Below are 57,671 nucleotides of genomic sequence, written 5' to 3' on the forward strand. Positions count from 1 at the left end.
CAGCCCCAGCGTATGGGAGCCATGCAACAGAATGCCGCCGCCGACCCACAGCATGGCCGCCGTGCCGATCGCCGACAGGGCGCTCATCACCATCGGCATGCCCTTGACCAGACCCCGTCCCAGGGCACGCACCCCGCCGTTGGGCCGCTGGGCCAGATGCAGGCCGATGTCGTCCATCTTCACGATCAGGCCCACTGCGCCATAGACGACGACGGTCATGGCGATGCCGACCACAGCCAGCACAGCGGCCTGGGTCAGGATCGGCTGCGCCGCCACATCGGCCAAGGCGATGGCCATGATCTCGGCCGACAGGATCAGGTCAGTGCGCACCGCACCCGACACCGTCGTCTTCTCCAGCGCCACTGCGTCGCGCGCGAGCGGCGCGGCATCCTCATGCCCGCCATGCCCCATCGCCTCCAGAAGCTTTTCCGCCCCCTCGAAACACAGATAGGTCCCGCCGCACATCAGGATCGGGGTGATGGCCCAGGGCGCGAAGGCGCTGAGCACCAGGGCCACCGGCAAGATAAAGATCAGCTTGTTGCGAAACGACCCGAGCGCGATCTTGCTGATGATCGGCAGCTCGCGGCTGGGCGACAGGCCCATGACATAGCGCGGCGTCACCGCCGCATCGTCCACCACCACGCCGGCGGCCTTGGTCGAGGCCTTGCCCGCAGCAGCCCCCACGTCATCAAGCGACGCGGCCGCCAGCTTTGCGATGCCGGCGACGTCGTCCAGCAGCGCGATCAGTCCAGACGGCATAGTCAGTCTTCCCGGCTGGGCGGCACATTGACGCCCTGCGATTTCAGATAGGATTTGATGTTGCGCGCGGCTTGGCGGATGCGCTGCTCGTTCTCGACCATGGCGATGCGCACGAAGCCCTCGCCGTTCTCGCCATAGCCCACGCCCGCCGCCACCGCGACCTTGGCGTGGGTCAGCAACTGCTTGGAAAACTCCAGACTGCCCAGATGCTTCAGCGCCGGCGGCAAGGGCGCCCAGGCGAACATGGACGCGGCCGGCTTGGGAATGTCCCAGCCCGCGCGCCCGAAACTCTCGATCAGCACGTCGCGCCGGCGATGATAGAGTTGGCGGTTCTGCTCGACGATGTCCTGCGGCCCGTTCAGCGCCGCGCACGCCGCCGCCTGGATCGGCGTGAAGGCGCCGTAGTCGAGATAGGATTTCACCCGCGTCATCGCCGCGATCAGCGTCTTGTTGCCGACCGCAAACCCCATGCGCCAGCCGGCCATGCTGTAGGTCTTGGACAGAGACGTAAACTCGATCGCCACGTCCTTTGCCCCCGGCACCTGCAGGATCGAGACCGTCGGCTTGCCGTCGTAATAGAGCTCCGAATAGGCCAGGTCGCTGATGATCCACAGGTCGTTCGCCTTGGCGAAGTCCACGACGCGTTCGTAGAAGGCCAGATCGACCGTCTCCGCCGTCGGGTTCGACGGATAGTTCATCACCAGGACCTTTGGCCGCGGCACGGTGAAGGCCATGGCCCGCTCCAGCGCCTCGAAATACTTCTCGTCCGGCGTGGTCGGCACGCTGCGGATCGCAGCCCCGGCGATGATGAAGCCGAAGGTATGGATCGGATACGACGGATTGGGCGCCAGGATCACGTCGCCCGGCTCGGTGATGGCGGTGGCCAGACTGGCCAAGCCCTCCTTGGAGCCCATAGTGACGATCACCTCGGTCTCGGGATCCACATCGACGCCGAAGCGACGACCGTAATAGTTGGCCTGGGCGCGGCGCAGCCCTGGGATGCCCTTGGACTGCGAATAGCCGTGGGCGTCGGGCTTCCTGGCCACCTCGATCAGCTTGTCGATCACATGCTGGGGCGGCGGCAGGTCGGGGTTGCCCATCCCAAGATCGATCACGTCCTCGCCCGCCGCACGGGCAGCCGCGCGCATCGCATTGGTCTCGGCGATGACATAGGGCGGCAACCGCTTCATGCGGTAGAATTCTTCGGACATGACAGGCTCGTCGTTGGGATCAGCGGCCGTGGATCGACCGCCTTTAGCGCTTAGCGCGCCAGCGGCCTCGCGCAACAGCATTGAAGGTCATTTTCACCCGTCAGGCGGACGAAATCTGTGCGTCGCGCAAAAACCTGGTCGAGTGGCTGGCTTTTAGCGCCCTCAATAGCTCAACCTTAGACCGACGCTGACGGTTCGCGGCGGGCCGTATCCGGCGACGCCCGTGCCGGTTTCCGACACCTCGACATCCTCGTCGAACAGATTGTCCGCCGCCATCCAGAGGGTCGCGTTTGGCGTGAAGGCCCACTCCCCTCGCGCATCCAGCGTCACGGCGGCGTTCAGCACCCGGCTGTTCAGGTCGTCGTCGAACCGGCTCGATTCGTAACGTGCCGCCAGGGCCAGGGTCAGTCGATCGGTCGCGCGCCAATCCAGCCCGGCCGTCGCGCTCCATTCCGGCGCCTGGGCGGGACGCAAGCCGGTCAGCTGCGCGGCGGACGATCCGCCGTCAATCTCGGCATCGGTCCAGGACGCAGCGGCGTTCATCGACACGGCTGACGACAGGTCCAGCGCCCCCGTCAGTTCCACGCCCCAGGCGTCGATGGTCCCGGCGTTCTGGCGCTGGCGCAGCACCCCGCCCGCCGGCACGAACCCCGCGCGCGGGAAGGTCGCCGGCCCGGACCCGAGCGTCACATTGACGATGGCGTCCTCGATCTGGTTCCAGAACACCGACGCGCCCCAACGTATGCCGTCGCGCTCGAAGGCCAAGCCTGTTTCCACGCCCTTCAACGTTTCCGGCGTCAGGGCGGCGTTGGCCTCGGTGATGTCGTTGCCGACGCGGAATGGCCTATGCAGTTCGTTCAACGTGGCGGGCCTGAACCCGGAATAGGCCGCCGCCCGCGCCGCATAGCCGCCGCCCAGATCACGCCGCACGGCCAGACGCGCACTGACCACCTCGCCCGACCGATCCGGATCTTGCTCGTCCAACAGAACAGTCCCGGTCGCCAGGGTTTTCTCGTTGCGGAAGCCGCCCGTATTCTCCCATCGATCCACCCGCAGTCCGCCGGCCACCAGCCATTCGGCCGCGGTCCAGGACGCATCGACATAGGCGCCGGCCACAGCCGTCTCCCCGCCCGCACGCCGAATACGGGTGAAACCCGCGCCCGTTGGATTACTGAAGAGTTCGTTGGTCTCGCCGTCGTTGAAGCGCGCATCGGCGCCCACCTCCCACTCTAGCCGTCCGCCCGCGAAATCGGTCATGCGGCGGCGCAGCGCCGCATTCAGTCCCCATCCCGTCGCGGGCGTCTTGAACTGATCGTTGGCCGGCGTCGTGGTCGATCGATCGGCCGACACCGAGGCCGAACTGTTGGCCAGATTGCTGTCGATCCGCCACGCCTGTAGCCGCCAGCCATAGCCGTCGGCCGTCGGCGTCTGCGCCGCCGTGGCGCTCAGGCTGTGCCCGCTGGCGTTGGCGCGCGTTCCGGCCAGGCCGGATCCGCGATCCTCTTCCCAGGTCGCCGCCCGCACCGACAGGTTCGCCTGTCCAAGCGCCGTATCGACCCGTAGGGCCGCGCTGCGACTGTCGAGGTCCAGCGGCGTGTCCGCCGCTCCCGCCGCCGATCCTCGCACGGGCACATAGCCGTCGCTGACTTCGCGCAAGCCGCTCAACGTCACCGCCAGAGGTCCCAGTCGCGTGGAGGCGGACCCCGCCGCCCGCAAGCCGCCGCGCTCGGACGCGGACACATCCACTGCACCGCCTTTCCCGCGCTCACGCAAGGTGATCGTGCCCGTCAGCGCGCCGGCGCCATAGGGGCCCGAACCCGCGCCCCGGATCACATCCAGGCTTTCCAGCGATTCCGGCGTCGCCTGGGACCAGATCACCCAGCCCCCGAACGGATCGTTCAGCGGCACGCCATCCAGCAGCACCAGCGTCCGACCTGCCCCGGACGGCGCAATGGCCCTCAACGAAATCCCTTGCGTCGTCGGGTTGGCCGCCGCGCTGCTGGTGCGTCGAAACAGCGACACCGCCGGCACGGACCGTAGCGCCTCGTCCAGACGCGACGACCGAGACAAGACCGCCTCATCGATCCGCACCACAGAAAACGCAGCATCAGCCGCCGCCGGCGGCAGACGCGCGGCGGTGACGACGATCTCGGGCAAGGCGGTGGGCGTGACGGGGGGAGGAGCGTCCTGGATCATGCGCCGTCAGTAGGCGGTCGTTTCGCCACATCAAAGCCCGGCGATCCGAAACGCCCGGAAAAGCGCGAGACAGATCGCCGCCCCCTCGATAACAACCGTATCGAACAGTCCAAGGGGAAGCACGTGGGTCTGGGAACGCTCGTCAGGGGTCTGATCTTCGGTAAGGACGCCGACCGCAGGCGACGGTCCGCCAAGGCGGCGCGAATCCGCGCCCTGCCCGACCGACAGGTGATGGCCGACAGCTATGTCCCAGCGTTGGCGGCCGACGGCGGGCGCATCCTGTGGGTCGGTTGCCGCGAGTATACTCTGGACGACTACGCCTTGCTGGAGGCGCAGGGCGGCGAGGTCTGGACCACCGACATCGATCCGGCGGCCGCACGCTGGGGCCGCGAAGGTCGCCACCGCGCCGGGGACATATGCGAGGCGGATCGGCTGTTCTCGGACCTGACCTTCGACGCCGTCGTCTGCAACGGCGTGCTGGGTTATGGCGTCGACAGTCCCGACCAGCAGCAGCAGGCCTTGAAGGCTCTGGCGGCCATCCTACGCCCGGGCGGTCGCCTTCTGCTGGGCTGGAACACCGACAAGATCGCCGATCCCGTTGCCGCAGGATTGATTGATCTCTACTTCCAGGCTGCCCCCTTGGGCGACCAGCCGACGCGCGTGCGGTTCGACGCGGTCACCCACGTTTACGACAGCTTTATCCGAAGAGGCTGAAGCCTAGCCCTGAAGCCGGGTCAGCGACGCCGCCGGCCCCAACAGAGGACGCCTCCGCAGCGTCGGCTTCGGCGTGACAAACGCCTTGTCGACCAAGGCCTCGCGCAACGCATCCAGCTCGGCTGCGCGCGCGGCCGGCGAATGCACCCGCTCGACATAGGCCTGCCCGCCACGCGCCAGAGCCAGACGTTCATCGGGATTTTCGACCAGACGCATCATGGCGCTTGTCAGAGAGCCGGTGTCTTTCGCATCATCGGCATAACGCCTAGGTGGGCGTCGCGATAGCCAAACCCACCCCTGCGCTTCAATTGGTCTCTATTCTCGCGTTGCGCTTTGCGACACTGACGCCCCCGCCGTGGCGCGCAGAGAGCCGACCACCACCCACAAGCCGCCATAGACGACGGCGAGGCCTGTCAGAATGGCTGCCAAAGCTGAGACTTCCCAAAGGCTGGCGCCCATGCCGTTCAGGCGAACAAAGGCCTGAACGGCAGCGGTAGACGGTGAAAAATGCGCGAGCCAGACGAGACCTTCAGGCATCATGAAATGCGGCCACGCAGCGCCGGACAGGAAGAACAAGGGCGCGGAAGTGCCGACCAGAACCTGCAAGACCCGTTCATGGCGATCGAAAAGCGCGCCCAGAAGCAGACCCACAGCGGCCACCGCCGCTGAAAATATGGGCGCCAGCAGTAGGACGCCGATCAGATTGCCTGCGCGGGGATAGTCCTGAAACCAGAACACGAAACCGAAATAGAAGAGGCTGGAGGCTGTCCCAATCGCCGTAAGCGCCAGCCACAAACCCAAGCGAGCGCTGCGTTTCAGCCTAGGTGCGCCGGTTTCTCGACGCACGGCTGTGATCACGCCGGCTCCCAGCAGTAGCGTCTGCTGCAGGATGATCAAACTAACCGCCGGCACGGCGTAACCGCCGTAGCCCTCCGTAGGGTTGAAGAGGGAAACCTGCTTCAGGGTCGGCGCCAATCTGACGGCGCGGGCGATATCAGGCAGCCCTTTCAACTGCGCCTCGGCGACCTGCGCTGTTGCGGCGGCGACGGCTCTGCCGACAGCCGTGACACGAACCAGATAGCCGCCGTTCAGCCAGATGGCCACGCCCGTCGGCGCCCCCCTGAGCAGATCGGCCTCAAAACGCTGAGGCAGGACGACGATCCCGTCGATCACGCCGCGCCGCATCAGTTCAAAGCCCTCAGCGGGGGATGAAATCACGGCGGCGACCTCGATCTCGCGCGACGCATTTAGGTCTTCGACAAGAGTGCGCGTCAGCGCTGTCTGCGTCGGTGTCGCTACGGCGATGGGCAGTCCCGTCGCGGCCTGTCCGGCATAGGCGGCCGGATAGTAAAAGGCGTAAAGGACGACGGCCAGGATCAGCAGGCTGCTGACCGGTCGCGCACGCGGCAGATTCCGGAAAGTTGCGGCGAAGGCGGCGATAACGCCCTGCTGCGGAAGCGGAAAGTTCAAATTTTCCGTTTTGGGGATAAGACGCGCTCGTCCCCGGATGAACAGCGCCGATAGAAGAAGGCCAATGACGGCGACGCCGCTCAGGATCATCAAGTCTCGCCATGCCGATGCGGAAGTCGCACCCGTGATCAGCTGGCCCGTCTGCAGCCGTAGATAGTGCGTATAGGGAAGAATATCGCTCCAAATCCGGGCGAAGCGCGGCCCATGGTCAAGCGGCAGAGTACCGTTGGAAAAGGCGATAGCCGCGCCCGAATAGATGGCGGTCGCCGAGAACGCCATATCCACCTCGCCAAGCGCGGCGACCAGAAGAGCCGACACGACAACGCTCACCGCCATCAAGGCGACTATGCCGAGGATCAGCAGCGGGAGAGAGCCTGCCACACCCCAGCCCCGGACGCCGCTGAGCCAGGCGATCCAGGCCAACCCCCACAGGCTGAAGATCACGACGTGCGGAATGAGACGCCCGACCAAAGCTGTCGTCGTGAAGCCGCCCGTCTCGGCCTTGAAGCGTTTGAAGGAGCCGCCCTGCATTTGCCGACCAACCGCCAACACTGCGGAACAAGCCGCCAGTAGATGAAGGACCCCCGGCGCCAGAAGTCCGCCGAGAAAAAGCTCGAAGCTGAGCTGCGGATTGCCGACAATCGACACCTGGACAGCGGGGAGTTGCAAGGCGGTTTCGGGCAATCCTCTCTGGCGCGCGCGTTCTTGCAACTGCTGGCCGGCCGCTGATGCGATGGCCGCGCTCTGCCCCAAGGCCGACAAGGCGCCGACCGTCTGGAAGGCGCCATTGAACGACACGGTCACCTGTTCCGGCCGACGAAACGCCCCGTCAGAAAAATCTGCTGGGAAATGAGCGACGCTGTAAATCTTGCCCCGTCGCATCAAGGCCATGGCCTCCGTCATCGTCGCCGGAGCATGGGTCACGCGAACACCGGGGCTCGCCTTTATGGTGCGGATTGCGGCGCGGCTGAAGGCCGAATTGTCCTGATCGACCACGGCGACCGGGGCCTGACGGATCACTCCAGGGGCCAGCATTGCCGCGATGACAATCAGCAGGATCAGCGGCAGGCCGAAGGCGACGAACGCGTCCCACCGTCGGGTCACCAGGACGCGCGCCTCGTCCCGAACGGCCGATACAAGGACGGCCGCGAGGCGTCTCACCGTGCGGACCAATCGAACAGCACGCTCATGCCAGGCCTCAGGCCGTTGACGGGTCGAACAGGCTTGGCCTTGACCTGAAAGCTTCGCACGTCATAGCCGCTGGACTGCCGGGTTGAGCGCCAAGTGGCGAACTCGCCTTGAGGATTGATGGCGGTGATCCGGAAGGCCACGTCAGCGAGGCCGAGTGCGGGCACGTCGCCACGCACGATCGCGCCGATTTTCAGATCGCGAAACTGATCCTCGCGCACACTGAACGTAACCCAAGGGTCGCCGATGTCCACGATTGTGAAGATTGGCACGCCCGTGAGCACGAGCTCGCCGACATTGGCGAAACGCTCTGCAACTTCGCCGTCGTTTGGAGCAAGCAGTCGTGTCTCACTTTGGAGGCTTTGGACCTCGGCGACGGCGGCCTGCGCGCCTTGCACATTGGCGTCGGCAACGGATTTTTCCTGCGGCCGTGTCCCTGCCAATGCTTTCAGATACTGCTGACGGGCGGCTTCGGACTGCGAGGCTGTAGCAGCGCGAGCGGCCACGGCTTCGTCACGGCGTTGGGCCGAAATCACGCCTTCGGCGAACAGGTTCTCTGCCCGCCGCGCAGTCTGGTCCGCCAAACGAGCCGTCGCCTGCGCGGCGCGCCAGACGGACTCGACCGACTGCACATCCTCGCGGCGAGCGCCTTCGCGGCTCATCGACTGAATGGCCTTACTCGACTGAAGCAAGGCCCGGGCCTGAGCCTCCTTTGCTGCAACCTCCGGGCTGCTCATCAGAGCCAGCTCTTGACCTGCCTTCACTTGATCGCCCTTTGACGCCAGGAAGCGCTCCACGCGGCTGGGCACCTTGGTCGCAACGGTAAAGGTCTCCGCCTCAACCATGCCCTGAACCTGATCCTTGGCAGGACGGGCCGCCAGGAAGAGGCCCACGACGATGAAACCGATCAGCAGTACGAGGCCGACGCCCACGATCACAGGCAGAATACGTCGCCGTGCAGACGTACGACTGGCCGCGATGGTCGGCGCACCGTTTGTCGGGGCATCGGCAAAGGGAGGCGTCTCGCTCATGGCGCGCTTATCCGGTCTTCGCGTTGCAGATAGTCGTTCACGGTCAGATCGCTTCCCGACGCCGCCAGCAAGGCGGCCAGGCTGAGATCATATTCGTAAGCTGCTGCTGCGCGTTGCAAACGCGCGGCCCCCAGAAGATTGCGGGCGTCCACGACCGAGGCGGCTGTGGCCTCGCCTTCACGGAACCCAACCTCCTGAACTCTAAGATTCTCGCTGGCGGCCTCTAGGCTGCTGTCCATGCTCAGAAACTGACGACGCGCCAACTCTGCCTGATTATACGCTCGCGTGACCAGCAATCGGGCGTCGTCTCGGGCCTGTCGTTCCACCTCCGCAGCAGCCGAGGCCTGAGCGCGCGCTGCGCCCAGCATGCGTCGTCGATCCACCGTCGAAATCAGAGTGTAACGGGCGCCGATCCCAACCGCCCAATCCGGCTCGGTCGGCAGAGCGTCGTCTGGATTCAGGTTGTAGGTTCCGAATGCATAGACGGACGGCTTCATTCGTGACGCCGCAAGATCGGCGCCCGCCTCAGCCAGATCGCGCCCGGCTTGAGCCTGCGCAAGGCGAGCGTTCGTCTGGCTTGCCTGGTCAAGAAACACGCCGGCTGGACCGATTGGGTCGCGGTTTACGAACAGGGGCGTGGTTGGAACGACGGCGCCATTGGCGTCAACGACCCTGGCGAGGGACGCCACGGAGTTGTCGTGCTCCAGTTCCGCCCTGTTGACCTGCCGCTGCGCCGCATCGCGGGCGACTTCGACCTGAAGCGTCTGGCCGTGGCTGAGCACGCCTTGCGATTCCAACAGTCGAGCGTTGCGCAAATGCAGATCGAAGCCGTCACGGGTCTCGCGTGCGATCTTCAGCGCTTCGGCGGCCAGCACCTGGCCAAAGTACGCCCGCGCCAGATTTACGTCCTCCAGACTGACCGCTTCCTGCTGCTTCGCCTGCGCCAGATCCACATTGGCCGCCGCCGCTCGTCGTAAGGCTGGAATTGCGCCGCCGGTGTAGATAGGCTGAAGCGCCGTCACCGTGGGGCGAAAGGTCGTGTCATCGACCTGCAGTCGGACGTCTTGCGGCAAGGCGGCGAAAATTTCGGGAAGCGCCGCTTCCAGCCGCTGGCCGACACTCTGCAACACGTCACCCGGCACACCGGGCAAATCCGCGATGAGCCCAGGAATGGCGGCGCCGAGCTCGGCCTGTGCGCGGTCCAGCGTGTCGCCCAGCGAGAGATCGAATGTCTTGCGATAACGGATCAACTGAGCATCGAGCGCTACGGTCGGCCGATTCAGCCCGGCAGCCACATCCGCCTGGGCCCCGGCGGCCTGCATCCCATAGCCCGCAGCGCGACCGAGACTGGAGTTGGAGCGAACACGTTGTTGAGCGGCCGCATAGGTTAGAGCGACTTTAGCGTCGCCCTGGGCCGCCTCCTGGGGCGCGGCCTGAACGTGGGAGACCGCCGCAAGAGCGTTCGGCGCTGATCCGGCCAAAATGCCGACAGCAACCGAACCGATCCAAGCTGCACGCATCGTTTCACCCCGCCTTCAGCAGAGAGAAACTATCCGAAGCTAAGCCGCTTGGTCCAGCGGTTCCGCACCGCACGACAGCGAATGACGTTGCACAGTCTTTGTCGCCGTCCTGCATGCTTACGCCTGTTCCATCTTTATGGTCGACGCTTCGCGCCAGCATCGAAATGCTGACTAGCGCCCCGGAGTGCCGGTCGCCGGAAAGACGGCAACCTTCCTCCGGACGTGTCGTTGTCAGAGCCTCCCCTTAGGCCGCAGCCGCAATCGTCATTCCGCAATCGAGATCAGAAGGATCGCCATGCCGGTCATCGTCGTCACAGGCGCCAGCGCCGGCATCGGTCTCGCGATTGCCGAGCGGTTCGCCCGGGCCGGATGGCAGGTCGTGGTTATCGCCAGACAGGCTGAGCGGCTTTCCAACGCCGTCGAACAGCTGAAGCGTTCGGGAAACCGAGTGATCGGCATGGCGGGCGATGTGTCCGATCCGGAGTTCGTCGAGCAGGCGGGCCGCGATGTCGTGAGCGCTTACGGCGGCATCGATGTCTGGGTCAACAACGCCATGTCCACGGTCATCGGGCGCGATGAAGGTCTGACTGACGCCGATTACCGCCGCGTCGTTGAGACGACCTATCTGTCTCAGGTCTACGGAACACGAGCGGCGCTTCGGGTCATGCGCCCGGCGGACAAAGGGGCGGTGATCCAGATTTCCTCGGGACTGGCGCTGCGCCCCGCTCCGCTGCAGGCTGCCTATTGCGGCGCCAAGGCGGCCGTTGACGGGTTCACGGAGGCCATTCGGGCAGAACTGATCGCCTCATCCTCCAACGTCATCCTGACCACCGTCTATTTGCCGGCTGTCAACACGCCCCAGCCTTTGTGGTCACGCAACCGGACCGACCGGGCGCAGGTCATTCCAGATCCCCTTTTCGATCCTCGCCTGTGCGCAGACGCCGTCTGGTCGGCTGTGCAGAGGCCCAGCCGCAAGGTCTTTGTAGGTCGCACGACATGGCTGATGGCGCTGGGGCAACAGTTTACGCCGGCGCTGGCGGATCGGCAGGCCGCCAGGATGATCACAGCGCAGCAGGGCGACCCGCAACTGCCGCGTCTCGGCAATCTCGATCAACCCGAAGACGGTCCGGCGGCGATCGACGGTCCGGACACTGAACGGGTGGTCAGACCGTGGATCGGTTTCGTGTCCAGCCGCCAGATCACAGCGCTCAAGGTCGCGGCGGTCGGTGTCCTTGCGGGCCTTGCCATGACGGCGGGCTTTGCGATCGGATCGTCCAAACGATGACAGAGACGGCCTTCACGCCCCATCCAGCGCGCTCGTCACAGACGCTCCGTCCCGACGGCTACGTCGCCCTCGAAGACTATGGCGTTCTGGGCGAAGGCCGGACGGTGGCGCTTTCATCGCTGGATGGCGGCATCGACTGGTGGTGCGTGCCGGCGATCGATGCGCCGCCGCTTTTCGACCGCCTGCTGGATCCGGAGGGCGGCCGGTTTTCGATCACGCCGACCGAGGCCTTCACGGCGACCCGCCGCTATCGTCCCGAAAGCAATGTGCTGGAGACGGAGTTCGCCACCGCCACCGGCCGCGCGCGTCTGACCGAAAGCCTGAACAGCGGTACAGCCGGCCGCCTGCCCTGGTGCGAACTGGCCCGCCGTATCGATGGCCTGGAGGGCGAAGTGACCTTCGCCCTGGACATGCGTCTGGGGCGTCGGGGCGACACGGCCAATCCGTATCATTCCAAAATTGGCGAGCACACGGTTTTCCATGTCGAGCGGGTGCTCGGCCTGTTCGTCCACGATCCGCGCATCTCATGCGAATGGTCCGATGAGGGCATTGTCGGAACGATCGTCGTCGGCGCGGGCGAGCGGCGCACCGTGGCCATCGTCGCTGGGCGCGACGAACCGCTGGTCGTGCCGTCCATCGAAGAGATCGACGCCCGCATCGACCTGTCGGATCAGGAATGGCGGGATTGGGCGGCGCGCCTGAACTGCCCCGGCCTGTATCGCGACGACTTCATCCGCAGCGCCCTGGCGTTGAAGTTGCTGCTGTACTCCCCGTCGGGCGCCATCGCCGCGGCGGCCACGACGTCCCTGCCCGAGCGTCTGGGCGGCGACAAGAACTGGGACTATCGCTACGCCTGGCTGCGCGACGCCGGCTATACGATCGAGGCCTTTTTAGCGGCCGGCGCCCAGGCGGAGGCCAAGGCCGCCTTCAGTTGGCTGCTGATGCAGCTGAAGCGCCATGGCGCCAAGGTCTGCTACAGCCTAGACGGCGCACTCGTGCCGCCGGAAACACACTGGGACATGCCGGGCTATAAAGGCTCGCGTCCTGTGGTCACCGGAAACCGTGCCGCCGACCAGGCGCAGCACGGCGTGTTCGGCGACATCTTTGAGACCGCCTCACGTTTCGTCGGCTGCGGCAACATCCTCGACAGCGCCAGCGCCCAGCAGTTGTCCGAACTGGCGGATCAGTGCGCCGACGCTTGGCGACAGCCGGACGCGGGCATGTGGGAGCTGGAAGACGAGCAGCACTACACCATGTCCAAGATCAGCTGCTGGCAGGCTTTGGCCCGCGCGGTCGAACTGGCGGACGCGGGACAACTGCCGACGACGTGCCGGGATCGCTGGCGGCGCGAGCGCGACCGGATTTTCGACTGGGTCGAGACGCATTGCTGGTCCGACAGCCTTCAGGCCTTCGTCATGTATCCGGGCAGCGACAAGCTGGACGCCGCCCTGGCCCTGGCCGTGCGGTTCCGGTTCGATGGCGAAGAGCGGCTGCGCGCGACCCTTGACGCGCTGGACCGTCATCTCAGCGCCGGCGTCTTCCACTATCGCTATTCCGGCATGCAGGCCGAGGAAGGCTGCTTCATCGCCTGTTCCTTCTGGATCGCCGAAGCCTGGGCGACGCTAGGCGAATCGGACAAGGCGCGCGCCCGCATCGACAGCCTGCGCGAAGCCCTCAGCGGCCGCTGGGGCATGCTGACCGAGATGATCGACCCGGACACCGGCGCCTACCTCGGCAACATGCCGCAGGGGCTCAGCCACCTCGCGCATCTGACCGCCCTGACCGCCGTCGGCAAGGCGCAGACCACTTCCCCCCAGCCCGAAACGGAGACGTTCCATGACTGATCGCCTGACCCTTCAGGATCCGCGCGAGCAATATCCAAAGCCGCCCTTCCCGCGCCAACCCCAACCCGTACCGGGCGAAGCGCGCGAGATGGACCCCAAGCCCGATCATGGCGAGGACAGCTATCAGGGTTCCGGCAAGCTGAAAGGACGCAAGGCCCTGATCACCGGCGCCGACAGCGGCATCGGCCGCGCGGCCGCCATCGCCTACGCCCGGGAAGGCGCCGACGTGGCGCTGTCCTATCTGCCGTCCGAGCGCAAGGACGCCGCCGAAGTCATCGCGCTGATTGAGGCTGAGGGCCGCAAGGCCGTCGACCTCCCCGGTGACATCACCGATGAAAACTGGTGCCGGCAGATGGTTGAACAGGCCGTGTCGGAGCTGGGCGGACTGGACATCCTGGTCATCAACGCCGGCCGCCAACAGTATCGCGAGGACATCTCTCAGGTGACGTCGGAAGACTTCGACAAGACGTTGAAGACCAACCTCTATGCCATGCACTGGATCGCCCAGGCGGCCGTCCCGCATCTGCCGGCGGGCGCCTCGGTCATCACCACCGCCTCGATCCAGGCCTATGAGCCTTCGGCCATCCTGCTGGACTACGCCACCACCAAGGCCGGGATCGTCGCCTATACGAAGGCCCTGTCCAAGCAGCTGATCGAAAAGGGCATACGCGCCAATGTGGTGGCGCCCGGCCCCTTCTGGACGCCGCTGCAGTCGTCCGGCGGACAGCCGCAGGGCGCCGTGATGAAGTTCGGCGAGCAGGTGCCGCTGGGTCGTCCGGGCCAGCCCGTCGAGATCGCCCCGGTCTATGTGCTGCTGGCCTCGCAGGAAGGCAGCTACATCACCGGCGAAGTCTTCGGCGTCACCGGCGGCATGGGCGTCGCCTGACAAGACAAAACCGGCGGCGGGATCGTCCCGCCGCCGGTCTCTCTTTCGGCGGGACGACTAGCCGGCGATGGTGGCGACCGAGCCGGAATCCACCCGTATGCCCGCACCGTTGATAAAGCTGGCGCGCTCCGAACACAGGAAGGCGACGGCCGCCGCCACCTCCTCCGGCTTGCCCCTGCGATCCAGCGTCATGCCAGGCCGCTCTTCCTTCAGGAAGCTCTTGATCGCCTCCTCGAAGGTTTCGCCGCGTTCCTCGGCGCGCTTCTTCATCATGGCGTCGGTCATCGGGGTGGCGATGAAGGCGGGCGAGACCGTGTTCACCAGCACATTGTCGCAGCCATAGGCCTTGGACAGACCCTTCGCCAGGCTGAGAATGCCAGCTTTCGAGGCGCAATAGGCCAGTTCGTCGACATAGGGCTGGACCGCATCCTCCGACGCGAACAGGACGATACGGCCCCAGCCCGAGCGGCGCATGGCCGGAATGGCTTGGCGGCACATCCGCACCGCGCCCATCAGATTGATGTCGAGCGTCTCCAGCCAACCGGCGTCATCGACATCCAGGAAATCGCCGGTCGCGCCGGTCACGCCCGCTGCGTTCACATAGATGTCCGGATCGCCCATGCGGTCTCGGACCTCCGCCCACAGGCGTTCGACATCGTCGGCCTTGGTGACGTCGCCGGTCACGCCGATGCATTCGCCCAAGGCGGAAAGCTCCTGGACGGCTTCATCCAGCGTGCCGTCCGGCTTGTCGGTCAAGGCGACCCGTACGCCGGCTTCCAGCAACAGCCGCGCCGTCTCCTTGCCCATGCCGGAATCGGCGCCGGAAATGAGGGCGATCCGCCCCTTGATCCCGAGGTCCATCACAAATCTCCTGTTCGTTGACGTTCGAGGAAGCGATCGGCCGTGCGCAGGGCGACGGCCATGAGGGTCAAGGCCGGGTTGGCCGAAAGCGCGCTGGGGAAGACGGAGTTGTCGCAGACGTACAGGTTGTCGATCTCGACGCTGCACCCGTCGGCGTCGACGACCGCCCCGTCCGACTTGTCCCCCATCCGGCAGCCGCCGATGGTGTGCGCCGACCGGGCCACCGCGAAGATGTCCTCGGCGCCGGCGGCGGTCCAAATCTCCGTCATGATGCGCCGGGCATGGGCGTCCAGACGCCGCTCGTTCTCGCCATAGCTGAAGTCGATCCGCGCCTTGCGCAGCCCGACGGCGTCGACCTCATCGGACAGGGTCAGGCGGTTGTCGTCGTCCGGCAGACACTCTCCATTGATGCCGATCCCGGCGAGCCGGCGATAGTTGCGTAGCGTATCGACCAGCGGCGCGCCCCAGAGGCCCCCGCCCCGCGCGAACCCGCCCGCCAGGGTGACCGGCATGACGCCAAGGCTTTGGATCAGATAGCCGCCGGCGAAGTTCGCGTCCGACGGACGCACCATGTCTTCGCTGATCAGGGAAGAGGGATAGCCGCGGTTCATCGACATGTCGGCGTCGAACCGGCCCCAGACCTGGGTCGCCACATGGGTCATGAAGTTGTGGCCGACCTCGCCGCCGGCGTTGCCTAATCCCCAGTTCAGCAGCAGGCGCGGCGTCTCGACACCGCCCGCACAAAGGAACAGCGCTCGACAGTTCAGCCGATGATCCTGCCCGTCGCGACGATAGATCACGCACTTGATCCGTCCACCGGCGTCACGCTCCACGCCTATGGCCCGCGCGTTGGCGATAGTCTTGGCTCCATTGGCTGCGGCCATCGGCAGAAAGCTGTTGTCCGCGCCGCCCTTGGCGCCGGTTCTGCATCCCTGGTGGCAGGCGCCGCAGTTGACGCAGGCCATGCGGTAGGGCGTCGTCCCCGCCTCGCGATCGCGGGACAGCACGGCCGCCGGCGCATCCGTAACGGTCAGCCCGACGGCCGTCGCGCCACGGGCCATTGCATCCGCCGGGGCGTTGCGCGGGACAGGCGGATAGGCGAACTGTCGCCCGCCCCACGGATAGTCGGCCGGGCCTGAGACCCCGATCACCGTCTCTACGGTCTCGACATAGGATTTCAGTTCGTTCCAGCCGAACGGCCAGTTCCGCCCGCGTCCCGTCTCCGAGGCCAGCGTCAGATCACGGGGATCGGGTCGTGGGCAGAAGGCGCCCCAGTGCAGCAGCGAGCCGCCGACCCCCTGGCCGGAGTTGTTGGCCCCAAAGGCGGTCGGGTCGCGCCCTCCGCTGAGGCGCTCTTCCATCCAATAGAGATCGGCCGTTGTTTCGTCGGGCGTATGCTCCGCCGGATCGAAGGCCCGCCCCGCCTCCAACACCGTGACCGACAGCCCGGCCTTCGCCAGCCTGGCCGCGACCGGAGCCCCACCGGCTCCGCTGCCGATGATGACGACATCGGTTTCGCCGGCCGTCCTTGCAGGCGCGCTCAACCCACGCCCTCCATCAGCAGACGCCAAGGTTCGGTACGGTCCGCCGCCGTCTGATCATAGCCCTGAAACCGGCCTTCGCCGCCCGTGGCGAAGCCGTCGTAACCGATCTGAGCCCAGGTGGCCGGCAGCGACATCCACAGGCGCGCGGCCTCGGACACGACGTCCTCGAACCACAGCCTCATGGCGTCCGCCGAAAGCCGGCCCGGCTCGGGCCATTCGCCCTGTGAAATGGTTCGCAGGATGTGGTCTTGGCGATCGGGGGCCAGGGTTGCGAACTCCGGCGCCGTGGCGGCGATCTCATCCAGCCCGCGTCGCCAGGCCTCGGCGTCCGAGGGAAGATCGGCGAACCGCCACCCGTCGCCCTGTCCGCTGGCGAGCCCCACATCCAGACGCCGCGTCAGATCATCCGGATCGCCTGCATCAGACAGAATGCGCGCGATCATCGCCGACAGGACGGCGCTCTGGGACGGGTTCAGGACGCCGCCCTCGGCTTGGGCGGGACCGAAGTGACGATCCAGCATTGCGCGTCGCGTGCGATCCGACACGCGATCGGACGCCATCAGATCCACAAAGGGTGGAGGCAGCGCAGATGAACCGAGCTTCTCGATGAATTCTAGAAGCAGGCCGACGAGACGGTCCGGCTGTTCCTGAGGGATCAGGTGCGCCGCATCCGACACGACCACCACGTCAGCCGCGCCATAGTGGGGGGCGTTGACACGCCCCTGCGCCGCCTCGCCGAGATCGCCATCCTCCGCGCCGGCGATGATCAGGGCGGGGAAAGGCAGGACGCCGGCCTGATCGGACCAGTCCTCGCGCGATCCTTCGGCCAGCCATCCGCGCCAGGCTTCTGGGCTGGATCGAGTGAAATCAGCCAGGGCCCGATCGAAGGCGGCCTGCGGCAGACCGGCGGCGGTATTGGCGTCGATGAACTGGCGTCCCCGATCCTCGATCTTGGTCGGATCGTCGAACCAGGTCAGCATCTCCGCACGCCTGCTCTCGTCCATCGGCTCCGGCGAGGGTGGCGATCCGGCGACCAGCACCACGCCCAGCAACCCGCTCAGACCCGCCGCCCCGTCACGCGCCCGCGCAGCGATCAAGGTCGCAAACTTGCCGCCCATGCTGTGGCCGACAATGATCCACCGCGCGAGATCAAGATTGGTTAGGCGGCAGCTCAGGTCGTCGAGCACGACCTGGACATCGCCATAGCCCTCCCCCGCCCTGTCCCCGAACCCTGGAAGATCGATCGTGACCGTCAGCACCTCATCGGAAAGCCGGTCGATCACCGCGTCCCAATCGTGGCGACTTGAGCCCAGGGAATGAAGAAAGACGACAGTAAGGCGAGTGTCTGTGGGCATGCAGGGGCTTTTTCGAAAGCGAGGACGCGAGACCCCGCCATTGTCGGCCGGCGGTCGTCGATCAGCGCGCCAGCGGCGGAATTGCTCCCAACAAAACAGAACCCGGACGTTGAAACCGGCTCAAACCCGCCCTGCCCTCAGGCCGCCGCCAATTCGGTCAGAAGCTTCTCGATGAAGGCCGTGTCGTGCGGTTGATCGTTGGCGGCGTCGACGATCATGCGATCCTCGGACCAGCGTCGATCATCGCTCAACGGCAAGGACGCTTCCATGCCGGGCCGACGCGCCGCTGCGATCCGCAACGCCGTCGCCTTCGGTCCCGACACGATTTCCGTGACGCCGGCATCACGGGCGAGCGCCGCAAGGCGACGGCCGGTGAACAGGTCCTCTGCGGGGTCTGGTAAAGAGCCGAACCGATCTTCGGCTTCGTCTCGCAAGGCGTCGACATCTTCCGCCGTCGTGGCGCGCGTCAACCGGGCATAAAGATTGATGCGCACGGTTTCGTCGGGGATGTAGTCCGCCGGCAGATGCCCTGTCGCGCCGACGTTCAGACTGGGAGAGGCTTGGTCCGGATCGGGTTCGCCTTTTGCAGCCGCGAGCGCCCGAGCCAGGACGGCTTGATACAGGGCCGAGCCGATCAGCCTGACATGTCCGGCCTGTTCCTCGCCCACCAGATCGCCGCCGCCGCGCAGGTCCAGATCGCGCCCGCTGATCGCGAAGCCCGCCCCCAGTCGGTCCAGAGCCTCCAATGTCTGAAGCCGGGCCTCCGTCGCCGCCGCCATGGGCGATTCGGGATCGGAAAGCAGATAGGTGAAGCCCTGTCGCCGCCCCCGGCCGACACGCCCGCGCAGCTGATGCAACTGCGCCAAGCCAAACCGGTCCGGCCGCCAGATCAACATCGTATTGGCGCGCGGCACATCCAGGCCGGTCTCGATGATGTTCGTGGCCAGAAGCACGTCCCCCTCGCCGTCGGAAAACCGGCTCATAATCTCGTCGATCGCCGACGGGGACATATCACCGTGCGCCGAAACCACCGACAGCTCGGGCGTCAAGGTCTTCAAGCGTTCCGCCAAAGGTTCCATATCCTCGATCCGCGGCACGACCACGAAACTCTGCCCGCCTCGCGCCTTCTCGCGCATCAGCGACAAGCGAACGGCCCCGGCGTCGAACGGGGTCATGAAGGTTCGGATTGGCCGGCGTCGGGCGGGCGGACTGGCGATCAGGCTGACGTCCTGAATGCCGACCATGGCGCTTTGAAGAGTCCTCGGGATCGGGGTGGCCGACATCGACAACAGATGCGGCGCCTTCTCTGCCAAGGCAGATTTCATCTGCGCGCCGAAGCGGTGTTCCTCATCGATGATGACAAGCCCAAGACTGGAAAACGCTAACCCTTTCGACGCCAGCGCCTGCGTGCCCACCACGACGCGCATGGAGCCGTCCGCCAGCCCAGCCTTGACCGCCCGCGCCTCCGCGCTGTCTGCGGCGCGCGACAGGTGGCCGATTTGAATGTCCGTGTCCTTGAACCGTCTCTTGAAGACCTCGAAATGCTGACGCGCCAGGACGGTGGTCGGGGCGACGACGATGACCTGTTTGCCGGCAAGGGCCACGGCCGCCGCGGCGCGCAGCGCGACCTCGGTCTTTCCGAAACCGACATCGCCGCAGACGAGCCGGTTCATGGGCTTGCCGGATCCCAGGTCCGACAGGACCGCCTCGATGGCGCGCGCCTGATCGGTCGTTTCGGGGAAGGCGAAGCCGGCGGCGAACCGAGCCAGCGGCTGACGCGGCGCGGTGATCGGCTCGGTCCTCAGCGCTGCACGCGCTTCGGCCCGGAAGGACAGGGCCGCTGCGGCCTCGTCGATCTGCGCGCTGACCTTGGCGCGTCGCTTTAGCCATCCCTGGGTATTCAGCCGATCTAGCGACACCGCGTCCGGCTCCGAGCCATAACGCCAGATTTTGCCGAACTCCTCGATCGGCGCGAGGATGGTGCCTCCGCCGTGATATTCGATGCGCAGAACGTCGCGCTCGACACCATCGGCAGCGACCCGCTCCAACGCCTTCAGGACGCCCAGACCGTGGTCTTCATGGATGACCACATCGTCCAACCGCAGTTCGGTCTCTCCGAACGCATCGTTCGTGTCGCCGGATCCTCGCGCGATCCGGCCGCCGAAAATGTCCGAGGGCGTCAGGACGACTAGACCGGCGGCCGACTGTCGGAAGCCTGTGTCCAGATCGGCGGTTACGACGGCGATCTGCCCGGGCTGCAGTGGTGCGATCGCGCTCCAGCTCTCGAGCGCCACGGGCGTATCGATATCGTGGCGACGCAGCAGGCGTAGGATGATCCTGTGCTCATGAGGCAATCCTGTCAGAACGATGCGGTCGCCCGCCTCGCGCCGCTCGGCAATGAATTGTTTAAGGGCCCGCCCCGGCGACTTCTCCAATGCGAAAGCCGGCGTCGGCTCCAAACCCTCGACGCTCAGGGGTTTGGCGCCTTTCAACGCCTGCCGAACGTCCTTCTCCGTCAAATAGAGGCTGTCGGGTTTCGCAGGACGCGCGCCCTCGCTGAACCGCAGGCGCGTGTCATAGGCTTCGGCCACATGCGCGCGAATGCGTTCGAACCGATCCTCGACGCCCACGTCGGTCAGGATCATCGGCTTGACGAGGAAATCAAACAGGGTCGTGGAGGTCTCAGCATCGATCGACGGGCCCGTGTCCTGATGATCAGCCTCGTCATCCTCGGGCGACCGGTCGCTCCATTCAGCTGCCGGGGTCAGACAAATCGTCTCGATCTCGGCGCCCCGGCGCTGCGAGACGGGATCGAAGGCGTGGATCTCGATGATCCGGTCCGCCTCGTCCAGGGCGATGCGATAAGGCGTTGCGGACGCCGGCGGGAAGACGTCGACCACCGCGCCAAGCAGAGCGTACTCGCCGGGTTCGTCGACCCGCTCATCCGCCGCATAGCCCGTATCCGTCAGAAACGATTCCAGGACTTCGCGATTCAGCGCCTCGCCCGCCGCGAGCGACAAGCGGGCTTTGATCCGTTCGCGCGACGGCGTCCGCTGCACGATCGCATCTGGCGAGGCGACCAGGAACACGGGCCTTGCGCTGGGTTCGTTCAGTGCGGCTAAGACGGCCATCCGCCGCCCCATGCTTTCTCGCGAAGGCGCGGCGCGGTCGTAGGGCAGGCAGTCCCAAGGCGGCAAGACCAGCACCTCGGCGTCCTTCACCATCGGCGAGAGGGCCGCCGCAATCTCATCGGCGCGGCGTTCGCTGGTGGCTATGAACACCACCGCCTGCGATCGCTTTGCCTTCATCTCGGCAAGTCGAGCCGCCACGGCCGCCGCCGGCATTTTCCAACGCTTGCCGTCGTCCTGCTCGGGCGCTGGCCCTGCAACGAGGACCTGTTGGCCCGTAGCGGAAGGATCGGTTTCGGCAGGTGACGATTTCATCCTGGCTGAACCCTAAGGCCGGTCGAGGGTTGCGCCCGCTTTCGTACCCCCGACCCGTCATTTCAACTGCTAGCGTGGCGGAACCGGTCTAGAAGGGATTTGCAGGATCTTTTCGCGCGGCGGCGATTTCTGCCGGCGTTGGGTCCCGGCAAATGGTCAGTTCATCCGACGACCAGTCGACCAGTCCGATATCCGCCATCGCCCTTAGCCAACCGTCCATCGGCCAGATCGACCAGGCGGCGTGGAAGCGATTGGCGTTGGCGATCAGGGCGCGGAAATGCTGCAGGGGCGGATCATAGCCCTCATGGTGCTGGTGGAAGACTGGCGCGCCGCCGGCGAAGAGGAGCGGCAGGCCCTCTCGCGCGATGCGAAAACCCAGGTCCGTGTCTTCGGCGCCGTAGCCGACATAGGTCTCGTCGAACCCGCCGATCCGATCGAAGGTCGAGCGGCGGAGCGCGAAAGCCAGAGACCAGAACAGGCCCGGATTGCCCTCCGGGCTTTCGCCTTCCCGTGGAAAGGGGCGCACGGGATGGGGTCGTCCGGCGGCCCTCAGATCGACTTCCGACAGGGGGCCCGGACGAACGGCTCCGGCGGGAAGATAGAGCACCTCTGGACAGACGACGGCGTCATGCTCGGCGAGCACGGCCTGCATCCGGCCGCAAACTGCCGACGACACGATGCAATCCACGTCCAGAAACAGTAGGTTATCGCCTGATGCCAAGGCGGCCGCCAGATTTCGGGCGGCGGCCAAAGGCAAGGCGTCGCCCGCCAGACGTTCGATGCGGACTGGAAAATCCACCGGCGGCGGCGTCACCGGCGCATCGCTCATGTCGATGACGACCAGTTCGTCGGGCGGCGTGACGCTGAGCATCAATCCCTCGACCAATCGGTCCAGATGCGCCTGCCGGTTGCGAACCAGCGTGAGCGCGGACAGGCTGGTCATCGGCGGCTCCACAAATCCAGGCGATAGTTCGGATGCCGTTCGGCGAGATCCACCTTCATAATGTCCGACAATCCGAGCCACAGGCGTTCCACGGCGTCGTCGGCGGTTTGGGGATAGTCGGTCTCGCCGGTCCAGTGCACCAGAAGGATGCGTCCCCCTCAACCAACCCGTCGGCGATGGGTCGCGCTGCGAGGTCCAGATCGGCGTCGCTCCAGTAGTAGGCCACCTCGGACAGGACGACGAGATCCAGCCCGTCCAGAACCGGACAGTCGCGAGGAAGGCCGCGGCCGCGAACCGGACGTTCGGCCGCCCCGACAGACGCTGGCGCGCCCTTTCCAGGGCGGTCGGGCTGACGTCGATCGCCAACAGACGATCGCAGACTGTGCTCAGCCGCTCGGTCAGGACGCCGCCGGCACAACCGACCTCGAGCGCAAAAGCTGCTCGCCGCGTCGAAAGGGCGGCGATGGTGCGATCGAACTTGGCGGCCTCATAGGGGCTGGAGGCCAGATCCCACGGATCGGCGTCCCCGGCGAAGATGCCTTCGAAATAGGCGGCGGGAAGCGAGCGTTCAGCCATAGGCGTCGCGCCGATACAGGGTGTCCGAGGCGGCCTGCAGCCTCCTCTGCGTCTCGAGCCGAAACCCCGGTCCAAGCATCGGCGTCAACTGGCTCTGATGGGCCGACAAGGCATAGGCCCTCAAGCCGGCCCTTAGAGGTCGCGTCGTAATCCGCAGCTTCGTCTCGGACGGAGCCGCCCCCACACGATATAATCGAAAACGGCGACCGGCCGGCGAGCCATACCGGCTGCGCGGCGGGCAAGCTGTGCCGCCGCCTGGTGATCGCAATGGGGATCGTCAGGACCCGTCACGGCGATCGCATCGACGCGCCGCTCGCGGCACAAAGCCGCGAGACGACGCGCGCTCGCTTCGAACATCATGCTGCCGGCAGAAGCGGGCTGGGCGTCGGGCCAATCCAGAAACACAGGGGGCGCCGCCCCATCCCCCGCCAACCGTCGAACGGCGCGCCCTGCCTCCAGGCGTCGGGTCCGGACGAGCCTCGCTCGGGACGCCAAATCCGGATGATCGTGCGAACCCGCACCGTCGGTCAGGATCACGACGCCCGCCAGCCGCTCGGCCTCGGACGCTTGATGGATCAAGGCGCCGGCGCCCAGCGTCTCGTCGTCGGCATGCGGGGCGATGACCAGCCACCGCGCGGATCGCCATGGCGAACGCTCCAGCGCCAGGGTCGCCAGCCGGCCGGTTTTCTCGTTCACCATAGGGCGTCGCCCTCGCCCCAGAGATCGCGATCCAGCCAGGTCTTGGCCGCCTGGTCCTTCGCATAGTCGGGTCCGGCCTGCCGAAGATAGAGGCTGAGATCACGGGTGATCTTGTCGATGCGCTCGCCGTCGAAGGCGCTGCGTGTCCCGACCGACCGCGCCGCCAACTCCATTACATCCAGGGCGCTGCGTTCGACGACGCCTCTCGTGGCGCGGGCGAAATCCCCGGCGTCCGGCGCTTCGGACGCCGCGCGGATCGCGGCTTCGCGGACCCAAAGCCAAGCCGTCCGCGTCGCAACGACCGCATCGGCGAAGCGCGCGCGCTGGATGGGATCGGCGCGGGCGGCGTCTGACAGTGCGTCGCGCATCGCCATGACCAGGCCTTCGACGCCGCCCAACTGCACCGCCGTAAACCGCCACGCCCCGGCCGTGAAATGCGGTTCGCGATCATAGTCTCCGGGTCTTCCGAGCCGCTGATCGGCATTGACCATCAACCCGGTCACCTCATAGCGCCCGCTGGTCGTCGCGCGCATGCCGCGGACGCGCCACCCGCTCAAATCAGCCCTCTTCGGGTCGTTCGCCGGCACGACGATCAGCTGGCGTTCGCCCTGTACCGGCTGGGCGGTGATGATGGCATATTCCAGGCCGCCCGCGCCGGTCGCGAACATCTTGGCGCCCTGCAGCCGGTCGCCGACCAGACGAACGCCGGGCGGCGGCTCCGTCGCCCACACGCCGAACCAGCCGCCCTGCGCAAGGACCTTGCCCAGCCAAGCCTTCTGGGCCGGGTCCGCGTACCAGTCGAACAGCGCCAGGGCGTTGACGTGTCCTTCGAACAATCGGCCGACGCTGAGATCCGACCGCCCCACGCTTCGTAGAGCGCCCATCAAGGCCAAGGCCTTTTGGACTGGATCGTCATAGGCCGTTCCACCGCTTTGGACCGGAGCGAACCGTCGACCCCAACCCTCCGAGACGAGCAGCGTCAAACTTTCGGCGGGATATCGCGGCGCGGCGTCGTAGCGCGCACCCAGCGCCGCCAATCTAACCTCAAGGTCTAGAGGCGATGACGCGGTCGGCGTTGTTTCCAAGGCTGTCATCGGCGTGCCTCGAGCTCTGATGCGAGATCGACAAGCCAGAGTCCGGCGGCGCCTACCCGGAAGATTCTGTGCGGCCAGGGCGGCCAGAAGCACGGGAAGACGCCGTTCCTCATTTCGCACGGGCACGCAAACGCAGAAGGCAGGTTCGCCCGTCATGCGATTAGCCGATCTTCCAGCGCGTCATTGGCCTGCATCTGCCCTGCCGCAGCCGCCTGAATCATCTCGCCATAGAGTTTTTCATAGGCGGTGATCATCCGGCGCACATCGCAGGCCGCCTCGGCGCGGGCGCGGCAGGCCGACCGAGACAGGCCGACCGCCTGGGCGATTGCGCGCGCCAAATCCTGCACATCGTCCGGACGCGCCAAGGCGCCGCAGTCGGGAGTCAGATCTCGGTAATGGCGCCGCGCGCGAAGGCAGCGACGGGCGTGCCGCACGCCAGCGCTTCGGCCACCACCAACCCGTAGGGTTCGTCCCAGCGCGGCGTGCAGACGAAGGCGGCCGCCTGCCCGATCTCCTTCGACAGCGTTTCGTGATCGAGGTGGCCGAGATAGGTGGTTTCGCGCGTCAACCTCGGAGCGATCTCGGCATCGAAATAGGCTTGATCCAGGATCGGGCCCGCGAACCGCAGGGCGACACCCGCCAATGCCGCCGCGTCCAGCGCCAGATGCAGACCCTTCTCGGGCACGATCCGCCCATACCAGATCAAATGCCCAGGGTCGTCGTGACTCGCACGCCACGGAAAGCGCTCCAGGTCGATCCCGTTCAGAATGACCTGATCGATCGGCCGCACTGCGCTCCATTGTTCCCGCATCGCCTCGGAAACGCCGACAAACCGCGCGAAGGGCGCGCTCGCTTCGCGGATACCGCTTTCCAACCAGCAAAATGGCGGCGTGTGGAGCGTGGTGACCATCGGCATCGGCAAGGTCTCGGCCATCGAGACCGGCAGATAATGCAGGCTGTTGTTGTGGATGACGTCGAACGCACTGCGTCGAAGCCGACTCATCAACGACAGATAGGCGTGATGCTCTCGGAAGAAGGCGACGTCGCCCGCCTCCGCCGTCCCGACCTTGGCGATTTCCGTCTGATCGCAGATCGCCTCCAGGCCCAACTCGGGGTCGGACAGGGTCGCTGCAAACAGAGTGACGTCATGACCGTTCAGCCGCAGTTGGCGACAGAGCAGATGGGTATGCATCTCCAGCCCGCCGGCGAAGGGTTCTGCGATCGGATATTTGAGATGTGCGATGACGCCGATGCGCATCCGTACCGCCGTGATCGACAACCCGATCCCCCTCGGATCGGTCCATGGCGTAAAGCCTGAAGGTCAAAGCTATGCCGCGGCTATTCGTTCCTGTGTGCGATAATGGTCTCAAGCCGATCGGAGGCGTCAGGGCTTTTTTGAGCCAGCAGAAACCGGCGTATTTTGTTTTGGATGATCCAATGAAAACGCGCGAGCGCCGCTGAAAGCGGTCAGTCCCGGAGCGATAAACTACTCGGCGCGTTCTCTGGACTAGCTAAAAGGACCCAACCATGACCAACCTTGTCGCCTCCACATTCGCAACACGTCGAGACGCCGAGCTTGTGGTCGAACGGCTCGTTCAAACCCATGGCATGGAACGAAACGCCATTCAGGTCGCCCCTGAAGGCAAGGCGAACACGGTTGGAGACAGGCCTTCGGGCGGAGGCGTCGAAGGCGACAGCCCCAGCGTCGACTCTCGGTCGGACGTGCCGGTCGCCGGGCGTGTCAAAGTCGTCGTGTCTGCAGAAACCGATGACGAGGAACAGGCGATACGCGTCGCATTCGCCGAATTCGGCGCCAAGGACGGATGACCCTCATGCGAGCCGGTCATCGGCTGCGTCGCGTTGATCCTATGATGAGGGCCGAAGCGTCCCGACGCCTCTGCTCGCAAGAATGACGTCCGTGGAATCGCTCATCGACGCCAAGCTTCATCGCCTCGGCGACCTTTCGAACGACGATCGCGGACGGCTTGAGGGCCTCCTGAGTGGGCGCCGTCGCGCCGCAGCCGGCGAAGCCTTGGTGGAAGAGGGCAGTCGACCCACGTTCAGCACGCTGCTGCTCTCGGGATTTGTCGGCCGAGTCTCGACCCTGGCGGACGGCGGTCGTCAGATCACAGCAATCAGCATTCCCGGGGACTTCATCGATCTGCATGGCTTTCTTCTGAAAACGATGGATCACAGCCTTGTAGCCTTGTCTGACGTCACCGTCGCGGTTGTGCAGCACGCCGACTTGAGGCGCGTGACGGAACACGCCCCTCGTCTCGCGCGAGCGCTTTGGCTTGAAACGCTGATAGATGCGGCCATCCACCGACAGTGGCTGGTGGCGCTGGGACGCAGAGACGCAGGGACGCGACTGGGCCAGTTGATCTGTGAACTCTACCTCCGTCTGGAAGCCGTAGCCCTCGCCCACGACCACACCTTCCAATGCCCTCTGACCCAGTCGGACCTGGCGGACATGCTGGGGATGTCGAGCGTCCACGTGAACCGCTCGCTCAAGGTCCTTCGCGACACGGGCTTGGTACGATGGCGGAATGGTCAGGTGTGGATCGACGACTGGACGGCGCTGACCGAGCGCGTTGCCTTCGACGCCTCCTATCTCGATCTGAAGCTGTCTAGGTCCTCAAGCGGCGCGCCGATCGCGAGACGGCGGACGGCCTAAATCTATCCGAAGCTCATTAGCGCGCGGCCGCTGCGCCTCCATCTCCGCGCCTGCGGCATCAGACGCTCGCGATCCGGTTGGGACCGGACACATAGCGCCTGACGGGCAGCCCAGCGATACGGCGAAGCCGATCAACATCGAGCAGGAAAATCGTCTGGTCGGACCGTTTGATCAGATTCAGGCGATCCATTTCGCGAAGGGTTCTGTTCACATGCACCGGCGTGATCCCGATCAGGTCGCCGAGATCGCGCTGGGTCAAAGGCATATGGAACATGCCGCCCGGCGCATCGCCGCGTTCGGACAATCGATCGAACAGATTGGTCAGCGTGGCGGCGATGCGAACGTGTGCGGGTGCCTGACCAACCACGGCCAGACTTTCCATCAACGCGACACGCTCTTTCTGCGCGCTCAGAAAGAGCGAAAGCGCAATCCGCGGATAGGCCTCAAATGTCGCTATCAGCCTGGACCTCGATATCGCGTGCACAGCGATGGGCGTCATGGCGGTCAGGCAGTCGACCGTTGTCGTCAGGCACAAGCTCGGCGCTCCCAGGAGATCGCCCGGAAGATGGACCTTCACAATCTGCTGCTTGCCCGATGCAAGCGCGATGGACGATGCGACCCAGCCCTGGGTCAGCAGATAGAGATGCGAAGGTTCAGCCGCCTCGTGACGTAATACATGGTGGCGAGGCCAATGCTGGACCGGCTCGAGAAGCCCGGCCAGCGCTGCACGCTCGCGAGATGACAGAGTGACGAATTCCCCCAACCGCCCCGGCGCATCGGATGGCGAATCGATTGGGGGCGGCAGGTCCTCATCCATGCCCCGCGTTCCCCCAAACCCGGCATGCCCGCACTAACCCATGTAAAGGGTTGTCCGACGCGCCTTCGGGGGCACTCCCGACAGGCTAGAAGCCTGTCCAAAATCGGACCTATGAAACCCAGCGGACGCACCAGGATTGGTTGTCTTTCGATCCGGCGAGAAGGCGACATGACCCGACATACGCCACACAGGGACAAGATTGATCATACGCGCGGCTTGGCGCAGGGCGGTCTAGGTGGTCCCGAGGACGAAATACTCGACGCAGGACAGGAGGAGGTCTTCTCCCGCACCGAAGTCGAGCAAGGCGAGACCGAACACCACCGGGGCGAAGAGACGCCGGGGCTCAGGTCGTGACACGCGGCCTGAAGACGCGCATTCCGGAAACAGCGGCGCACCTTTGCATCGACATGCAGCGCATGTTCGTGGAAGGGACCGAATGGCATACGCCTTGGGCAGCCAAAACCCTTCCGGCCATCGAGGCGCTATGTTCTGCAAGGCCTGAAAGGCTGTGGTTCACCCGTTTCATCCCCGCCGCAACGCCCGATGAGGCGGGGGGCGCCTGGCGCGACTATTGGCGGCGTTGGTCGACCATGACGAAGAACGCTCTCGATCCTGCGATGTTGGATCTGGCGCTCCCGCTTCAGCGGTTCGCGCCGCCCGCCCAGATCATCGACAAGACGGTCTATTCCGCCTGGTCAGGCACACGCCTCCACAAGGCGTTCAAAGATCAGGGTGTCGATACGCTCGTCGTAACGGGGGCGGAAACTGACGTTTGCGTTCTCTCGACCGTGCTCGGAGCCATCGATCTGGGCTATCGCATCGTGGTGGTCAGCGACGGGGTCTGCAGTTCGGCTGATCAGCCTCACGACCACCTTTTGGCGCTCTACAGCGACCGCTTCAGTCTCCAGGTCGAAACTGCCGAATGCCAAGAGGTGCTGGAGGCCTGGGTGGCATGACCGTCCATCCTCCCGTTCTGCGCTATCAAATCCGCTACCGTGATGGCGGAGAGCCTGAGACCCTGATCTCAAACGACATGGCTGACGCCATGGCCCAGGCGTCTCAGCGCGCAAAAGCGGTGGGTCAGGCTGTCGCCCTGTGGTGCGATGGTCGGTGGATCGCCGACGTTGATTCAGCCCCGTCGCTCCTCTCGTCCGACTTGATCGCAAAGCTTGTCCATGCCGGCATCTATGTGTTCGGCGCACCGGTCCGAGACCGGTGACGGGCTGATCTAGGCCGCCTCGGCCGCGATGGCTTCGGCGAACGCTGGAGACCGCGAACGATAGTGACAGCAGGCCACGCTCGCGAGAACGGCCTCATCCTTCAAAAGAATTCGTCCCCGCACGGTGCGTAGGGCGCCGGCGGCGCGAAGGCTCTGACACGCCTGATTGATGCTGGATCGACGCAGGCTCAGCATCGCTCCGATATTCGATTGCGACAGCGCGATCTCGAAGCTGCCGGTAGCGCGATGAATATCCAGAAGAAAGCTGGCGACGCGAGAGATCGACCCATGCGACATGGCGCACCTCAAACGCGTCTCCATCGCCTTCAATCGCTTGACGCCGCCTGAAAGCAGAAATTGAACGCCTTCCTCACCCGCTTCCCGGCAGAAGGCCGCCACGGGCGCTTGGTACACCAAGCCGTTCGACAGCCAAAGCCCTGGGCTTCCCCCTGCGATGTCGATCAGGTCGCCCGCCGCAGCGACGCCGCAATGGGTTCCTCTTTTCCCGTCATCGAGAAGGAGACAACCCTCAAGAACGACAGCGATCTCGCCATCCGGACGATAGGGTCCGCCCGACACGACGGGAATGATCTCTCCAAGGCGCAGCGCACGGCTGCGACTTTCGAAGGAGAGTGTATCGAACGCCCGCCACAACGAAAGAATTTCCTCGCGCGGCTCTAGACCTGGCGAGGTCTCGCCGGACGGTGTCGCAGGATCGAGCATAGGCGCATCCTGCGACTTTCCGGGCGTAGCGCACTTACATGGGTTAAGTGACGCCTTCGTCCTCGATCAGTTCGGTCGTGGTCCCTGCCCCAGGTCCCGCCCCTAGATCAGCCCCGGTCACAGGATTGCCGTCGGGGTCAGAGGCTGTTCGGGCCGCGAAGGCCTGGACAGCGGCGGCGTCCCGTTCGCCCAGTGAGACGCTGGCGGAGCCGTCGCCGCCGTCCACGGCGCCCTGCTGTTCACGGTCGTCGATGAACTCCCATTGCTCCCCCTCATTCCAAGGTCCGCGGACATCGCCCTCCCCTTGGGACATGTCGTAGTATTTGTCAGCGAAGGCAGGCAGGCCGACCAGCTTGCCTGCCGGGAAGTTCGGCTCCATGGCGTAGAGGGCCTTCTCGAAGGACTTCTGATGCGCCACCTCGCGCGTCATCAGGAAGTTCAACGCGTCCTTCACGCCGGGATCGTCCGTGCAGTTGATCAGACGTTCATAGACGATCTTGGCCCGGGACTCGGCGGCGATGTTGGAGCGTAGGTCGCAGGCGGGATCGCCGATCGAGTCGATGTAGGCGGCGGTCCACGGGACACCGGCGGAGTTGATCAGGGCAGGCGCGCCGCCATAGAGAATCAAGGTCGTATGGCTTTCACCGCCGCTGTTCAGCGAGGCGTATAGATCCGCCTCCTCCATCGCGGCTTCCGCCAACTGGCCCTTGACCCCCCGGTTCAGCATGGACACGATCGAGCCGATAACCTCGAGGTGGCTCAACTCCTCCGTGGCGATGTCGAGCAGCATGTCTTTGCGGCCCGGATCTTCATCCGCCAAAGCCTGGGTGAAGTAGCGCATGGCGGCGGCGAGCTCGCCCTGCGGCCCTCCGAATTGTTCAAGCATCAGGGTGGCGAGACCCGGGTTCGGTTCGGATACCCTGACCGTATACATCAGGCGCTTGTTGTGCATGAACATGGTTGGCTCCTTGGGATTGAAGCCGAGCTAACCGGGCCATTCCGAGTGCTGTTCCGAAGGTCGGTTTTCGGACCTTGAAACGTTTTACTTTTGAGCGCGGCCATCGGTTGTGCCCGTTATTGGACAGTCGGAACGGACAACTCCGAGCGGCTCTTGAACCTTCTTTCATGGGAGGTTTGATGTCCCTCATCGACAAAGCGCTCGCCGCCGTCACCCCGCAGCCTGACGACGAGACGCGCAAGGCGGCGACGGAAAAGGCCCGCGCCGCCTCCCAGGCGGGAGACTGGCTTTCGCTGGTGCTCGATCATCACGACTCGATCCGCGCGGCCTTCGCCAGCGGCCGAACCGCCAAGACCGCCGTCGAAAGAAACGCCGCTCGCAATGCGCTCGCCGTCGTGCTGAACGGCCATGCGCTGGCCGAGGAGCTGGTCCTCTATCCCGCCCTCGGCCAGGCCGGCGAAAAGATGCACGCGGCCCACGCCTATCTCGAGCAGACGACTACCAAGGCTCAGATGGCGGAGCTTGAAAACATCGCACCCTCAAAGACCGCCTGGCTGGAAAAATGGGCGCACATCGAAGGCGCCGTTCTCACCCATATGTTCGAAGAAGAGAGCGATTGGTTCCTGACGCTGAAGGCCAAGGGTCACCACCAGATCCGTCTGGCCTCGCGTTACGCCAAAGAGTTCGAACGCTACGCTGGCGCGCCCCAGTCTCGAGCCGCCTGATCCCGACCGTTTAACATCAAGGAGGCATCGACGATGTCCGCCCCCCTTTCGACAGACGCCGACGTCCAGTCACCAGCCTTCCACGACGACGACTATGTGGAAGGCGCCTACGACTCCACCAGCATCCAGGCCGTCATGATCAACCAGCCTCGTCAACGGCTTTATGACTACTGGCGCGACTTCCGAAACCTGCCCAGTTTCATGGAGAATGTGAGGTCGGTGGATCTTCTGGACGACCTCCGATCAAGTTGGAGCGTTGCAGGTCCGGCCGGTGCGGAGATCGAGCTTGTCAGCGAGATCACCGAAGATCGTCCCGGCGAATACATCGCCTGGCGGTCGACCGAGGACAGCGATGTCGATCACGAGGGCTGGATCGCGTTTCGCGACAACGCCTTCGGCCGCGGAACCGAGGTGCGTGTCCTGATCAGCTACGACCCGCCGGCGGGCGCCGTCGGCAAACTGGTCGCCAAGGTGATGCAGCGCGAGCCCCGGGTCCAGGCCCGGCGCGAGCTGCGACGTTTCAAACAGCTGATGGAAACGGGCGAAATCTCGACGTCCAAAGCTCCCGACGCGGCGCCGCGCGCCGACCGTCATTTCTGATCCCGGAAGGAATTCCCATGCGCGCCCTGACTTGGCACGGCAAACACAATGTTCAGGTGGACACGGTCCCCGATCCCCAGATCGTCAATCCCCGCGATGCGATCATCAAGATTACGGCGACCGCCATCTGCGGATCGGACCTGCACCTCTACGATAGCGTGATCCCCGGCATGTCCAATGGCGACATCCTCGGCCACGAGTTCATGGGCGAGGTTGTCGAGATCGGCCGTGGCAACACCAGCCTTCAGGTCGGCCAGAAGGTCGTCGTGCCCTTCGTGATCGCCTGCGGCTCCTGCTTCCATTGCGGCAAGCAGCAGTTCTCGGCCTGCGACAACTCCAATCCCGCCGACAAGTCTGACGCATCCGAGATCGCCTACGGTTACCCGGCTGCCGGCCTGTTCGGCTATTCGCACCTGACCGGCGGCTATGCGGGCGGCCAGGCGGAATATGTCCGCGTCCCCTATTCCGACATCGGCCCGATCGTGGTGCCGGACGGAATCGAGGATGAGCGGGTCCTGTTCCTGTCCGACATCTTCCCCACGGGTTGGATGGCGGCCGAGAACGCCGAGATCGAGCCCGGCGACACGGTGGCGATCTGGGGCTGCGGCCCCGTCGGTCTGTTCGCCATCAAGAGCGCCAGATTGATGGGCGCCGGTCGCATCATCGCCATCGACCATCATCCGCGCCGACTGGAGCTCGCCAAGGCGAACGGCGCGGAAGTCCTCAACTATCATGAGGTCAAGGTTCGCGAAGCCCTGATGGAGATGACCGCCGGCATCGGGCCGGACGCCTGCATCGACGCGGTCGGCATGGAGGCGCATGGCTTTTCGCCCGACAACATCATCGATGCGGTTAAGCAGGAAACGAAGCTGGGCACGGATCGCCAACATGTCCTGCGCGAGACGATCATGGCGTGTCGCAAGGGCGGCCGGGTATCGATCCCCGGCGTGTATGGCGGAATCGGCGACAAGCTGCCGATCGGCGCCCTCATGCAGAAGGGTCTGACGATCAAGACCGGCCAGACCCATGTGCAGAAATACCTGCCCCAGCTCCTTGAGCTCGTCATGGACGGCAAGATCGACACGACGGATCTGATCAGCCATCGCCTGCCGCTTGAGCAGGCGCCAGAGGCTTACAAGAACTTCCACGACAATCCGAACGAATGGACGAAGGTCGTGCTGAAGCCGCACGGCTGATCAACGGCCTTCGTTCGAATCTCACTGCCGTGACGACGATGGACCGCCAGACGTCTCAGCGCATCACGGCCGGAGCTCGGGATCGTTTTTCAGGCGATCTGGCAGGAACACGACAGGCTCGGCGAGCTTTTGGGTAGGCCATGACGCTGAACCCGCTGCTCGCCGACCGCTCCAGATCCGGTTTCGGCCCACTCGCTACATCAGACGCTGACGGGAGCGCCGCCTGTGGGCAATACTGAGCAGGTCGTAACGGTTCTCGGCGATTCCCTGACCGCCGGCTACGGCCTCAAGCCGGTTGAGAGCTTGCCGCGACAACTGGCGGCGCGACTGGCGACCCACACGCCCCCGGTTCGCATCATCGGCGCAGGCGTGTCCGGCGACACGACAACGGACGGTCTGAGACGGCTCGATCGGGACGTGCCGGCCCAGACGGATCTTTGCGTCGTCGCCCTGGGCGCCAACGACATGATGCAGCTGGTCCCGACCGATCACGTCAGGGATAACCTTCTGTCGATCATCGACAAACTCCAACAGCGCAACATCCCCGTTCTGCTGTGCGGCATGCGGGCGCCGCCCTGGTTCGGCACCTACGCCTGGGCGTTCGACGCAGTCTACCCCGAGGTCGCTCGAACGGCGAACGCGCCCCTGATGCCGTTCCTGATGGACGGTGTCGCGCTGCACCCAGCCTATGTCTTACCGGACCGGATCCATCCCAACGCCGCCGGCGTGGGGAGGATGGCCGACGCCCTCGCCTCCCATGTGCGCGCCGCTTTGGCGGCCTTGCGGACGCCGTGACGGGATGCGGCTCGTCACCTTCAACATCAACGGCGTCAATCGTCGCCTGCCCAACCTCCTCGGCTGGCTGGAACAGGTCCAGCCGGACGTGGTCTGCCTGCAGGAACTGAAGGCGGCCGACACGCAGTTCCCAGCCGCCGAGCTCGAGGCGGCCGGCTATAGCGCGGTCTGGGTCGGCGAACCGCGCTGGAACGGCGTCGCCATCCTGAGCCGGATCGGCGCGCCGGTCGTGACACGACGCCGGCTGCCCGGCGACGCCGACGACCGCCAGGCCCGTTATATCGAGGCGGCGGTCAATGGCGTGTTGATCGGCTGCCTCTATCTGCCTAACGGCAATCCCAGGCCCGGGCCCAAGTTCGACTATAAGCTGGCCTGGGCCCGACGGCTCACCGCTCACGCGGCGTCGCTATATTCGACCGAGGCGCCGGTCATTCTCTGCGGCGACTACAATGTCGTCCCGACCGACGCCGACATCTATAATACCCGCTCATGGAAAACCGACGCCCTGCTCCAACCCGAGAGCCGAGCCGCCTTCCAGAGCCTGCTCGACCAAGGCTGGACCGACGCCCTGCGCGAGCGCTTCCCGCACGATCGGCCGCCCTGGACCTTCTGGTCCTATTTCCGGGAGGCCTGGTCCCGCGACGCGGGTCTGCGGATCGACCACCTGCTGCTCAACGGACTTGCAGCCGAACGCCTGACCGACGCCGGGGTCGATAGCGCGGTCCGCGGCGTCGAGGGCGCCAGCGACCATGCGCCGGCCTGGATCGACCTCGCTGACTAAGCCGATCCGGACCCTTCCACGCCAGCCGGCCGCGCCATCGATCGTCAGGCGGCCAGGGTCCGGAAGGTGATGGAATAGCGCAAGGCCGTCATCGGCGTGATCGAATGCTCAGTCCGCGCGCGCCTCCCCAGACAACCGATAGGCCGAGCCGCACGCCAGCGGCGCATTTCGACGCAGAAAGCCTGCGCCCTCGCGACGGCGCAGCCGCATCACGCAGGGCGCCAGCAGGGAAAGGCCCAGGATCTCGCCGTAGACGGGGCGGTCGCGATGCCAGCCGATGCCGGCGCCCGGGGCATATTCATTGACCAGAACCTGGACAAAGGCCGCGCCGTCAAGATCGAGCCGGCCCGCCAAGCGCGCCAGCAAGTGCGAGAGGAACGCCGGCCATCCCGCGCCGTGGGCTGCTCGATCAAAGGCCGCGATCCGGCGATGGCCAAGGTAGCCCAGATGCTCATAGGGCTTGAACGCGAGGGTCTGGAGCGCAGCGACCAGCGCGGCCTGTTCGGGCGCCGACAGGACGTCGGCCCAATAGTCGAATCCCTCCATGACGGGCGTGCGTAGGGTTTCATCGCCGAACAGGTCGATCTGAGACAGGCCGGTCACGACAGGGCCAGTTCGTTCGCCGCAGCGCCGGTCGTCTGCAGATTGGACAGGCTTACCCCGACCAGGCGCACGCCCCGGTCTGGCGGGTAGAGGGACCGGACCAGCACCCGACTGACCTCGTGCAGGGCTTGGCGGGAGGCCACAGGCTCGGAAAGGGACCGGCTTCGCGTCGATTGCTGGAAGTCGGCCCATTTGACCTTGACGGTCACCGTCCGTCCCCGACTACCGGTCTTCTCGCACCAGGCCCAGACATCGTCGCCCATGGCCGCCACCCCGGCCTCGATCGCGTCCGGATCGGTCAGGTCGGTGGCGAAGGTCGTCTCCGACCCGCTCGATTTGCGCGTCCGGTCCGGATTGACCGCCCGGTCGTCCTGCCCGCGCGCGATGGCGTAGTACCAAGGCCCGGACTTGCCGAAATGGTGCTGGAGAAAGGCCAGGGACTGCCGGCGCAGATCCGCGCCGGTGCGGATCCCTAGCCCTTCCATCTTGGCGGCCGTCACCGGTCCCACGCCGTGGAACCGCCGGACCGGCAAATCCTCGACGAAGGCCTCGCCGCGCCCGGGCGCCACCACAAATCGGCCGTTCGGCTTGTTCTGGTCCGACGCCAGCTTGGCCAGAAACTTGTTGTACGAAATCCCGGCCGAGGCCGTCAGGCCGGTCTCCTCGAGGATCCGCCGCCGAATCGCCTCCGCCGTCGCCGAGGCGGTCCCCAGGCCGCGCCGATCTGAAGTCACATCGAGATAAGCCTCGTCCAGCGACAGGGGCTCGATCAGGTCGGTGTAGTCGGCGAAGATCGCATGGATCTGCGCCGAGACCGCGCGATAGACCTCGAAGCGCGGCGGGGCGAAGACGAGGTCCGGGCATTTGCGCAGGGCGGTTGTGGAGGGCATGGCCGAGCGCACCCCGAACCGCCGCGCCTCATAGCTGGCGGCGGCGACCACGCCGCGCGCCGCCGCGTGCCCCACCGCCACCGGCCGTCCGCGCAGGGCCGGATCGTCCCTCTGTTCGACGGAGGCGAAGAAGGCGTCCATGTCCACATGGACGATCTTGCGGGTGGCGACGCCAGACATGCGCCGTGCATATCAAGACCAGAACAAAAAGAAAACATTTGTCCAAGGCCACGCTTGCCAATCGGCTTGCCGGAGTGCTGTCGGGGAGGTCGAACAGCCGCTCAATCCCTATGTCTTACGTCGAGCTTCAAGCCACTTCGCACTTCTCCTTCCTGCGCGGCGCCAGCAGTTGCGAGCTGCTGTTCGAACAGGCCCGGCTGTGCGGGCTGGACGCCCTGGCCATCGTCGATCGCAACTCGCTAGCGGGGATCGTGCGCGCCCATGAGGCGGCCAAGGCCTCCGGCGTACGGCTGATCGTCGGCTGTCGGCTTGATCTGATCGATGGGACGGGGGTGCTCGTCTATCCGACCGACCGGCCCGCCTATTCCCGATTGACCCGCCTGCTCTCCCTGGGCAAGCGCCGCGCCGGCAAGGCCAAATGCCACCTCGACTGGTCGGATCTGAAAGATTGGTCGGAGGGCCTTATCGCCATCCTGGTACCGGACGAGGCGGACGAGGCCTGCGCCGCCAATCTGCGACGGCTGAAGGCGACCTTTCCCGCGGGCGCCTATCTCGCCCTGACGCTGCGGCGACGCCCCCGCGATGCCTTGCGGCTGCACGACCTGTCGAACCTCGCCGTCCAGGCGGGCGTGCCGACCGTGGTGACCAACGACGTCCTGTTTCATCATCCGGACCAACGCCTGCTGCAGGATGTGGTCACCTGTGTTCGGCACGGCTGCACCATCGACGAGCTGGGCTTCCGGCGCGAACGCCATGCGGATCGATATCTGAAGCCGCCCCACGAGATGCACCGCCTGTTCAAGGCCTATCCCGAGGCCTTGGCCCGCTCGGCCGAGATCGCCAATCGCTGCCGGTTCTCGCTGGATGAGCTGGCCTATCAATACCCCGACGAGGTTTCGACACCGGGCATGACGCCGCAGCAGACGCTGGAACAGCTGACCTGGGCCGGAGCCGCCGAGCGCTATCCGGAAGGGCTGCCGGACAGCGTGCGCAAGACGCTTCGGCACGAACTCGATCTGATCGGCCAGCTCGACTACGCCCCCTACTTCCTGACGGTCCATTCGATCGTTCGCTTCGCCCGCAGCCAGGACATCCTGTGCCAGGGTCGTGGTTCGGCCGCCAACTCCGCCGTCTGCTATGTCCTGGGCATCACCTCGATCGATCCAGGCCGCAATGATCTGCTGTTCGAACGCTTCGTCAGCCAGGAGCGCCGCGAGCCGCCGGACATCGATGTCGATTTCGAGCACGAGCGGCGCGAGGTCGTCATGCAGTGGATCTTCGAGACCTACGGCCGCAACCATGCGGCCCTCTGCTCCGTCGTCACCCGCTATCGCTCGCGCGGTGCCCTGCGCGACGTCGGCAAGGCGCTGGGTCTGAGCGAGGACTTGATCAAGACCCTGTCGTCCCAGGTCTGGAGCTATTCCAGCGAGGGCGTCGAGGACAAGCATGTCGCGGACCTCAACCTCAATCTGGAAGACCGGCGGCTTCGCCTGGCGCTGGAGCTGTCGCGCCAGTTGATCGGCGCCCCGCGCCACCTCAGCCAGCACCCCGGCGGCTTCGTCTTGACCCACGACCGCCTGGACGACCTGGTCCCGATCGAGCCGGCGGCGATGAAGGATCGCCAGGTCATCGAATGGGACAAGGACGACATCGACGTCCTGAAGTTCATGAAGGTCGATGTGCTGGCGCTCGGCATGCTCAGCTGCATGAAGCGCGGCTTCGACCTCTTGGCCGAGCACAAGGGGATCGCGCTCGACCTCGCCACTATCCCGGCCGAGGATCCCCGGACCTATGCGATGATCCGCAAGGCCGACACCCTCGGGGTCTTCCAGATCGAGAGCCGGGCCCAGATGGCCATGCTCCCGCGCATCAAGCCTCGCACCTTCTACGATCTGGTCATCGAGGTCGCCATCGTCCGCCCCGGCCCGATCCAGGGCGATATGGTTCATCCCTATCTGCGCCGCAGGGAGGGCAAGGAGGACGTGGTCTATCCCAAGCCCGAGCTGGAAAAGGTGCTGGGCAAGACCCTGGGCGTGCCCCTGTTCCAGGAACAGGCCATGCGGGTCGCGATCGAATGCGCCGGCTTCACCGCATCGGAGGCCGACCAGCTCCGCCGCGCCATGGCGACGTTCAAGTTCACCGGCGGGGTCAGCCATTTCAAGGACAAGCTGATCAGCGGCATGGTCGAGCGCGGCTATGACGCCGCCTTCGCCGAGAAGACCTTCAGCCAGCTTGAGGGCTTCGGCTCCTACGGCTTTCCGGAAAGCCATGCGGCCTCCTTCGCCCTGATCGCCTACGCCTCCTCCTGGCTTAAATGCCATCACCCGGATGTCTTCTGCGCTGCGCTTCTGAACGCCCAGCCCATGGGCTTCTATGCCCCGGCGCAGATCGTCCGCGACGCCCAGCAGCACGGCGTCGAGATCCGGCCCGTCTGCGTCAACGCCAGCCGCTGGGACTGCACCTTGGAGCCTGTGGGCGAGGACGGCAGGTTCGCCGTCCGCCTCGGCCTTCGCATGGTGCGCGGCCTGGTGAACGGCGACGCCGCCCGCATTTTGGCGGCACGGACGGAAGGCGCCTTCCGCTCTATCGATGACCTGTGGCGACGCGCCGGCGCCCAGGTCGCCAGCCTCGTCCGCCTGGCGGAGGCGGACGCCTTCCGTCCAGCCCTTTCCCTCGACCGCCGCGACGCGCTTTGGGCCATCAAGGGGCTAAGAGATGAGCCCCTTCCCCTATTTGCCGCCGCCGATGCCCACGACCAGAAGCCGGAAATCTCCGAGCCCGATCCGGGCCTCAAGCCGATGACGCCCGGGCGGGAAGTCGTTGAGGACTACAGCCACATCGGCCTGACCCTGCGTGATCATCCGCTGAGCTTCCTGCGCGGCGATCTGCAGTCACGCCACGTCATGACCTGCGCCGATGGGACCGCCATTCGCGACGGTCGGCTGACGCGCGTGGCAGGCCTCGTGCTGGTTCGTCAGAAGCCCGGCAGCGCCAAGGGCGTCATGTTCATCACCATCGAGGACGAGACCGGCGTGGCCAATCTAGTCATCTGGCCGAGCCTCTACGAACAGCAGCGCCGCATCGTGCTGTCGGCCTCCATGCTCGTCGTCGACGGCAAGGTTCAGCGCGAGGGCGACGTCGTCCACATCGTCGCGACCAGACTTCATGACGCATCGGCCCTGCTCGCCTCGGTCGGCAACCGGGGCGAGGTCTTCCCCCTGCCCCACGGGCGCGGCGACGAATTCCATCGCGGCGGGTCGCCGGATGCGCGCGACTCGCCGCCTCGCGCGATCAAGGTCCGGGACATCTACATTCCCGATCTACATCTCGACACGATCAAGCCGAAGGCGCGCGATTTCCGATAGTCGCCAGGAGCGACCGCAGGACGGGTCAGAATCCCCATCGTGAAATCGCCATTTCATGATCAGGACCCATGCCCCCATGATGAGGGTGAAGCTGAGCTGGCGTACAGATGTGTGTCTTTAAATGGGTTACGCGCAACCCATATAACCTTCTGTTTTATCTAGGTAAATCAGCCCTACAGATTTTTGGGTCACCTGTAACCTATTTTGCGCCCGAGTTTTCTTGTTGTTTTACAATCACCTAATACTACCGCAGGTGTGCATAAGGTGTGCATCATCCTCCACAGGATGATATTCCTAATGGCCCCCAACTGGGGTTAGACGTTTTTTGTCGTCTGGTTCCGTCGTTTAGAGCACGGGCTATCGCCCCCTAGGCTGTGATTAGGATGGCGCTTGAGATGGAAGATTTGGCTGCACAACCAGCTAGGAGAACGACGGTGAGCGACGCTGAGCTGCAAGCCTTTCAGATGAACTTTGTGCAGATGGCTTTGGTGTTCTCGTTCACCATTGTGGCGGTCCTCGCCATCAAGACGGTGATCTCCAAAATGGCGCGAGCGCTGTGTGATCGAAAGGCCCGAGCCGGCGATCATGACGAGTCAAGCACGCAATCTTGACCTAAATTTCTCGCGTTGATCCGGCTGCGCTCGTCCAGTAGGCGCAGGGCTACCGCGACAAGGCGTGCACATCCTCCGGGCCGGAGGAACGCGCGGCCGATACATCGACCGACACGCGAAGCCAGCTGCTACTCTGACTTGTTTTTACGCCGGCTCGTCCCGCCATTCATGCCTTCTATGAGCCCTCCAAAAATGGGCTTGACCAACCAGGCTATGAACACAGCGGTGAACCCACCGGCCATGAATATAAGAACGTCCATCATCAGGCGTCTCCCAACAAAGTCTGTGGCTCTCGTACACGGCAGTATGTCGTGTGACCGAAGCTGTGCGGCGGCACGGCGACCAGAGCACACGTCCGAATGCCTGCTTTTCAGTGTCGAACGCCCTTCGTCTCGACGGGGTTCAGCTGCAGCTCAGCCGCACTGATCGCGAGAGCCTGAAGCTTGGTACACGCAAGAAGGCCGCATTCCTGAGCAAAGGTCAGCGGCCCATGATTGGCGGGGTCGATCAGACCAACCACGGCGTCGTGCAATCCCTCTAGCGTCGAGACGTCATCCACGAAAGAGGCCAGGTCCGCGCCGGCCCCGTACACCGTGTAGTGAGCGAGGCCTCCTCGCTGGGCTCGATAGGCATCCCAACGAGCCTTCAGCTTCGCCACGCGCTCGCCGGAACCGACAAGGTCGTTCGCTCGTGCCAACCCCTCCGCGACGACCTTCTCGGCAGCCTCGAGCTTGGGGGCCATTCTCATCACATAGTGAGCCGTCCAATACCGGACCAATAGATCGCCGCAGTCAGCGTCGTCATGATGAAGCAGAGGCGCCAAGCCAATCTCTAGATCCCCTTCAGCAAACAGGGCGAGGTCATCGATCAGGATATGCGGCGCCAGCGTCTGTAGGGATGTTAGCACCCTTTCGAACCGCCAGCCTGAAAGGTCGGCCAGATCCTCGGCGGTCGTCTTCACCAACCCCCCATTGTCGGGATTGTCCCGTAGCTGTCTAACCCAAACCATCAGCAATAGCGAAAGGATCGTGAGTGCGTCGTCGTTTAAGCCTTCCCGGGCGGCGTTCTGCAGAACCCTAAGCGATGCAAGCATGATCAACGGGTCGAGCTCTGCTGGGTCCAGATGCGACCCTGTTCCGATCATGAGCTGCAGTTCGGAACTCATCTCGGAAATATCGACAAAATCAGCCATCACACCCCTCGCACAAATCACACTGATAGTGTGTAGTGAAGATCGGGCGGCAGCCGCAAGTGCGGTTGCGTGGAAGTTGACGCTGAACTGGTGAGTTTTGGCCGCGCCGTCAGGTCGCGGCGGATTGCGCTTGGCCTAAGCCAAGAGGAACTGGCCGACAGAGCCGGGCTCCACCGAAACTATATCGGCGGCATTGAGCGTGGCGAACGCAACGTCGGCATCAAGGCGGTCTACGCCTTGGCTGTCGGCCTTGGCTGTGGACCGTCTGAGTTGTTCAACCAGAGCGCACCCCCGCCTTAACCTTCCCCTAACCTACGGCTTAGCAGTCTGATCAGGCCGTAAGACCGATCCTAAACCATCGTTTTAATTTAACGGAAAGTTTAGGATAATGAATGACTCAATAGAGGCTTCAACAGAAGCCACAACCATTACCTATCTGGAGGGGTTCACTCCGACCGTTCCAGCAATAAGCCATCGCCACTCCTACGACGAGGCTACGGCCTTACCCCTTTCGCAGGATTGTGCAGTCGAATACACTGAGGTCATACTCAACACCGCTCGTGCGATTAGCGTGTGCGATGCGATATGGCCGAGCAGCCGCGTTGCAGTCGCCGAATCCCTTCTCGACGAGCTGGCTCGCATCCTTGCGCGTATGACGCTCGATATGCACCGTGGCGATCTTCCATCGCCCGGAGCCTGAACTGATGCGTGCAGCCCTATACGGCCGTTACTCGACCGACCTTCAAAACGTCGCGTCGATCGCGGATCAGTTTGCGACCTGCCGTTCCTTCGCAGCGAAGGAGGCGATCAAGATCGTCGCGACGTTTGAGGACGCCGCCATTTCGGGAGGGTCCGCAGCAAACCGGCCCGGGTTGCACAGCCTGATGCGCGGCGCGAAGAACGGCGAGTTTGAAGTCGTGCTTTGTGAAGCGTTAGATCGCCTCTCTAGGTCCCAAGCCGATTTCGCGGCCCTCTTCGAGGACCTGCGGTTCCACGGCGTCAAAATCCGCACGATCTCCGAAGGCGACATATCCGAGCTTCAGATCGGGCTGATGGGCACCATGAATGCCCTCCAACTGCGCGAGACAGGCCGAAAGACAAGGCGCGGCCTTCAAGGCGTCGTCCGGTCCGGTCGTCATACTGGCAGCCGTGTCTACGGCTACAGAATCAGGCGAGAAGTCGATGCCATCGGCGAACCGATCCGGGGCCTTCGCGATATCGATCCTGGTGAAGCAGAAGTTGTCGGAGAAATCTTTCGGCGCTACGCCGCCGGCCAATCGCCTCGGGCGATCGTGAGCGACTTGAATATGCGCGGGATACCCGGCCCGCGAGGCGGAAGCTGGAACGCGTCGACGATCAACGGCAACGCCGAGCGCGGCAATGGGATCGTCCATAATGAGTTGTATCGCGGCGTCCTGGTTTTTGGTCGCCAAACCTGGGTCAAGGACCGGCGCACGGGAAAGCGTCAGGCGCGAACGGCGGATCCCGAAGAAATTATTCGGACCGAGGCACCGCATCTTCGGATCATCTCCGAAGAACTATGGGCGAAGGTTCGCGATCGCTACGCGGAAAACACCCTATCGCCACAAGGGCCGTTCCCGCGCATAGCCGTTCGGCCCAGGTACTTACTAAGCGGAAAACTGACCTGCGGGGTTTGTGGCGGCCCGATGATCCGTAGCGGTGCCGACCAACGCTTTATGTGCTCATGGCGACGAGAACGCGGACAATCGGCATGCACGAACGGCCGCGGGATCAAGAGCGTCGAGATCGAGGCGCGCGTTCTCGCCGCGATCAAGAACCGACTTCTAGTGTCGGAACGCGTGGCGCTCGCCGTCGAAGAGGCGAGGCTCGCAGCAGAGAATGACGCGCGTAGGATCACCCAGGCTCGATCAAAACTCGACAGTGAGCTTGCAGAGGTGAAGCGCCGCGCCGAACGCTTGGTCGACCAGATCGCCGATGGCGTCCTTACGGGCGCTGCAGTCAAGGATCGCCTGGACGCGCTGGAAGCGCGGCGAAGCGAGATTGAATCAGAGCTGGCCCAAGCACCGGCGGCGTCGGTCGTCGCCCTGCATCCTCGCGTGGCCGAGCATTACCGGACCGTCGTGGACTCGCTGGAGCGCGCCTTGGCTCTCAGCGACAGCGAGGCAATGACTGAAGCACGGGACTTGGTGCGCAAATTGATTGGAACCGTAGTGGTCACGCCGTTGGAAGAGCGGGGTAAGTTTAGCTTGACTGTACAAGGCAAAATCGCCGCCCTGGTGAACCAAGACGGCGAAAATACTACGAAGTTGGGTGCGGGAGTAGGATTTGAACCTACGACCTTCAGGTTATGAGCCTGACGAGCTACCGGGCTGCTCCATCCCGCGGCAAACGGTAGTGTATCGTGAAGGAAGAACGGTTCGAGAAGGACCGCGATTGCGGTGTTTGTTCATCATCGGCTGTCCGCCTGGTAGACCCGGCGGCGACCTACTCTCCCGCGCCTTGAGACGAAGTACCATTGGCTCTGGAGGGCTTAACGACCGAGTTCGGAATGGGATCGGGTGGGGAACCTCCGACATAGCCACCAGGTCAACCAGGGGGACAGCGGATGATGAGAAGACATTGTCTGAGATTGCTCTGGTCAAGGAGCAATCATCGAATGAGTTTTGCTGAGAAACGATCAAACCGATCGGATTATTAGTACCAGTAAGCTTCATGGGTCGCCCCACTTCCACACCTGGCCTATCAACGTGGTAGTCTTCCACGATCCTCAGCGAAGCCTTGTTTTGAGGTTAGTTTCCCGCTTAGATGCTTTCAGCGGTTATCTATTCCATACTTAGCTACCCTGCTGCACAGCTGGCGCCATGACAGGTACACCAGAGGTATGTCCATCCCGGTCCTCTCGTACTAGGGACAGATCCTCTCAAGCTTCGAACACCCACGGCAGATAGGGACCAAACTGTCTCACGACGTTCTGAACCCAGCTCACGTACCACTTTAAATGGCGAACAGCCATACCCTTGGGACCTGCTCCAGCCCCAGGATGTGATGAGCCGACATCGAGGTGCCAAACTTTGCCGTCGATATGGACTCTTGGGCAAAATCAGCCTGTTATCCCTAGAGTACCTTTTATCCGTTGAGCGATGGCCCTTCCACTCGGGACCACCGGATCACTATGGCCGACTTTCGTCTCTGCTCGACTTGTCAGTCTCGCAGTCAGGCGGGCTTATGCCATTGCACTCGACGACCGATTTCCGACCGGTCTGAGCCCACCATCGCGCGCCTCCGTTACACTTTAGGAGGCGACCGCCCCAGTCAAACTACCCACCACGCCATGTCCCGGGACCGGATAACGGCCCTCGGTTAGACGTCAACGACAGTAAGGGTGGTATTTCAAGGACGACTCCACCAGAGCTGGCGCCCCGGTTTCATAGTCTCCCACCTATCCTACACATACGGTCGCTAACGCCAAGGCGAAGCTATAGTAAAGGTTCATAGGGTCTTTCCGTCTGACCGCGGGAACCCCGCATCTTCACGGGGAATTCAATTTCACTGAGCCTATGCTGGAGACAGTGGGGAAGTCGTTACGCCATTCGTGCAGGTCGGAACTTACCCGACAAGGAATTTCGCTACCTTAGGACCGTTATAGTTACGGCCGCCGTTTACCTGGGCTTCAGTTCGACGCTTTCACATCTCCCTTTAACCTTCAGGCACCGGGCAGGCGTCAGACCCTATACGTCGCATTGCTGCTTCGCAGAGCCCTGTGTTTTTGCTAAACAGTCGCTACCCCCTGGCTTGTGCCACTCAGTCCTGCTTGCGCAAGGTGAGTCACGCTTATTCCGAAGTTACGCGTGCAATTTGCCGAGTTCCTTCAGCATAGTTCTCTCAAACGCCTTGGTATGCTCTACCTGACCACCTGTGTCGGTTTCGGGTACGGTCTCTGCTGGAGTTATTTCCTGGGACAACGCCCCCGCACACACAATCCAATAAATGGGTACGAGTTAAGCCATCCGTCACTTCCAGCTGGTGCAGGAATATTTACCTGCTTCCCATCGACTACGCTTTTCAGCCTCGCCTTAGGGGCCGACTAACCCTGCGCAGATTAGCTTTACGCAGGAACCCTTGGTCTTTCGGCGAGAGTGTCTCTCACACTCTTATCGTTACTCATGTCAGCATTCTCACTTCCGATACCTCCAGCCAGGCTCACGCCTGACCTTCACCGGCCTACGGAACGCTCCGCTACCGCTTGCAGTAAACTGCAAACCCATATCTTCGGCGCACGGCTTGAGCCCCGTTACATTTTCCGCGCAGGATCGCTTGATCAGTGAGCTGTTACGCTTTCTTTAAAGGATGGCTGCTTCTAAGCCAACCTCCTGATTGTCAAAGCAATCCCACATCGTTTCCCACTTAGCCGTGACTTGGGGGCCTTAGATGATGGTTAGGGTTGTTTCCCTTTTCACGACGGACGTTAGCACCCGCCGTGTGTCTGCCCGATAGTTCTCTTGGGTATTCGGAGTTTGGTTAGTATTGGTACCGCTCGCGCAGCCCGCAACCATCCAGTGCTCTACCCCCAAGGAATTCGTCGGACGCTCTACCTAAATAGATTTCGCGGAGAACCAGCTATGTCCAGGTTTGATTGGCCTTTCACCCCTATCCACAAGTCATCCCAGAATTTTTCAACATTCACGGGTTCGGTCCTCCAGTTGGTGTTACCCAACCTTCAACCTGCTCATGGATAGATCACCTGGTTTCGGGTCGTCATACGTCGAACTTAGCGCCCTATTCAGACTCGCTTTCGCTGCGCCTACACCTAACGGCTTAAGCTTGCTCGACACATGAAGTCGCTGACCCATTATACAAAAGGTACGCCGTCACCGCGCTTGGCGGCTCCGACTGCTTGTAGGCTTCCGATTTCAGGATCTGTTTCACTCCCCTTGTCGGGGTGCTTTTCACCTTTCCCTCACGGTACTTGTTCACTATCGGTCGTAGAGGAGTACTTAGGCTTGGAGGGTGGTCCCCCCATGTTCAGACAGGATTTCACGTGTCCCGCCCTACTCGAGTCTCTTGCTGTTTGATGACTACGGGGCTTTCACCCACTATGGCCGACCTTTCCAGATCGTTCGTCTTTATTTCACAAGAGCACTGGCCTGGTCCCGGTTCGCTCGCCACTACTACGGGAGTCTCGGTTGATGTCCTTTCCTCCGGGTACTGAGATGTTTCAGTTCCCCGGGTTCGCTTAATGAAGCCTATGTATTCAGCTCATTATACCTTTTAACAATCCGCCAATCGCTGCCCCGAAGAGCAGAGTTGGAAGACTGTAAAGGTGGGTTTCCCCATTCGGAAATAACCGGATCAAAGGGTGCTAGCGCCTCCCCGGTTCTTATCGCAGCTTGCCACGTCCTTCATCGCCTCTCTACGCCAAGGCATCCGTCAGAAGCCCTTCAACGTTTGATCGTTTCTCAGCAAAACTCATGCTTGGTGTATTCCGCCCGACTGGAAAGATGCCGGGGGACCAAGCCTGATTTTTGTCAGACAATGTCTTCTTCTCGAACAGGACCTCAAAGCTCAGGGGAGCCGGTCACGTTCTTCCTTTACGATATCAATGCACGCCAACCCGAAGGCCGACGGCAAACTTGAATGCGATCACGAGATCCTGGTGGAGCCAGACGGAGTCGAACCGACGACATCCTGCTTGCAAAGCAGGCGCTCTACCAACTGAGCTATGGCCCCATTCCATCAGGAATGGTGCGAAGCCCAGGAGAGCTGTCATACGATACTGTCCAAGGCTGGAGTCCAGCAGGGCTGGTAGGCCCGGGCAGACTCGAACTGCCGACCTTACGCTTATCAGGCGTACGCTCTAACCACCTGAGCTACGGGCCTATGGCAGCGACAGCCGGGTCATAAACACCCAGGCTCGCGATCGCGTCACCAACTCAACGACCCGTATGGCCGAGGCGTCGATGACGAAAGTGGAAAGAGAAACGGAGACGGCGGCGTTCCGCCGTTTATTGGAGCCTCAATAGACAGTCTCGTGAGAGACGGCCTGGAGAAGCATCCTTAGAAAGGAGGTGATCCAGCCGCAGGTTCCCCTACGGCTACCTTGTTACGACTTCACCCCAGTCGCTGACCCTACCGTGGTCGCCTGCCTCCTTGCGGTCAGCGCAGCGCCTTCGGGTAGAACCAACTCCCATGGTGTGACGGGCGGTGTGTACAAGGCCCGGGAACGTATTCACCGCGGCATGCTGATCCGCGATTACTAGCGATTCCAACTTCATGCCCTCGAGTTGCAGAGGACAATCCGAACTGAGACGACTTTTAAGGATTAACCCTCTGTAGTCGCCATTGTAGCACGTGTGTAGCCCACCCTGTAAGGGCCATGAGGACTTGACGTCATCCCCACCTTCCTCCGGCTTAGCACCGGCAGTCCCATTAGAGTTCCCAACTAAATGATGGCAACTAATGGCGAGGGTTGCGCTCGTTGCGGGACTTAACCCAACATCTCACGACACGAGCTGACGACAGCCATGCAGCACCTGTGTCCTAGTCCCCGAAGGGAAAGCCACGTCTCCGTGGCGGTCCAGGCATGTCAAAAGGTGGTAAGGTTCTGCGCGTTGCTTCGAATTAAACCACATGCTCCACCGCTTGTGCGGGCCCCCGTCAATTCCTTTGAGTTTTAATCTTGCGACCGTACTCCCCAGGCGGATTGCTTAATGCGTTAGCTGCGTCACCGAAATGCATGCATCCCGACAACTAGCAATCATCGTTTACGGCGTGGACTACCAGGGTATCTAATCCTGTTTGCTCCCCACGCTTTCGAGCCTCAGCGTCAGTAATGAGCCAGTGTGTCGCCTTCGCCACTGGTGTTCTTCCGAATATCTACGAATTTCACCTCTACACTCGGAGTTCCACACACCTCTCTCATACTCAAGACACCCAGTATCAAAGGCAATTCCGAGGTTGAGCCCCGGGATTTCACCCCTGACTTAAATGTCCGCCTACGCTCCCTTTACGCCCAGTAATTCCGAGCAACGCTAGCCCCCTTCGTATTACCGCGGCTGCTGGCACGAAGTTAGCCGGGGCTTCTTCTCCGGGTACCGTCATTATCGTCCCCGGTGAAAGAATTTTACAATCCTAAGACCTTCATCATTCACGCGGCATGGCTGCGTCAGGCTTTCGCCCATTGCGCAAGATTCCCCACTGCTGCCTCCCGTAGGAGTTTGGGCCGTGTCTCAGTCCCAATGTGGCTGATCATCCTCTCAGACCAGCTACTGATCGTCGCCTTGGTGAGCCTTTACCTCACCAACTAGCTAATCAGACGCGGGCCGCTCTAAAGGCGATAAATCTTTCCCCCGAAGGGCACATTCGGTATTAGCACAAGTTTCCCTGAGTTATTCCGAACCTAAAGGCACGTTCCCACGTGTTACTCACCCGTCCGCCACTAACTCCGAAGAGTTCGTTCGACTTGCATGTGTTAGGCCTGCCGCCAGCGTTCGCTCTGAGCCAGGATCAAACTCTCAGGTTGAGTTGACTTCTGACCTAAGCATCGGACCGACCGAAGTCGTCCTTGGCATTAGTTCTACGTATTTTATTGACGAGTTCCCACGTCATCGATCCGAAGACCGACGCATGGTATCTTTTCAAAAAGACCGCAGATAGTCAGTGTCGTATGATAGCCTCTGAGGACTATCGCAAGAACACCGCCGCCTGCGTTTCTCTTTCCAAATCAACAATGTCAAAGACCCTGGAACCTCCGAAGAGGCCCGACCGTTTAACGCCGTGTCGTCGGCGGAGGCGGCGATTTAGAGAACCGCAAACCCCGTGTCAACCGCTCTTTTCAGAGATCTTTCGGAGAGAAGAGCGAACCCTTCAGACCGCAAGAAACCACCGGAGGAAAGCGAGGCTTACCTCTAAAAACCCGTCGGCGATTCGATTGGAGCGCGGAACCTAGTGAAACCAACCGATGAAAGCAAGAAGTTTTTCGCTTCTTTCTTTCGTGGGACCTAGGAGACTTTCACCCCCGCGGCCCCGCCGGCCAGCCCGTTTCCGAGCGAGGCGGCTCTATACGGAGAGGCGGATTTGTCAGCAAGCGGATTCTGACACGACCGGGGAAGTTTCTCGCAAAACCGGGATCGGCCAACACCGCGCGCGCCTCTCAGCCTGCAATATAGGTCCGCAAGCTCTCGGCCTCATGGGCGTGTTCGGCGATCTGGCACTTCACCACGTCGCCGATGGAGATGACGCCGACCAGACGATCCGCCTGCATGACCGGCAGATGCCGAATGCGCCGATCGGTCATGCGGGTCATCAAGGCCGACATCTCCTCGGCCGGTTCGGCATAGATCACCTTGGCCGTCATATAGTCTGCGACCGGACGGGGCAGCGCATCGGCGCCATCGGCCGCCAACGCCTTGACCACATCGCGTTCGGAAAACACCCCAACCACGCTGTCGCCGTCACAGACGACCAATGCTCCGACCCGCTTCTGCTCCAGTTCTGCGCACGCCTGCGTCACCGTCAGATCCGGCGCGATGGAGAAGACGGCGTTTCCCTTGGTCTTGAGGATTTCGGCGACGAACATCGCGGTCCCTTCTCTCTATAAGAGACGACCGCAGGGCCGGAATGGCGACAGGGCCGCTCAGGGAGCGATGATCGCTCAGCCCCCATCCGGAATCAACGCGCCTCAGCGATGAGGTGCGGCCCTCGTTCCGAACAGCCGCCCCAAGGGACCGATGGCCAGAAAGCCGACGACGAACCCGACCGCATGCGCTTCCCAGGCGATGCTGGCCCCTTCGGCGCCGGGTAGTCCGCCGATCATTCCGGTCACGGCGTTGACCGCCATCCAGGTGATGGCCGCGCCGATCACGCGGCGATCACCCATCGGCAGCACTCTGCCCTGCCCTCCCAGCAATCGCGTCGCGGCGCCGATCAGGCCGAAGACGGCGCCGGACGCGCCGACCATCGGCTCGCTGGATCCCCAGTGGATCAGTCCATAGCCCAGCGACGCCAAGACCCCGCACACCAGATAGAAGAGCAGAAAGACCGTCGGACCAACCTTGGTCCCGAACAGCCGCGCCACCGGCGTCCCGAACGCCAGCGCCGCCACCGCATTCATGATGGCGTGGGTCCAGCCGCCGTGCAGCAGCATGGCCGTCAGCAGCCCGCCCCACCGCCCCTGCTCCAGATCAAGGGGCGCGAAGGCCATGCTCATGCCCATGTCGGGCAGGTCGCGCTGGAAGAAAAAGAGCGTCGGCATCGACGCCGCGATCAGCAGCACGACCAGCGGCACATTGAACATCGGCTCTCGCGCCGGGCGGTTGTTCGGCGGATCGAATCGACCGGATGCGTCTGACATGACGCCACAAATGCTCAGTGACCTGCGTCACATCAAGCGCTTCTTAATAACCTTAATGCAGGTTGGGGTGCGGATCACGCTCGTGGTCCGGCGTCCGTTTGTGCGCGAGGAACCCCGGAATGCCCGCCAAGAGGCTGTTTGTATCCACCGCCGTCATGGCTTTCGCCGCCGCTGCGAGCGTGCCGGCGATTGCGCAGTCGACGGGTTCGGGCGGCGCTGCGCGCTTCCAGCAGGGCTACGGCGGCGCGCGAACGGCCGCCAATACGGCCGCGACCGGCTATACCCGCGACGCCAACGGCAATCGTCTGATCGTCAACGGCATCATCCAGTCCGGCGCCTCATCCTATTCCAGCCAGTCCGGCGGCGCGGCCTCGGCCTATGCCGGCGCAGGCGCGTCCAGCAACGGCGGCACGACCATCGGCGGCTCCACCGCCATCGGCAATCAGCTGAACGTGGTGGTCCAGGGCAGCCGCAACACCGTCATCGTCAACTCGACCCAGACCAATACCGGCGCCATCAACGCCGGTACGGCCCTGAACGGGAACATCAACCTGCCATGAGCCGACGTCATCTTATCAAGGGGTCCGCCGCCGTCTCGGCCGTCGCCCTTCTGCTCGCCGGCTGCGTCAGCCCGGTCGCGGGTCCGTCGGGTCAATATGCGACGCCGATCGGCAATGCGCCGGTGACCGCAAACCCCACGCCCTATTCCGCCGCCCTGTATTGCCTGGCCGACTACGCCCGTCGCTACAACCTGCCCTCGCCGCGCATGGCCGTGGGCCGGATCAGCGACTACACCGGCACGGTGTCATCCGACGGCGGCCGCCAGATCACCGGCGGCGCCTCCCTGATGGCCAACTCGGCGCTGGCCAAGGCCGGCGCCCGCATCGTCGAACGCTACGACACCTCGGTGTCCGAGCTTGAGCTGCGCTACGCCAACAACAAGCTGATCGGCGACCAAGCTCCCGACGCCAAGGGGCCAGAGGACACCCAGTACCGCCGCATCCTGGCAGGCCAGGTGCCGGGCTCTGACTTCTATGTCGTCGGCGGCATCACCGAGGTGAATTACAACATCCGCTCCGGCGGCTTCGACATCGCCGGCGGCGAGGTCGACAGCAACCGCCCCGGCTCGGGCATCGTCAATCACCGCGTCTATGTGATGAACATCGCCATGGATCTGCGCCTGGTCCAGACGACCACGCTGGAGGTCGTCGATGTCGTCTCCTATCAGAAGCAGATCATCGGCCGCGAAATCTCGGCCGGCGTGTTCGACTTCCTGAACGGCAACGTGTTCGACATCTCGGCCGGCACGGGCGGGATGGAGCCGACGCAACTGGCCGTCCGCGCCCTGGTCGAACGGGCCACGGTCGAGTTCATGGCCAACCTCTATGGCGCGCCAGGCCCCGAAATCTGCCTGAACCCCGCCAACGACCCGCTCGGCGATTCCACGGTCGGCCCGACCGGCGGCTATTATCCGGCCTATCCCACTCAGGACACCAACAATGGCCAGACCCGCGCCGATCCGTCTCGTTGGCATGATGGCCGCGACGGCGACGTTCGCCGCACTCGCCACTGAGGCGAGCGCGCAGCAGACGCCGGCCTGCGATCCGCAAGCCGGCGAAAGCTGCTCCAGCACCCAGACCCAGACCGGCGACGTCACCGGCCTGGTGGATATCGACCTGTCCGTCGATCAGGTGACCGTCAGCACAAACGCCCAAGGCAATGCGCTTGCGGGCGGGGTCACTGCCGCCTCCGCCGGCCTGGTCTCGCGCCAGTCGATGACCGGCGCCACGTTGGCCCGCAGCAATGTGGTTGTGAACGGAGAAGCCGACGGTCAGCTCAGCGTCGATACGACCGCGCGCGGCAACTATCTCGGCGTCACCACCGATCGCGCGACCTTCGCCGTGGACGCCAGCCAGTCCGCGACCGGCGACCGGGTCGAGGCCGGAACCTATGTTCAGGCGCCGAACGGCCGCGTGCTGCAGGGCGGTTTCGCGACCAGCACCGCCGTCGCCAACGCCGTCGCCCTGGGCGGCCCCTCCTCGTCCCTGACCGGCGTCATCGACCAGAGGGCCCAGACCACCGTCTTCGCCGAGACCGTCGCCGACGTTCAATACATCCCCGCGCCCGCGACCTTCTCGTCCCAGGCTGTCGCCAATGCGGTCCAGACGAACACCACCGGCGCCTCGCACCAGGACTTGGCCATCCGCCAGTCGAACGCCGCCTCGACGACCGAGGCGCGCACCGACGTCTATGTCGACAACGGCTGGGACCTGACGGTCGGCGCCAACGCCGGGGCCAATCAGGCGATCACCGCCAACGCCGGCGGCTCCATGCTGATCCAGACGGACCAGGCCAACGCCGGCCGCGTCCGCGCCGACGCCCGCGTCCAGACCAACCTCCAGGGCCAGACGGTTCTGGCGGCCCGCAGCGTCGCCAACGAGACGGTCGCCGGCAACAACGACATCTATCTGAAGCTGGACAACACTCAGCTGAACACCGGCGGGGTCGAGGCCAACGCGACCTATGTCGGCGTCAACGGCTATGACGCCTATGTCGGCTCCGACGCGGTCGGCAATGCGGTGACGGGCTATGCCTGTTCCCAGTGCGGCGGCGACGTCAACGTCAACAACAACCAGACCAACAGCGGCAATGTCACCGCGACCACCAACGCCACGGTCTCGTCCGGACGCACCGCCGTGGTCGGCGCCAACGCCGTCGGCAACAGCGCCAGCTTCTACATCAGCCGCCCCGGCGGCTGATCCGAACATGACAAGTCGGTAAGGTTCGCCAGCCGCGCTTGTGGCGAAGGCAAGCACACTTTACACATCCGGCATCGCGCCATCGGGGGTTGCGGTTTCGGAGTGATATTATGCGTTCTGCGCGTCATCTGCTGCTTGTCGCCGTCTCGGGACTGGCCCTGACCACCGGGGCTTTCGCCGCCCCTGCTCTCGCCCAAACCGCGCCGCCCGCTGCGGCCGCCGCCGGTCAGGTCGCGCCGTCAGCCCCCTGGGCCCAGGCTGCCAGCGACATCCCCGCCGATCCGGCCGTCCGTTACGGCCTGCTGCCCAACGGCATGCGCTACGCCCTGCTGCACAATGCGACGCCTCCGGGCCAGGCCTCGTTCCGTCTGCGCATCGACGCCGGCTCGCTGATGGAGCGCGACGATCAGAAGGGTCTGGCTCACTTCATGGAGCACATGGCCTTCAACGGCACCAAGGACGTGCCGGAAAACGAGATGTTGCGCATCCTCGAGCGCCTGGGCCTGGCCTTCGGCGCCGACACCAACGCCTTTACCAGCTTCGACCAGACCGCCTATATGCTGGAGCTGCCCAACACCAAGGACGAGACGGTCGATCCCAGCCTGCACATCCTGCGTGAGATGATGTCGGCGGCCCTGATGGCGCCAGATGCCATCGATTCCGAACGCGGCGTCATCGTCGGCGAAGAACGGACCCGCGACACGCCGCAACTGCGCGTGCTGAAGACCCAGCTCGGCCTTCTGGCGCCCGGCCAGCGTCTGTCGGAACGCCTGCCCATCGGCGACCTCGACATCATCCGCACCGCGCCGCGCCAGCGCTTCGTCGACTTCTACGACGCCTACTATCGCCCCTCGCGCGCCACCTTCATCGCCGTGGGCGACTTCGACGTGGATGCGATGGAGGCCAAGGTCCGCGCGGCCTTTGTCGACTGGAAGCCGACCGCCGCCGATGGTCCGGAGCCTGACCTGGGAACCGTCGCCCCGCGTCAACCGCAGACCAGCATCCTGGTCGAGCCGGGCATCCAGTCCTCAATCCAGATTAACTGGATCAAGGCCCCGGACCTCAGCCCCGACACGGCCGCCGAACGCGCCGCCGACGTCCGTCGCGGCCTGGGTCTGGCCGTGCTGAACCGTCGCCTGGGCGAGATCGCCCGCGCCGACAACCCGCCCTTCATCGGCGCCGGCGCCGGTTATCAGTCGCTGTTCGACAGCCTGGACGCCGGCACCCTGTCGGTCGCCTTCAATCCCGGCGGCTGGCAGCGTGCGCTGGAAAGCGTCGAGCAGGAAAGCCGTCGTCTGGCCGAATACGGCGTCAGCGGCGCCGAGCTTCAGCGCGAAATCGTCAACACCCGCACCGCGCTTCAGAACGCCGTGGCCTCGGCCGCGACCCGTTCGACCCCGGCTCTGGCGACCGGCCTCCTGGGCGCCGTCAACGACGACCAAGTGTTCAGCTCGCCCCAGACCAATCTCGATCTGTTCAACAAGGCCGTCGAAGGCCTGACCGTCGATCAGGTCAATCAGGCGACCAAAGCGGTCTTCGAAGGCCAGGGCCCGCTGCTTCTGTTCAGCTCGCCCGTGCCGGTCGAGGGCGGCGAGGCCGCCGTCACCGCAGCGCTGGAGGCCTCGCGCAACACCCCGGTGCAAGCCCGCGCCGCCGAGGCCGAGCTGAAATGGCCCTATGCTGACTTCGGCGCCCCGGCGGTCCCCGCCGCCCGTTCGGAAGTCGCCGATCTGGGCGCGACCCTGGTCCGCTTCCCGAACGGCACCTTGCTCAACATCAAGAAGACCGACTTCCGCGCCGACCAGATTCTGGTCAGCGCCCGCACCGGTCTTGGCGAACTGGGCCTGCCTGCCGACACCCTGTCGCCCCTGTCGATGGCCAGCACCGTCCTGGCCCCCGGCGGTCTGGGCAAGCTTAGCTTGGACGAGATGAACCGCGTCCTCAGCGGACGCACCTACAGCGCCGCCGTCAATCAGGCCGGCGACGCCTACATCTTCGCCGGCGCCACCAAGCCCGCCGATCTTCAGCTGGAGCTTCAGGTCCTGGCCGCCTATCTGACCGATCCGGGCCTGCGCGGCGCCTCGTTCGAACAGACCAAGGCCATGTTCCCGCAAATCCTGGCTCAGTTGGGCGCCACGCCGCGCGGCGTCTTCCAACGCGACGCCTCGGGCCTGCTAGCCAGCGGCGACGCGCGTGAGACGACCCCGACCGCCGAACAGATCGCCGCGATCCAGATCGACGACATCCGCTCGGGCGTTCGCTCAGCCCTGGCCCAAGGTCCGGTCGAGATCACCGTCGTCGGCGACGTCGACGTCGACGCGGTCATCGCCGCCGTCGGCTCGACCTTCGGCGCCCTGCCCTCGCGCGGCGAGGCGCCCACACCGCCCGCCGGCTCGACGGTGCGCAAGTTCCCGGCCCCGACCGCTACGCCGGTCCAGCTGTATCACACCGGACCCGCCGAACAGGCGCTGGGCTTCGTCGCCTGGCCGACCACCGACCAGGTTGAAGATCGCAAGACCGCGCGTCAGCTGTCGATCCTGTCGGACGTGCTGCAACTGCGCCTGAACGACGAAATCCGTGAGAAGCAGGGCCTGGCCTATTCGCCCAGCGCCGGCTCAACCGCCTCGGACACCTATCCGGGCTACGGCTTCATCTCGGTGACGGCGGAAACCCCGCCGGCCGCCCTGCCCAAGCTGTTCGAGACGGTAGACGCCATCGCTGCCGACCTGCGCGACAATCCGATCAGCGAGGACGAACTGAACCGCGCCCGTCGCCCGGCCGTCGAGCGCATCCGTCGCAGCATGGCCGACAATGGCTATTGGCTGACCCAACTGTCGCAGGCCCAGAGCGATCCGGCGACGCTGGACCAGACCCGCAACCAGATCGCCACCCTGGAAGCCGTCACCGCCGCCGACCTTCAGGCCCTGGCTCGCCAGTATCTGAAGTCCGACAGCGCTTGGCGGGCCACCGTCACCGCTCAACCGGCGGCCCAGTAACGCCCACGAAAAAGGCCCCGGTTCTCGCGAACCGGGGCCAGTCGTCAGGATCGTCGACGGAGAGCCGACGGTCGCCTTATCTCATGTCCCGCCTGATCGGCGGCTGAACGGGCGTGTTTAGGTCCGGTTCAGAAGACCCGGCCGCCGACGCCGCCGTCCAGGGTGATCACCCCGGTCAGCACGGTCGCGCTCTCGACCTGTTCTTCGCGGTATTCGGTGTATTCCTCTTCGCGATACATCGTCAGGATCTTGATCCCGGCGCCGTAGCGACGGAGCAGCGAACGCTCGTTGCAATCCCGCTCGGGCTTCTCGGGACGGCATTCCAGCTTGCCGCCCGTTCCGTACCACAGCGCCTCATGCTTGCGGCAGGTCAGGGTCGTGCCGTGATCGAAGCTGATGTCGCCGTTGTAGTCGGCGATGGTCGCCTGCAGCCAGGTGCCCGACAGGCAGCGATACAGCTCGCCTTCGAACCCTTCGGCGATCTCGCGGTCCGGCCGCACTTGTGAGGCGGGGTGCGGCACCTGGCGGTCGTCGATGCAGACGGCCTGGATGACGACCCGCTTCATCATGCTGCGGAAGGCGCTGTAGGGGGTGCGCACGGTCTGGGCGATCACGCCCTCGACGGCCAGGCCCTGGA

At 64.2% G+C, this 57,671-nt stretch carries 47 protein-coding genes, 3 tRNA genes, 3 rRNA genes and 1 pseudogene (2 of these 54 running past the window's edge); 21 read left to right on the top strand and 33 right to left on the bottom strand.

All coding sequences use genetic code 11. The annotated features are described in order from the left end of the window. From PFY01_RS12815 to PFY01_RS12825, 3 genes are all read right to left on the bottom strand, one after another. Positions 1–759, bottom strand: partial view of a DUF808 domain-containing protein gene (locus tag PFY01_RS12815; RefSeq protein ID WP_271041567.1) — the 5' portion only. It extends 186 nt beyond the left edge of the window; 759 of the gene's 945 nt are visible here — the first part of the coding sequence; the start codon lies at positions 757–759; its stop codon lies off the left edge, out of view. A 2-nt stretch (positions 760–761) separates the two neighbouring features. Next, positions 762–1,970 (bottom strand): LL-diaminopimelate aminotransferase, encoded by a 1,209-nt coding sequence (locus tag PFY01_RS12820; RefSeq protein WP_271041568.1) that lies wholly within the window; start codon positions 1,968–1,970, stop codon positions 762–764. Positions 1,971–2,132: 162 nt separating this feature from the next. After that, positions 2,133–4,166 (bottom strand): TonB-dependent receptor, encoded by a 2,034-nt coding sequence (locus PFY01_RS12825; RefSeq protein WP_271041569.1) that lies wholly within the window; start codon positions 4,164–4,166, stop codon positions 2,133–2,135. Between the two features lie 123 nt (positions 4,167–4,289). On the opposite strand from PFY01_RS12825, the gene PFY01_RS12830 reads away from it, so the two are divergent. After that, positions 4,290–4,880, top strand: coding sequence for a class I SAM-dependent methyltransferase (locus PFY01_RS12830; RefSeq protein ID WP_271041570.1), 591 nt, complete (start codon positions 4,290–4,292; stop codon positions 4,878–4,880). A gap of 3 nt (positions 4,881–4,883) precedes the next feature. Here PFY01_RS12830 and PFY01_RS12835 read toward each other — a convergent pair whose 3' ends face one another. The 4 genes from PFY01_RS12835 to PFY01_RS12850 form a co-directional block, all read right to left on the bottom strand. After that, complete coding sequence (locus PFY01_RS12835; RefSeq protein ID WP_271041571.1) at positions 4,884–5,099, bottom strand: hypothetical protein; 216 nt, start codon at positions 5,097–5,099, stop codon at positions 4,884–4,886. Positions 5,100–5,195: 96 nt separating this feature from the next. Continuing rightward, positions 5,196–7,511, bottom strand: a complete 2,316-nt coding sequence (locus PFY01_RS12840; RefSeq protein ID WP_271041572.1) for an ABC transporter permease — start codon at positions 7,509–7,511, stop codon at positions 5,196–5,198. Beyond that, the gene (locus tag PFY01_RS12845; protein WP_271041573.1) at positions 7,508–8,569 is read right to left on the bottom strand and encodes an HlyD family secretion protein; all 1,062 of its coding nucleotides are present in this window, start codon (positions 8,567–8,569) and stop codon (positions 7,508–7,510) included. The genes PFY01_RS12840 and PFY01_RS12845 overlap by 4 nt, the downstream gene beginning before the upstream one ends. Further along, complete coding sequence (locus PFY01_RS12850) at positions 8,566–9,864, bottom strand: TolC family protein (protein ID WP_420197023.1); 1,299 nt, start codon at positions 9,862–9,864, stop codon at positions 8,566–8,568. The genes PFY01_RS12845 and PFY01_RS12850 overlap by 4 nt, the downstream gene beginning before the upstream one ends. A gap of 520 nt (positions 9,865–10,384) precedes the next feature. Here PFY01_RS12850 and PFY01_RS12855 point away from each other — a divergent pair. The 3 genes from PFY01_RS12855 to PFY01_RS12865 are packed head-to-tail and all read left to right on the top strand — an operon-like array spanning position 10,385 to position 14,104. Next, positions 10,385–11,374, top strand: coding sequence for an SDR family oxidoreductase (locus PFY01_RS12855; protein ID WP_271041575.1), 990 nt, complete (start codon positions 10,385–10,387; stop codon positions 11,372–11,374). Continuing rightward, a complete protein-coding gene (locus PFY01_RS12860) occupies positions 11,371–13,218 on the top strand; it encodes a glycoside hydrolase family 15 protein (protein ID WP_271041576.1) in 1,848 nt (615 codons plus the stop codon). The genes PFY01_RS12855 and PFY01_RS12860 overlap by 4 nt, the downstream gene beginning before the upstream one ends. Further along, positions 13,211–14,104: an SDR family oxidoreductase gene (locus tag PFY01_RS12865; protein WP_066624468.1), complete on the top strand. Its 894-nt coding sequence runs from the start codon at positions 13,211–13,213 to the stop codon at positions 14,102–14,104. The genes PFY01_RS12860 and PFY01_RS12865 overlap by 8 nt, the downstream gene beginning before the upstream one ends. Before the next feature lie 57 nt (positions 14,105–14,161). Here PFY01_RS12865 and PFY01_RS12870 read toward each other — a convergent pair whose 3' ends face one another. From PFY01_RS12870 to PFY01_RS12915, 11 genes and pseudogenes are all read right to left on the bottom strand, one after another. Then, entirely contained in the window at positions 14,162–14,965 is an 804-nt protein-coding gene (locus PFY01_RS12870) for an SDR family NAD(P)-dependent oxidoreductase (protein ID WP_066624466.1), read from the bottom strand. Next, positions 14,965–16,509, bottom strand: a complete 1,545-nt coding sequence (locus PFY01_RS12875; RefSeq protein ID WP_271041577.1) for a GMC family oxidoreductase — start codon at positions 16,507–16,509, stop codon at positions 14,965–14,967. Before PFY01_RS12875 ends, PFY01_RS12870 begins: the two co-directional genes overlap by 1 nt. Then, complete coding sequence (locus tag PFY01_RS12880; protein ID WP_420197024.1) at positions 16,506–17,792, bottom strand: alpha/beta fold hydrolase; 1,287 nt, start codon at positions 17,790–17,792, stop codon at positions 16,506–16,508. The genes PFY01_RS12875 and PFY01_RS12880 overlap by 4 nt, the downstream gene beginning before the upstream one ends. 209 nt (positions 17,793–18,001) lie before the next feature. Further along, on the bottom strand, positions 18,002–21,307 hold the full coding sequence (locus tag PFY01_RS12885; RefSeq protein ID WP_271041579.1) for a DEAD/DEAH box helicase: 3,306 nt from the start codon (positions 21,305–21,307) through the stop codon (positions 18,002–18,004). Between the two features lie 88 nt (positions 21,308–21,395). After that, complete coding sequence (locus PFY01_RS12890; RefSeq protein WP_271041580.1) at positions 21,396–22,250, bottom strand: glycosyltransferase family 2 protein; 855 nt, start codon at positions 22,248–22,250, stop codon at positions 21,396–21,398. Continuing rightward, positions 22,247–22,390 (bottom strand): hypothetical protein, encoded by a 144-nt coding sequence (locus tag PFY01_RS12895; protein WP_271041581.1) that lies wholly within the window; start codon positions 22,388–22,390, stop codon positions 22,247–22,249. The genes PFY01_RS12890 and PFY01_RS12895 overlap by 4 nt, the downstream gene beginning before the upstream one ends. 196 nt (positions 22,391–22,586) lie before the next feature. Continuing rightward, a pseudogene (locus tag PFY01_RS15640) lies at positions 22,587–22,826 on the bottom strand (SAM-dependent methyltransferase); the annotation flags it as partial. A gap of 132 nt (positions 22,827–22,958) precedes the next feature. After that, a complete protein-coding gene (locus PFY01_RS12900; protein WP_271041582.1) occupies positions 22,959–23,525 on the bottom strand; it encodes a PIG-L deacetylase family protein in 567 nt (188 codons plus the stop codon). Then, positions 23,519–24,562, bottom strand: a complete 1,044-nt coding sequence (locus PFY01_RS12905; protein ID WP_271041583.1) for an acyl-CoA dehydrogenase family protein — start codon at positions 24,560–24,562, stop codon at positions 23,519–23,521. The genes PFY01_RS12900 and PFY01_RS12905 overlap by 7 nt, the downstream gene beginning before the upstream one ends. Positions 24,563–24,771: 209 nt before the next feature. Beyond that, a complete protein-coding gene (locus PFY01_RS12910) occupies positions 24,772–24,984 on the bottom strand; it encodes a hypothetical protein (RefSeq protein WP_271041584.1) in 213 nt (70 codons plus the stop codon). Between the two features lie 17 nt (positions 24,985–25,001). After that, on the bottom strand, positions 25,002–25,898 hold the full coding sequence (locus tag PFY01_RS12915; protein ID WP_271041585.1) for a glycosyltransferase: 897 nt from the start codon (positions 25,896–25,898) through the stop codon (positions 25,002–25,004). 248 nt (positions 25,899–26,146) lie between these two features. Between PFY01_RS12915 and PFY01_RS12920 the strand changes: the two genes are divergently transcribed. Both PFY01_RS12920 and PFY01_RS12925 read left to right on the top strand, forming a co-directional pair. Continuing rightward, positions 26,147–26,446, top strand: coding sequence for a hypothetical protein (locus PFY01_RS12920; protein WP_271041586.1), 300 nt, complete (start codon positions 26,147–26,149; stop codon positions 26,444–26,446). 82 nt (positions 26,447–26,528) lie between these two features. Further along, complete coding sequence (locus PFY01_RS12925) at positions 26,529–27,293, top strand: Crp/Fnr family transcriptional regulator (RefSeq protein ID WP_271041587.1); 765 nt, start codon at positions 26,529–26,531, stop codon at positions 27,291–27,293. A 58-nt stretch (positions 27,294–27,351) separates the two neighbouring features. Here the strand turns inward: PFY01_RS12925 and PFY01_RS12930 are convergent, their stop codons facing one another. Continuing rightward, a complete protein-coding gene (locus PFY01_RS12930) occupies positions 27,352–28,110 on the bottom strand; it encodes a Crp/Fnr family transcriptional regulator (protein ID WP_271041588.1) in 759 nt (252 codons plus the stop codon). Between the two features lie 350 nt (positions 28,111–28,460). Here PFY01_RS12930 and PFY01_RS12935 point away from each other — a divergent pair, with 350 nt between their 5' ends. Beyond that, positions 28,461–29,066 (top strand): cysteine hydrolase family protein, encoded by a 606-nt coding sequence (locus PFY01_RS12935; RefSeq protein ID WP_271041589.1) that lies wholly within the window; start codon positions 28,461–28,463, stop codon positions 29,064–29,066. Then, positions 29,063–29,329, top strand: coding sequence for a hypothetical protein (locus PFY01_RS12940; protein WP_271041590.1), 267 nt, complete (start codon positions 29,063–29,065; stop codon positions 29,327–29,329). The genes PFY01_RS12935 and PFY01_RS12940 overlap by 4 nt, the downstream gene beginning before the upstream one ends. Before the next feature lie 9 nt (positions 29,330–29,338). Here PFY01_RS12940 and PFY01_RS12945 read toward each other — a convergent pair whose 3' ends face one another. Beyond that, a complete protein-coding gene (locus PFY01_RS12945; RefSeq protein WP_271041591.1) occupies positions 29,339–30,052 on the bottom strand; it encodes a Crp/Fnr family transcriptional regulator in 714 nt (237 codons plus the stop codon). Between the two features lie 43 nt (positions 30,053–30,095). Next, a complete protein-coding gene (locus PFY01_RS12950) occupies positions 30,096–31,010 on the bottom strand; it encodes a manganese catalase family protein (protein WP_271041592.1) in 915 nt (304 codons plus the stop codon). Between the two features lie 179 nt (positions 31,011–31,189). Between PFY01_RS12950 and PFY01_RS12955 the strand changes: the two genes are divergently transcribed. The 5 genes from PFY01_RS12955 to PFY01_RS12975 all read left to right on the top strand — a co-directional run bounded on the left by PFY01_RS12955 (position 31,190) and on the right by PFY01_RS12975 (position 35,107). Then, positions 31,190–31,735: a hemerythrin domain-containing protein gene (locus tag PFY01_RS12955; protein ID WP_271041593.1), complete on the top strand. Its 546-nt coding sequence runs from the start codon at positions 31,190–31,192 to the stop codon at positions 31,733–31,735. 33 nt (positions 31,736–31,768) lie between these two features. Next, positions 31,769–32,335 (top strand): SRPBCC family protein, encoded by a 567-nt coding sequence (locus PFY01_RS12960; RefSeq protein ID WP_271041594.1) that lies wholly within the window; start codon positions 31,769–31,771, stop codon positions 32,333–32,335. 17 nt (positions 32,336–32,352) lie between these two features. Continuing rightward, positions 32,353–33,531 carry a zinc-dependent alcohol dehydrogenase gene (locus PFY01_RS12965; protein ID WP_271041595.1) on the top strand — a complete coding sequence of 393 codons (1,179 nt, stop codon included), beginning with the start codon at positions 32,353–32,355 and terminating at the stop codon, positions 33,529–33,531. Positions 33,532–33,756: 225 nt separating this feature from the next. Further along, a complete protein-coding gene (locus PFY01_RS12970) occupies positions 33,757–34,326 on the top strand; it encodes an arylesterase (protein ID WP_271041596.1) in 570 nt (189 codons plus the stop codon). A 4-nt stretch (positions 34,327–34,330) separates the two neighbouring features. Further along, positions 34,331–35,107: an exodeoxyribonuclease III gene (locus PFY01_RS12975; protein ID WP_271041597.1), complete on the top strand. Its 777-nt coding sequence runs from the start codon at positions 34,331–34,333 to the stop codon at positions 35,105–35,107. 108 nt (positions 35,108–35,215) lie between these two features. On the opposite strand, the gene PFY01_RS12980 is transcribed toward PFY01_RS12975, so the two are convergent. Together PFY01_RS12980 and dinB are read right to left on the bottom strand one after the other, a co-directional pair. Beyond that, the gene (locus tag PFY01_RS12980) at positions 35,216–35,710 is read right to left on the bottom strand and encodes an alpha-ketoglutarate-dependent dioxygenase AlkB (RefSeq protein ID WP_271041598.1); all 495 of its coding nucleotides are present in this window, start codon (positions 35,708–35,710) and stop codon (positions 35,216–35,218) included. Beyond that, the gene (gene dinB, locus PFY01_RS12985; protein ID WP_271041599.1) at positions 35,707–36,780 is read right to left on the bottom strand and encodes a DNA polymerase IV; all 1,074 of its coding nucleotides are present in this window, start codon (positions 36,778–36,780) and stop codon (positions 35,707–35,709) included. The genes PFY01_RS12980 and dinB overlap by 4 nt, the downstream gene beginning before the upstream one ends. Positions 36,781–36,890: 110 nt before the next feature. Between dinB and PFY01_RS12990 the strand changes: the two genes are divergently transcribed. Beyond that, complete coding sequence (locus PFY01_RS12990; protein ID WP_271041600.1) at positions 36,891–40,145, top strand: error-prone DNA polymerase; 3,255 nt, start codon at positions 36,891–36,893, stop codon at positions 40,143–40,145. A 434-nt stretch (positions 40,146–40,579) separates the two neighbouring features. Next, on the top strand, positions 40,580–40,756 hold the full coding sequence (locus tag PFY01_RS12995; RefSeq protein WP_271041601.1) for a hypothetical protein: 177 nt from the start codon (positions 40,580–40,582) through the stop codon (positions 40,754–40,756). 370 nt (positions 40,757–41,126) lie between these two features. Here PFY01_RS12995 and PFY01_RS13000 read toward each other — a convergent pair whose 3' ends face one another. Next, positions 41,127–41,948 carry a hypothetical protein gene (locus tag PFY01_RS13000; protein WP_271041602.1) on the bottom strand — a complete coding sequence of 274 codons (822 nt, stop codon included), beginning with the start codon at positions 41,946–41,948 and terminating at the stop codon, positions 41,127–41,129. 90 nt (positions 41,949–42,038) lie between these two features. Between PFY01_RS13000 and PFY01_RS13005 the strand changes: the two genes are divergently transcribed. Together PFY01_RS13005 and PFY01_RS15645 are read left to right on the top strand one after the other, a co-directional pair. Beyond that, positions 42,039–42,248, top strand: coding sequence for a helix-turn-helix domain-containing protein (locus PFY01_RS13005; protein WP_271043062.1), 210 nt, complete (start codon positions 42,039–42,041; stop codon positions 42,246–42,248). Positions 42,249–42,652: 404 nt separating this feature from the next. Then, on the top strand, positions 42,653–44,281 hold the full coding sequence (locus tag PFY01_RS15645) for a recombinase family protein (protein WP_420197074.1): 1,629 nt from the start codon (positions 42,653–42,655) through the stop codon (positions 44,279–44,281). Here PFY01_RS15645 and PFY01_RS13015 read toward each other — a convergent pair. From PFY01_RS13015 to PFY01_RS13050, 8 genes are all read right to left on the bottom strand, one after another. Next, positions 44,238–44,314 (bottom strand) — tRNA-Met (locus PFY01_RS13015). The genes PFY01_RS15645 and PFY01_RS13015 overlap by 44 nt on opposite strands. Positions 44,315–44,401: 87 nt before the next feature. Continuing rightward, positions 44,402–44,516: ribosomal RNA gene (gene rrf / locus PFY01_RS13020) — 5S ribosomal RNA — on the bottom strand. An 87-nt stretch (positions 44,517–44,603) separates the two neighbouring features. Continuing rightward, positions 44,604–47,381: ribosomal RNA gene (locus PFY01_RS13025) — 23S ribosomal RNA — on the bottom strand. A gap of 200 nt (positions 47,382–47,581) precedes the next feature. Then, positions 47,582–47,657, bottom strand: a tRNA-Ala gene (locus PFY01_RS13030). A 73-nt stretch (positions 47,658–47,730) separates the two neighbouring features. Next, a tRNA-Ile gene (locus PFY01_RS13035) sits at positions 47,731–47,807 on the bottom strand. Positions 47,808–47,988: 181 nt separating this feature from the next. Then, positions 47,989–49,449, bottom strand: a 16S ribosomal RNA gene (locus PFY01_RS13040). The 16S, 23S and 5S rRNA genes sit together here with 3 tRNA genes alongside, the layout of an rRNA operon. 630 nt (positions 49,450–50,079) lie before the next feature. Beyond that, positions 50,080–50,505 (bottom strand): CBS domain-containing protein, encoded by a 426-nt coding sequence (locus PFY01_RS13045; protein WP_271041604.1) that lies wholly within the window; start codon positions 50,503–50,505, stop codon positions 50,080–50,082. Positions 50,506–50,607: 102 nt separating this feature from the next. Then, on the bottom strand, positions 50,608–51,279 hold the full coding sequence (locus tag PFY01_RS13050; protein ID WP_271041605.1) for a rhomboid family intramembrane serine protease: 672 nt from the start codon (positions 51,277–51,279) through the stop codon (positions 50,608–50,610). A 119-nt stretch (positions 51,280–51,398) separates the two neighbouring features. Here PFY01_RS13050 and hfaA point away from each other — a divergent pair, with 119 nt between their 5' ends. The 4 genes from hfaA (at position 51,399) to PFY01_RS13070 (ending at position 57,034) form a co-directional block, all read left to right on the top strand. Beyond that, complete coding sequence (gene hfaA, locus PFY01_RS13055; protein WP_039247052.1) at positions 51,399–51,839, top strand: holdfast anchoring protein HfaA; 441 nt, start codon at positions 51,399–51,401, stop codon at positions 51,837–51,839. Then, positions 51,836–52,852, top strand: coding sequence for a holdfast anchoring protein HfaB (gene hfaB, locus PFY01_RS13060; protein WP_039247049.1), 1,017 nt, complete (start codon positions 51,836–51,838; stop codon positions 52,850–52,852). Before hfaA ends, hfaB begins: the two co-directional genes overlap by 4 nt. After that, positions 52,779–54,038, top strand: a complete 1,260-nt coding sequence (gene hfaD / locus PFY01_RS13065; protein WP_271041606.1) for a holdfast anchor protein HfaD — start codon at positions 52,779–52,781, stop codon at positions 54,036–54,038. The genes hfaB and hfaD overlap by 74 nt, the downstream gene beginning before the upstream one ends. Positions 54,039–54,148: 110 nt before the next feature. Next, positions 54,149–57,034, top strand: a complete 2,886-nt coding sequence (locus PFY01_RS13070) for a M16 family metallopeptidase (protein ID WP_271041607.1) — start codon at positions 54,149–54,151, stop codon at positions 57,032–57,034. Between the two features lie 128 nt (positions 57,035–57,162). Here the strand turns inward: PFY01_RS13070 and PFY01_RS13075 are convergent, their stop codons facing one another. After that, a protein-coding gene (locus PFY01_RS13075) for a hypothetical protein (RefSeq protein WP_235559236.1) crosses the window boundary here: on the bottom strand, positions 57,163–57,671 show its 3' portion. It continues 394 nt past the right edge of the window; the window shows 509 of its 903 coding nt (coding positions 395–903); its start codon lies beyond the right edge, outside the window — the gene reads right to left on this strand; the stop codon is at positions 57,163–57,165.

The sequence above is a fragment of the Brevundimonas vesicularis genome, assembly GCF_027886425.1.
Classification (GTDB): domain Bacteria; phylum Pseudomonadota; class Alphaproteobacteria; order Caulobacterales; family Caulobacteraceae; genus Brevundimonas; species Brevundimonas vesicularis_C.

Coding starts and splice junctions, on each gene's coding strand:
- PFY01_RS12820 (WP_271041568.1), bottom strand. CDS start 1,970: ATGTCCGAAGAATTCTACCGCATGAAGCGGTTGCCGCCCTATGTCATC.
- PFY01_RS12825 (WP_271041569.1), bottom strand. CDS start 4,166: ATGATCCAGGACGCTCCTCCCCCCGTCACGCCCACCGCCTTGCCCGAG.
- PFY01_RS12835 (WP_271041571.1), bottom strand. CDS start 5,099: ATGATGCGTCTGGTCGAAAATCCCGATGAACGTCTGGCTCTGGCGCGT.
- PFY01_RS12845 (WP_271041573.1), bottom strand. CDS start 8,569: ATGAGCGAGACGCCTCCCTTTGCCGATGCCCCGACAAACGGTGCGCCG.
- PFY01_RS12855 (WP_271041575.1), top strand. CDS start 10,385: ATGCCGGTCATCGTCGTCACAGGCGCCAGCGCCGGCATCGGTCTCGCG.
- PFY01_RS12860 (WP_271041576.1), top strand. CDS start 11,371: ATGACAGAGACGGCCTTCACGCCCCATCCAGCGCGCTCGTCACAGACG.
- PFY01_RS12865 (WP_066624468.1), top strand. CDS start 13,211: ATGACTGATCGCCTGACCCTTCAGGATCCGCGCGAGCAATATCCAAAG.
- PFY01_RS12870 (WP_066624466.1), bottom strand. CDS start 14,965: ATGGACCTCGGGATCAAGGGGCGGATCGCCCTCATTTCCGGCGCCGAT.
- PFY01_RS12885 (WP_271041579.1), bottom strand. CDS start 21,307: ATGAAATCGTCACCTGCCGAAACCGATCCTTCCGCTACGGGCCAACAG.
- PFY01_RS12890 (WP_271041580.1), bottom strand. CDS start 22,250: ATGACCAGCCTGTCCGCGCTCACGCTGGTTCGCAACCGGCAGGCGCAT.
- PFY01_RS12900 (WP_271041582.1), bottom strand. CDS start 23,525: ATGGTGAACGAGAAAACCGGCCGGCTGGCGACCCTGGCGCTGGAGCGT.
- PFY01_RS12920 (WP_271041586.1), top strand. CDS start 26,147: ATGACCAACCTTGTCGCCTCCACATTCGCAACACGTCGAGACGCCGAG.
- PFY01_RS12925 (WP_271041587.1), top strand. CDS start 26,529: ATGACGTCCGTGGAATCGCTCATCGACGCCAAGCTTCATCGCCTCGGC.
- PFY01_RS12930 (WP_271041588.1), bottom strand. CDS start 28,110: ATGGATGAGGACCTGCCGCCCCCAATCGATTCGCCATCCGATGCGCCG.
- PFY01_RS12940 (WP_271041590.1), top strand. CDS start 29,063: ATGACCGTCCATCCTCCCGTTCTGCGCTATCAAATCCGCTACCGTGAT.
- PFY01_RS12945 (WP_271041591.1), bottom strand. CDS start 30,052: ATGCTCGATCCTGCGACACCGTCCGGCGAGACCTCGCCAGGTCTAGAG.
- PFY01_RS12950 (WP_271041592.1), bottom strand. CDS start 31,010: ATGTTCATGCACAACAAGCGCCTGATGTATACGGTCAGGGTATCCGAA.
- PFY01_RS12955 (WP_271041593.1), top strand. CDS start 31,190: ATGTCCCTCATCGACAAAGCGCTCGCCGCCGTCACCCCGCAGCCTGAC.
- PFY01_RS12960 (WP_271041594.1), top strand. CDS start 31,769: ATGTCCGCCCCCCTTTCGACAGACGCCGACGTCCAGTCACCAGCCTTC.
- PFY01_RS12965 (WP_271041595.1), top strand. CDS start 32,353: ATGCGCGCCCTGACTTGGCACGGCAAACACAATGTTCAGGTGGACACG.
- PFY01_RS12975 (WP_271041597.1), top strand. CDS start 34,331: ATGCGGCTCGTCACCTTCAACATCAACGGCGTCAATCGTCGCCTGCCC.
- dinB (WP_271041599.1), bottom strand. CDS start 36,780: ATGTCTGGCGTCGCCACCCGCAAGATCGTCCATGTGGACATGGACGCC.
- PFY01_RS12990 (WP_271041600.1), top strand. CDS start 36,891: ATGTCTTACGTCGAGCTTCAAGCCACTTCGCACTTCTCCTTCCTGCGC.
- PFY01_RS13000 (WP_271041602.1), bottom strand. CDS start 41,948: ATGGCTGATTTTGTCGATATTTCCGAGATGAGTTCCGAACTGCAGCTC.
- PFY01_RS15645 (WP_420197074.1), top strand. CDS start 42,653: ATGCGTGCAGCCCTATACGGCCGTTACTCGACCGACCTTCAAAACGTC.
- PFY01_RS13045 (WP_271041604.1), bottom strand. CDS start 50,505: ATGTTCGTCGCCGAAATCCTCAAGACCAAGGGAAACGCCGTCTTCTCC.
- PFY01_RS13050 (WP_271041605.1), bottom strand. CDS start 51,279: ATGTCAGACGCATCCGGTCGATTCGATCCGCCGAACAACCGCCCGGCG.
- hfaA (WP_039247052.1), top strand. CDS start 51,399: ATGCCCGCCAAGAGGCTGTTTGTATCCACCGCCGTCATGGCTTTCGCC.
- hfaB (WP_039247049.1), top strand. CDS start 51,836: ATGAGCCGACGTCATCTTATCAAGGGGTCCGCCGCCGTCTCGGCCGTC.
- hfaD (WP_271041606.1), top strand. CDS start 52,779: ATGGCCAGACCCGCGCCGATCCGTCTCGTTGGCATGATGGCCGCGACG.
- PFY01_RS13070 (WP_271041607.1), top strand. CDS start 54,149: ATGCGTTCTGCGCGTCATCTGCTGCTTGTCGCCGTCTCGGGACTGGCC.